This window comes from Microbispora siamensis, assembly GCF_016863095.1.
Lineage (GTDB): Bacteria > Actinomycetota > Actinomycetes > Streptosporangiales > Streptosporangiaceae > Microbispora > Microbispora siamensis.
The window spans coordinates 1-57,671 of the sequence record NZ_BOOF01000055.1 but is presented as its reverse complement, the minus strand read 5'-3'; the positions used below and the strand labels follow the sequence as shown (position 1 = coordinate 57,671).

General features: G+C 71.9%; 48 protein-coding genes (1 of these 48 running past the window's edge). 17 read left to right on the top strand and 31 right to left on the bottom strand.

Annotated elements, in window-relative coordinates:
* The 12 genes from Msi02_RS36580 to Msi02_RS36525 form a co-directional block, all read right to left on the bottom strand.
* A protein-coding gene (locus Msi02_RS36580; protein ID WP_204052370.1) for a cytochrome P450 crosses the window boundary here: on the bottom strand, positions 1–891 show its 5' portion. The gene continues 531 nt to the left of window position 1, outside the view; only the first 891 of its 1,422 coding nucleotides appear in the window; its start codon is at positions 889–891; its stop codon lies beyond the left edge, outside the window.
* The gene (locus Msi02_RS36575; protein WP_079320990.1) at positions 888–1,427 is read right to left on the bottom strand and encodes a flavin reductase family protein; all 540 of its coding nucleotides are present in this window, start codon (positions 1,425–1,427) and stop codon (positions 888–890) included. The genes Msi02_RS36580 and Msi02_RS36575 overlap by 4 nt, the downstream gene beginning before the upstream one ends.
* A 35-nt stretch (positions 1,428–1,462) precedes the next feature.
* Complete coding sequence (locus Msi02_RS36570) at positions 1,463–1,894, bottom strand: acyl-CoA thioesterase (protein ID WP_079320991.1); 432 nt, start codon at positions 1,892–1,894, stop codon at positions 1,463–1,465.
* Positions 1,895–1,898: 4 nt separating this feature from the next.
* A complete protein-coding gene (locus Msi02_RS36565; RefSeq protein ID WP_204052369.1) occupies positions 1,899–7,661 on the bottom strand; it encodes a type I polyketide synthase in 5,763 nt (1,920 codons plus the stop codon).
* On the bottom strand, positions 7,658–8,668 hold the full coding sequence (locus Msi02_RS36560; protein WP_079315716.1) for an enediyne biosynthesis protein: 1,011 nt from the start codon (positions 8,666–8,668) through the stop codon (positions 7,658–7,660). The genes Msi02_RS36565 and Msi02_RS36560 overlap by 4 nt, the downstream gene beginning before the upstream one ends.
* Positions 8,669–8,674: 6 nt before the next feature.
* Positions 8,675–10,642, bottom strand: coding sequence for a CRTAC1 family protein (locus Msi02_RS36555; protein WP_204052368.1), 1,968 nt, complete (start codon positions 10,640–10,642; stop codon positions 8,675–8,677).
* Positions 10,639–11,619, bottom strand: coding sequence for a DUF1702 family protein (locus tag Msi02_RS36550; protein ID WP_079315718.1), 981 nt, complete (start codon positions 11,617–11,619; stop codon positions 10,639–10,641). Before Msi02_RS36550 ends, Msi02_RS36555 begins: the two co-directional genes overlap by 4 nt.
* A 205-nt stretch (positions 11,620–11,824) precedes the next feature.
* Positions 11,825–12,811, bottom strand: a complete 987-nt coding sequence (locus Msi02_RS36545) for a DUF1702 family protein (RefSeq protein WP_204052367.1) — start codon at positions 12,809–12,811, stop codon at positions 11,825–11,827.
* A gap of 293 nt (positions 12,812–13,104) precedes the next feature.
* Positions 13,105–13,368, bottom strand: coding sequence for an acyl-CoA carboxylase epsilon subunit (locus tag Msi02_RS36540; protein WP_239109080.1), 264 nt, complete (start codon positions 13,366–13,368; stop codon positions 13,105–13,107).
* Positions 13,369–13,435: 67 nt separating this feature from the next.
* Positions 13,436–16,231, bottom strand: a complete 2,796-nt coding sequence (locus tag Msi02_RS36535) for an AAA family ATPase (protein WP_239109078.1) — start codon at positions 16,229–16,231, stop codon at positions 13,436–13,438.
* A gap of 4 nt (positions 16,232–16,235) precedes the next feature.
* Positions 16,236–17,891, bottom strand: coding sequence for a 2-isopropylmalate synthase (locus tag Msi02_RS36530; RefSeq protein WP_204052366.1), 1,656 nt, complete (start codon positions 17,889–17,891; stop codon positions 16,236–16,238).
* Positions 17,892–17,922: 31 nt separating this feature from the next.
* The gene (locus Msi02_RS36525) at positions 17,923–18,261 is read right to left on the bottom strand and encodes a hydroxyisourate hydrolase (RefSeq protein WP_204052365.1); all 339 of its coding nucleotides are present in this window, start codon (positions 18,259–18,261) and stop codon (positions 17,923–17,925) included.
* Positions 18,262–18,616: 355 nt separating this feature from the next.
* Between Msi02_RS36525 and Msi02_RS36520 the strand changes: the two genes are divergently transcribed.
* Positions 18,617–18,820: a hypothetical protein gene (locus tag Msi02_RS36520; RefSeq protein ID WP_204052364.1), complete on the top strand. Its 204-nt coding sequence runs from the start codon at positions 18,617–18,619 to the stop codon at positions 18,818–18,820.
* Between the two features lie 478 nt (positions 18,821–19,298).
* Positions 19,299–22,415, top strand: coding sequence for an AfsR/SARP family transcriptional regulator (locus Msi02_RS36515; RefSeq protein WP_204052363.1), 3,117 nt, complete (start codon positions 19,299–19,301; stop codon positions 22,413–22,415).
* A gap of 13 nt (positions 22,416–22,428) precedes the next feature.
* Here the strand turns inward: Msi02_RS36515 and Msi02_RS36510 are convergent, their stop codons facing one another.
* The 6 genes from Msi02_RS36510 to Msi02_RS36485 form a co-directional block, all read right to left on the bottom strand.
* On the bottom strand, positions 22,429–24,597 hold the full coding sequence (locus tag Msi02_RS36510) for a molybdopterin-dependent oxidoreductase (RefSeq protein ID WP_204052362.1): 2,169 nt from the start codon (positions 24,595–24,597) through the stop codon (positions 22,429–22,431).
* Between the two features lie 128 nt (positions 24,598–24,725).
* Positions 24,726–25,499, bottom strand: a complete 774-nt coding sequence (locus Msi02_RS36505) for an IclR family transcriptional regulator (protein WP_079315726.1) — start codon at positions 25,497–25,499, stop codon at positions 24,726–24,728.
* Positions 25,500–25,528: 29 nt separating this feature from the next.
* On the bottom strand, positions 25,529–26,692 hold the full coding sequence (locus Msi02_RS36500; RefSeq protein WP_079315767.1) for an enolase C-terminal domain-like protein: 1,164 nt from the start codon (positions 26,690–26,692) through the stop codon (positions 25,529–25,531).
* A 116-nt stretch (positions 26,693–26,808) separates the two neighbouring features.
* Positions 26,809–28,098, bottom strand: coding sequence for an ABC transporter substrate-binding protein (locus Msi02_RS36495; protein WP_239109077.1), 1,290 nt, complete (start codon positions 28,096–28,098; stop codon positions 26,809–26,811).
* Between the two features lie 33 nt (positions 28,099–28,131).
* A complete protein-coding gene (locus tag Msi02_RS36490; protein ID WP_204052361.1) occupies positions 28,132–29,010 on the bottom strand; it encodes a carbohydrate ABC transporter permease in 879 nt (292 codons plus the stop codon).
* A 19-nt stretch (positions 29,011–29,029) separates the two neighbouring features.
* Positions 29,030–29,887, bottom strand: a complete 858-nt coding sequence (locus Msi02_RS36485; protein ID WP_079315770.1) for a carbohydrate ABC transporter permease — start codon at positions 29,885–29,887, stop codon at positions 29,030–29,032.
* 246 nt (positions 29,888–30,133) lie between these two features.
* Between Msi02_RS36485 and Msi02_RS36480 the strand changes: the two genes are divergently transcribed.
* Both Msi02_RS36480 and Msi02_RS36475 read left to right on the top strand, forming a co-directional pair.
* A complete protein-coding gene (locus Msi02_RS36480; RefSeq protein WP_204052360.1) occupies positions 30,134–31,051 on the top strand; it encodes a 5-dehydro-4-deoxyglucarate dehydratase in 918 nt (305 codons plus the stop codon).
* A 57-nt stretch (positions 31,052–31,108) separates the two neighbouring features.
* The gene (locus Msi02_RS36475; protein WP_204052359.1) at positions 31,109–32,410 is read left to right on the top strand and encodes a pectate lyase family protein; all 1,302 of its coding nucleotides are present in this window, start codon (positions 31,109–31,111) and stop codon (positions 32,408–32,410) included.
* A 49-nt stretch (positions 32,411–32,459) separates the two neighbouring features.
* Here Msi02_RS36475 and Msi02_RS36470 read toward each other — a convergent pair whose 3' ends face one another.
* Both Msi02_RS36470 and Msi02_RS36465 read right to left on the bottom strand, forming a co-directional pair.
* The gene (locus tag Msi02_RS36470) at positions 32,460–32,903 is read right to left on the bottom strand and encodes an ester cyclase (protein ID WP_204052358.1); all 444 of its coding nucleotides are present in this window, start codon (positions 32,901–32,903) and stop codon (positions 32,460–32,462) included.
* A gap of 34 nt (positions 32,904–32,937) precedes the next feature.
* Positions 32,938–34,557 (bottom strand): FAD-dependent oxidoreductase, encoded by a 1,620-nt coding sequence (locus Msi02_RS36465; RefSeq protein ID WP_204052357.1) that lies wholly within the window; start codon positions 34,555–34,557, stop codon positions 32,938–32,940.
* Between the two features lie 165 nt (positions 34,558–34,722).
* Here Msi02_RS36465 and Msi02_RS36460 point away from each other — a divergent pair, with 165 nt between their 5' ends.
* Positions 34,723–35,355: a TetR/AcrR family transcriptional regulator gene (locus Msi02_RS36460; protein ID WP_079315730.1), complete on the top strand. Its 633-nt coding sequence runs from the start codon at positions 34,723–34,725 to the stop codon at positions 35,353–35,355.
* 54 nt (positions 35,356–35,409) lie between these two features.
* Here the strand turns inward: Msi02_RS36460 and Msi02_RS36455 are convergent, their stop codons facing one another.
* Positions 35,410–36,855 carry an aldehyde dehydrogenase (NADP(+)) gene (locus Msi02_RS36455; RefSeq protein ID WP_204052356.1) on the bottom strand — a complete coding sequence of 482 codons (1,446 nt, stop codon included), beginning with the start codon at positions 36,853–36,855 and terminating at the stop codon, positions 35,410–35,412.
* Positions 36,827–37,630 (bottom strand): NAD-dependent epimerase/dehydratase family protein, encoded by an 804-nt coding sequence (locus Msi02_RS36450; RefSeq protein WP_239109076.1) that lies wholly within the window; start codon positions 37,628–37,630, stop codon positions 36,827–36,829. The genes Msi02_RS36455 and Msi02_RS36450 overlap by 29 nt, the downstream gene beginning before the upstream one ends.
* A gap of 418 nt (positions 37,631–38,048) precedes the next feature.
* Between Msi02_RS36450 and Msi02_RS36445 the strand changes: the two genes are divergently transcribed.
* From Msi02_RS36445 to Msi02_RS36425, 5 genes are all read left to right on the top strand, one after another.
* Positions 38,049–38,951: a 5-dehydro-4-deoxyglucarate dehydratase gene (locus Msi02_RS36445; protein ID WP_204052355.1), complete on the top strand. Its 903-nt coding sequence runs from the start codon at positions 38,049–38,051 to the stop codon at positions 38,949–38,951.
* Between the two features lie 8 nt (positions 38,952–38,959).
* Entirely contained in the window at positions 38,960–40,234 is a 1,275-nt protein-coding gene (locus Msi02_RS36440) for a glucarate dehydratase family protein (protein WP_204052354.1), read from the top strand.
* A complete protein-coding gene (locus Msi02_RS36435; protein ID WP_204052353.1) occupies positions 40,231–41,352 on the top strand; it encodes a hypothetical protein in 1,122 nt (373 codons plus the stop codon). Before Msi02_RS36440 ends, Msi02_RS36435 begins: the two co-directional genes overlap by 4 nt.
* A gap of 68 nt (positions 41,353–41,420) precedes the next feature.
* Entirely contained in the window at positions 41,421–44,690 is a 3,270-nt protein-coding gene (locus Msi02_RS36430) for an ATP-binding protein (protein WP_204052352.1), read from the top strand.
* Positions 44,691–44,721: 31 nt separating this feature from the next.
* A complete protein-coding gene (locus Msi02_RS36425) occupies positions 44,722–46,260 on the top strand; it encodes a DHA2 family efflux MFS transporter permease subunit (protein WP_204052351.1) in 1,539 nt (512 codons plus the stop codon).
* Positions 46,261–46,267: 7 nt separating this feature from the next.
* Here Msi02_RS36425 and Msi02_RS36420 read toward each other — a convergent pair whose 3' ends face one another.
* From Msi02_RS36420 to Msi02_RS36405, 4 genes are all read right to left on the bottom strand, one after another.
* Positions 46,268–46,756 (bottom strand): DUF402 domain-containing protein, encoded by a 489-nt coding sequence (locus Msi02_RS36420; RefSeq protein WP_204052378.1) that lies wholly within the window; start codon positions 46,754–46,756, stop codon positions 46,268–46,270.
* Between the two features lie 58 nt (positions 46,757–46,814).
* The gene (locus tag Msi02_RS36415; RefSeq protein ID WP_079315736.1) at positions 46,815–48,500 is read right to left on the bottom strand and encodes a ribonuclease J; all 1,686 of its coding nucleotides are present in this window, start codon (positions 48,498–48,500) and stop codon (positions 46,815–46,817) included.
* 113 nt (positions 48,501–48,613) lie between these two features.
* On the bottom strand, positions 48,614–49,528 hold the full coding sequence (gene dapA, locus Msi02_RS36410; protein ID WP_079315737.1) for a 4-hydroxy-tetrahydrodipicolinate synthase: 915 nt from the start codon (positions 49,526–49,528) through the stop codon (positions 48,614–48,616).
* A gap of 233 nt (positions 49,529–49,761) precedes the next feature.
* A complete protein-coding gene (locus Msi02_RS36405) occupies positions 49,762–49,974 on the bottom strand; it encodes a hypothetical protein (protein WP_239109074.1) in 213 nt (70 codons plus the stop codon).
* 221 nt (positions 49,975–50,195) lie between these two features.
* Between Msi02_RS36405 and Msi02_RS36400 the strand changes: the two genes are divergently transcribed.
* The 6 genes from Msi02_RS36400 (at position 50,196) to Msi02_RS36375 (ending at position 54,000) form a co-directional block, all read left to right on the top strand.
* Positions 50,196–50,933, top strand: a complete 738-nt coding sequence (locus Msi02_RS36400) for a GntR family transcriptional regulator (RefSeq protein WP_079315738.1) — start codon at positions 50,196–50,198, stop codon at positions 50,931–50,933.
* Positions 50,934–50,985: 52 nt separating this feature from the next.
* On the top strand, positions 50,986–51,657 hold the full coding sequence (locus Msi02_RS36395) for a JAB domain-containing protein (protein ID WP_204052350.1): 672 nt from the start codon (positions 50,986–50,988) through the stop codon (positions 51,655–51,657).
* A 100-nt stretch (positions 51,658–51,757) separates the two neighbouring features.
* Positions 51,758–52,237 (top strand): GntR family transcriptional regulator, encoded by a 480-nt coding sequence (locus Msi02_RS36390; protein ID WP_204052349.1) that lies wholly within the window; start codon positions 51,758–51,760, stop codon positions 52,235–52,237.
* Between the two features lie 61 nt (positions 52,238–52,298).
* Positions 52,299–52,775 (top strand): GntR family transcriptional regulator, encoded by a 477-nt coding sequence (locus Msi02_RS36385; RefSeq protein ID WP_204052348.1) that lies wholly within the window; start codon positions 52,299–52,301, stop codon positions 52,773–52,775.
* 63 nt (positions 52,776–52,838) lie between these two features.
* Complete coding sequence (locus Msi02_RS36380; protein WP_204052347.1) at positions 52,839–53,174, top strand: hypothetical protein; 336 nt, start codon at positions 52,839–52,841, stop codon at positions 53,172–53,174.
* 178 nt (positions 53,175–53,352) lie between these two features.
* Positions 53,353–54,000 carry a DUF2306 domain-containing protein gene (locus tag Msi02_RS36375; protein ID WP_239109073.1) on the top strand — a complete coding sequence of 216 codons (648 nt, stop codon included), beginning with the start codon at positions 53,353–53,355 and terminating at the stop codon, positions 53,998–54,000.
* A 20-nt stretch (positions 54,001–54,020) separates the two neighbouring features.
* Here Msi02_RS36375 and Msi02_RS36370 read toward each other — a convergent pair whose 3' ends face one another.
* From Msi02_RS36370 to Msi02_RS44135, 4 genes are all read right to left on the bottom strand, one after another.
* The gene (locus Msi02_RS36370) at positions 54,021–54,932 is read right to left on the bottom strand and encodes a Gfo/Idh/MocA family protein (protein ID WP_204052346.1); all 912 of its coding nucleotides are present in this window, start codon (positions 54,930–54,932) and stop codon (positions 54,021–54,023) included.
* Positions 54,933–55,033: 101 nt separating this feature from the next.
* Positions 55,034–55,657, bottom strand: a complete 624-nt coding sequence (locus tag Msi02_RS36365) for a DJ-1/PfpI family protein (protein ID WP_204052345.1) — start codon at positions 55,655–55,657, stop codon at positions 55,034–55,036.
* Entirely contained in the window at positions 55,654–56,628 is a 975-nt protein-coding gene (locus Msi02_RS36360) for a GlxA family transcriptional regulator (RefSeq protein WP_204052344.1), read from the bottom strand. The genes Msi02_RS36365 and Msi02_RS36360 overlap by 4 nt, the downstream gene beginning before the upstream one ends.
* A 55-nt stretch (positions 56,629–56,683) precedes the next feature.
* Entirely contained in the window at positions 56,684–56,818 is a 135-nt protein-coding gene (locus tag Msi02_RS44135) for a hypothetical protein (RefSeq protein ID WP_275414207.1), read from the bottom strand.
* Between Msi02_RS44135 and Msi02_RS36355 the strand changes: the two genes are divergently transcribed.
* Positions 56,796–57,230: an ester cyclase gene (locus tag Msi02_RS36355; protein WP_204052343.1), complete on the top strand. Its 435-nt coding sequence runs from the start codon at positions 56,796–56,798 to the stop codon at positions 57,228–57,230. The two genes, Msi02_RS44135 and Msi02_RS36355, sit on opposite strands and share 23 nt — an antisense overlap.
* A 23-nt stretch (positions 57,231–57,253) precedes the next feature.
* Here the strand turns inward: Msi02_RS36355 and Msi02_RS36350 are convergent.
* Positions 57,254–57,671 (bottom strand): VOC family protein (locus tag Msi02_RS36350; RefSeq protein WP_204052342.1); only part of this gene is annotated, 418 nt, incomplete at its 5' end.

Genomic DNA, 57,671 nt, shown 5'->3' with positions numbered 1-57,671 from the left:
CTCCGGATGGTGGTCGATCAAGTGGAACGTCCACGACAGCGTGCTGGCCGTCGTCTCATGGCCGGCGAGCAGGAGCGTGACCAGCTCGTCGCGCATGCGCGTGCGCCCCACCGCGGGGTCGGTCTCCCGCCCGGTCGAGTCGATGAGCCGGGAGACGATGTTGTCGCCGTCGCCCGGCCTGGCCAGGCGGTCGGCCACCAGGTGGTCGACCACCCGCTGCAGCTCCCGGCGCGCGCGCCGGAAGCGCAGCTGCTTGGGCAGCGGGATCCACATCGGCACCAGGCCGAGCGTCACCATCTCGAACATGGCCTGGTCCTGCACGGCCTCGAACGCGTGGCCGATCCCGCCGAAGGAGCCGAGGTCGGCGTCGAGCAGCGTACGGCCGAGCACACCGAGCGTGAGCCCGGTCATCTCGCCGACGACGTCGACCGGTCCGCGCCCCTGGTGCGCCCGCAGGCGCTCCACCAGTGCCGCCGCCTCCTGCGCGATGGCCGCGTCCTGCCGGGCGATCCGCTTGTTCTGGAACAGCGGCTGGATCGTCCTGCGCTGCTTGCGCCACAGCTCGCCCTCGCTGGTGAGCAGGCCGTCGCCGATGGCCCGCCGGGCCTGCACCAGGCCGAGCCCCTTGCGGTAGTTGCCGCTGTTGTCGGCCAGGACGTGCTTGGCGTGGTCGGGGTGGTTGAAGAAGTACATGGTCTTGGGACCGATGGACAGCTTCACCGCGTCGCCGTACGACGCCGCCACGGTCATGAGCGCCAGGCGGTCGCGCACCAGCTTGGCGAACAGACCCGGCCCGGCCGTGAACGGAGGCCCGGGGGGCACCGCGCGGCGCCCCCCGGAGGACGGCGGCGCGCCCGTCACGGCCGGGCCGCGCCGCCTGGTCAGAGTCATGCCGTCACCTCACTCCAGTCCGGCATGATCTGCCGGAACCTGCTCTTGTAGACCACCAGTGCGTCACCGTCGGCCTCGTGGTCCACGGAGAGCACTCTTCCGATGAACACGGTGTGGTCGCCGCCGTCGTAGGAGCGCCACAGCTCGCACTCGAAGCGGGCGATCGCATTGTCGATCAGCGGCGTCCCGGTCAGCGGGCCGGGCGTCCAGGGGACGTTGTCGAACTGCGCGGCGCCCAGGGTGCGGTGCCGGTTGGCGAAGTGGCGGGCCTCGGCCTCCTGGTGCGCGGCCAGCACCGACACCCCGAAGAGGCCGGACTCCGCGAGGCACCCGTGCATGACCGCGGCGCGGTCGACGCAGACCAGCAGGAGTGCCGGGTCGAGGGAGACGGAGGTGAAGGAGTTGGCGGTCATGGCGTGCGGGATGGGACCGCCCGTCGTCACCACGGTGACCCCGGTCGCGAAGGAGCCGAACGCCTGCCGCAGGGCCTTCGCGTCCACCTCCTGCCGCACGGGGACGGAGTCGTGCACAGTCACGCTGATGCCTCCTGCTCGTTGTCTGGACGCCGCGCCTAGGGCGCGTACGGTTCGAGCGCCCGGACCAGGGCCTCGGGGACCCTGGCGGGGGCCGTACGGGTGTTCGGCCCGCGCATGCAGGCGACGCGCTGCCGGCCGCGGGCGACGAGGGTCTCCCGGCCGTCGGCGCGGTCCAGCCGGACGTAGTCGAAGCTGAACTCGACCTGCGTCTGGGTGAGATCGACCAGGCGCATCCGGATGGACAGCTCGTCGAAGGCGGTGATCTCCGCGAAGAACTCGCAGTCCACCTTCAGCGTGAACAGCTTCAGGTCGTCCTGCACGTCGGCGAGCACCTCCGGCGCGCGCTCCTTGAGGAACATCTCCCGGCAGCGTCCCTGCCAGCGCAGGTAGTTGACGTAGTAGACGTTGCCGACGAGGTTCGTCTCCTCGAACCCCACCGTGTGCAGGTACTCGAAGTACTTCCCCATCGGTTTACGACCGCCCTTCGGTGAGAACCGCCACCACGACGGGGCCGGCCGCGTCCCGCAGGCTCGTGACGAGCGTCGCGATCCGTGGTCCGTCCCCCGCCGCCAGGACCGTCCAGGCGTCCCGCTGCGCGGGAAGGACGGTCAGCGGGGTGTCCGGCGCCAGGCCGGCCGACCGCAGGCACTCGGCCGCGGCCAGCACCCGGGCCCCCGCGGTGCCCGGGGCCTCGCCCGTGGCCGCGGCGACCCGCCCGGCGAGGGCCTCGTGCGCCGCCTCGGTCCACTCCAGGTGCTCGGTCACCGGGACGACGGCGCAGCCCAGGGGGCCGGGCGCCACGGCGCACAGGGTCAGCCCGGCCGCGTGGGAGGCCGCCACGGCGAGACCGCCGACCTCCGGCCGCCCGCCGTCGCCCACGCGCACCTCGGCGGGCCGTCCGAGCGCCCGCCCGGCCGCCACCGCCGTCCGGGCCGCGGCGTCGCCGGCGTCCCGCGGGTCGTACGGCTCGACCGCGACCGCCACCCGGGCGCCGGTGAGGTCCTCCAGCGTCCGCTCCAGGTAGGAGCCCAGCAGCGGGGCGACCCACGGCCCGCGCCCGTCCTTCTTGCGTACGGCCTGCAGGCGCAGGCCCTCCCAGCGCTCGACGACCTGGCCGGCCGCGTCGCGCACCGCGATGTCGTAGACGTAGGTGTCGCCGTCGCGGGAGCGCTCGGTCGCGCAGTAGCGCAGCTCTCCCGCCTCCGCCAGGCCCGGGCCGCCCGGCCACAGCCGTTCGACGCCCGTCGGCAGCAGGGTGGCGTCCGGAACGCAGACCTGATTGCCGTGCATGAGCGCGTCGCGCATGCCCGGGTCGCCGAGCAGCAGGTCGGCCGGCAGGTACGCGGCGAACCAGTCGACCCGGTCCAGGGCCGCCACGTCGGCGTCGACGTGGCGGGCCGCGGCCCTGTGGTAGCGGCGCAGCCGGTGGAAGCGGCCGCCCTGGAACAGGACGTCGCCGTACATCTCGCGCTCCGGGTCCAGCGGCACCGCGGGCAGGCCCTCGGCCTGCTCGGGCGGCCCCGCCGGCGCCTTCTCGCCGGTGAAGCGCACCCGGGCCCGGAAGTGCTCGACGTCGAAGCCGGTCTCCGCGCTGCGGATCGCGACCTCGGCCGTGTCGTCGCCGGTGACGACCGCGGCGATCCTGATCGTGGTGCTGCCGTCCGGCGGCACGATGATCGGCCGCATGAACTCGGCGTCCTCGATGACCGTCACGGTGTCGCGGCCCGCCGCGGCCGTGGCGACCTGGGACATCGCCTCCATTCCCAGTACGGCGGGGAACAGCAGGTTGCCGTCGAGCAGGTGGTCGGCGAGGTAGAGGTCGGTGCCGGCGTTCATCTCGACCTCGCTGACGAGCTCCACGCCGTGGTAGCGGATCAGCGGCGTGCCGACGAACCGCAGCAGCGGCAGCGGCGGCAGGTCCCGGCGGACGGTGCCGACGCCCTCGGTCCGCCCGCTGATCACGACGATCGGCGGCGCGGCGGGGTCGGCGACGAGCCGCCGCATGATCTCCACGCCCTGCTCCGGCGAGATCGGCGTGATCCCCTTGCGGACCAGGCCGTCCACGACCGACAGCCGCTCGCCCATGCCGACGTCCGACCAGACCGACCACTCCATGCACACCGTGCGGCAGCCCGGGTGGGCCGTGGCGAACTCGGCGGTGAGCTCGGCCAGCCACTCGTTGGCCGTCGAGTAGTGCCCCTCGCCGTGCAGACCCGCCCGGCCGATGATGCTGCCGAACGTGACCAGCAGGCGCAGCGCCTCCGGCTCGACCGCGGCGAGCACGTTGCGCAGACCGTCCACCTTGGGGGCGAACGTGCGCCGGAACGCGGCCGCGTCGAGGCTCGCCAGCCCGGCGGGCTCGTTGCGGCCGGCGCCGTGGAGCACCGCGGTGACCGGCCCGAGCGCGCCGCGCACCTCCTCGACGGCCCGGCGCACCTGCTCGGCGTCCGTGACGTCCGCGCGGGCGTAGTGGACGGTCACCCCGGAGTCGGCCATCCGGCGGAGGTTGGCCGCCAGCTCGGCGTCCTGGGCCGGGTCGGACCGCCCGAGCACGGCCAGCTTCGCGCCGCTGTCGGCGGCGACGGCGAGCGCGCACTCGGCCGTGATGCCCTTGCCGCCGCCGGTGACGAGCAGCACGTCGGAGGCGTCCAGCGGCTGCCGCTCGGCCTCCGCCCGCACGGGCATGGCGCGCAGGGTCGGCACCCGGCGTGTTCCGGCCTCGTCGTAGTGGGCCTCCGCGAACGCGCTCGTGGCGGCCACCTCGGCCACGACCCACGCCACGGCGTCCGCCGTCGCGGGGACGTGCACGATCGTGGTGCGCAGGTGCGGGGCCTCCTGGTGGAGGGTCCTGGCCAGCCCCGCCGCGCCGCGGCCGTGCTGCACCAGGACGAAGCGGCTGCCCGCCGGGGCGGCCAGGGCCGCCTGCGCGCCGAGCAGCGCCTGCTCGACGTGCTCCTCCGCGCAATCGGGCGGCAGGCACACCAGCACGCCGGAGCCCACCCCGCCGCGTTCCAGCGCGGCGCGCAGCGGCTCGGCGAGCGGCGAACCGGCGGGCGCGAAGAGCTGCCAGCGCCCGTCGGCCTCCTCCGCCGCCGCCCGCGCGGGCAGCGGCACCTCGTCGAGGTCCACCGAGAACGGCCTGGCCCAGGCGGCGGCCGGAGCCACCACCTGCGGAGCCGCGGGCGCGCCGGTGACGGCCAGGGCGTCGAGCGCCTCGGCCAGCTCGCGCAGGCTCGCGGTGGCGAGGTTGGTCGGCGCCTGCCCGGCCGGAACGCCCAGCCGCTGGGTGGCCTGGTCGATGATGTGCATGACCGTCACTGAGCTGAGATGCAGCTCGTCGAGCGGCCTGCTGTCCGCGCCCACCATCTCCAGAGGCAGCTCGGCGCGTTCGGCCGCGAGCTGCCGTAGCAGGTCGAGGCTGGAGACGGCGCCCGCGGGGGCGGCCTGGCCGTCCCGGGCGGGAGCCGGGGTCTCCGGCTCGGTGACGCGGCGGGCCGTGGCCCGCACCCGCACCTCCGGCGCCGACTCGGCGGGGCTGGCGAAGAAGGTGAACTTCTGGCCGATCTCCAGCGGCCGGACCAGCCGCCCGTGGAAGATCTCCTCGTGCAGGACCGGCGCCCCCACGACGTACGCCGCGCCGACCACCCGCAGCAGCCCGGCCAGCGACTCGTCGTCGGTGTCGAGCGCGACCGCGGGCACGTCCGTCGCGGCCGATGCGAGGTTCGTCAGCACCCGGCCCGGGCCCACCTCCACGAACAGGTCGATGTCCTTGGCCGCGAGCTGCACCGCCTGGGTGAACCGCACGGGCTCGGTGATCTGCCGGGTGAGCAGTTCCGCGATGTCGGTGTCCGGGCGCAGCGGCTCCGCGGTCACGGTGGACACGACCCGCCGGCCGATCCGCTCGAACGACTCGCCCGCGAGCCGCGCGCCGAACGCCTCGGCCGCGGGCGCGACCAGCGGTGAGTGGAAGGCGTGGGACACCGCGAGCCGGGTCCAGTTCAGCCCGGCGTCGGCCGCCCTGCGGCCCACCTCCTCGACGGCGTCGACCGGCCCGGCGACCACGGTCTGCTCCGGGCCGTTGTATCCGGCGATCACCACCGGCAGTCCGGCGATGAGGTCGGAGACGGCCGCCGGGGCGGCCCGGACGCCGGCCATGGTGCCGGACGCGCTGTGCTCGGTCATCGCCCGGCCGCGGGCGGCGGCCAGATCGAGCAGCGTGTCCTCGTCCAGGGCGCCCGCCCACTGCAGCGCCGACAGCTCGCCCAGGCTGTGTCCGACCGCGACCTCCGCGTCGAGGCCGAGGAGCGACAGCGCGCGCAGCCCGGCCATCGAGCCGGTGACGATGCGCGGCTGGGCGACCGCGGTGGCCACCATGTCACCCGACGACGGCAGCGCCGCCCGCGCATAGATCTCCTCCACTTCGGCGAACCGGCGGCGCAGCGCGCCCCCGCTGGTTCCCCTGCCGGAGCCCTGGCCGGGGAACAGGTAGCCGATCCGGCCGGGGCCGTCGGCGTGGCCGAGGAAGGCCCGGCCGTCGGAGGTGAACAGGCTGGTCTCACCGCCGTCCAGGGCCGTCAGCACCCGCCGCAACTGCCGCTCGGCGTCGTCGGGCGAGGAGACCACGACGGCCGCCCGGTACGGCAGGTCCCGCAGGTCCCGCTGCAGGGTGGCGGCCAGGTCGGCGATCTGGCCGTAGGACAGCCGCGGCACGAACTCGGCCAGTTCCGCGAGCCGATCGCGCAGCGCCTGCGGCGAGGCGGCGTCGGCCAGCAGCAGTTCCGCATCCTGGAGCGAGGCGGCCAGCGTCCTGGTGCGGGTGGGCAGGACCCGCCGCCGCGGGCCGGAGCTCTCCAGCACGACGTGGGTGTTGATGCCGCCGAAGCCCATGGCGGTGACGCCCGCCCTGACCGGGACGCCCTCGGGCCAGGGCTCCGCCTTGCGCAGCGCGCGCAGCGGAGCACCGTCCTCGGCGAGGATCTGGTGCGGCTCGACGCAGCCGATGGCGGGCGGCAGGACCTGCTCGTGCACCGCCATCGCGGTCTTGATCAGTCCGGCGATGCCCGCCGCGGCCTTGGCGTGCCCGATCATCCCCTTGATCGAGGTGATCGCGGCGGGCGCCGCGGCCGGGCCCGCGTCGCTCCTGGCCTGTGACAGCGCGGTGAGCTCGGTCGCGTCGCCGACCGCGGTGCCGGTGCCGTGGCCCTCGAACAGCCCGACCGTCTCGATGCCGAAGCCGGCCCGCTCGTAGGCCCTGCTCAGCGCGAGCCGGTAGCCGCTCACCTCCGGCCTGGTCATGCCGCCCTTGCCGTCGGAGGAGACGCCCCAGCCGGCGATCGTGGCGTAGATCCTGCGCCCGGCCTCGACGGCGTCGGACTCGCGCATCAGCACGACCATGCCGCAGCCCTCGCCCGGCCAGAAGCCGTTGGAGTGCCGGTCGTACAGACGCATCTCGCCCTTGGCCAGCGCGCCGGTCTTCGCGAAACCGATGATCTCGAAGGGGTCGATGGACAGGTCGACCCCGCCGGCGAGCGCGACGTCCAGGTCGCCGTCGAGCAGCGCCTTGCACGCCGTCGTCACCGACAGCAGCGAGGAGGAGCAGGCGCCGTCCACGGTGTAGCCGCCGCCGTTGAAATCGAAGTGGTTGCAGATTCGCCCGGCGATGGTGTTCGACAGCCCGCCCGCGAGGGTGTCCTCGTCGACCTCGGGGAACGGGCTCTTGTAGGTGGCCTCGAGGTCGGCGAGGAACGCGGCCAGCCGCTCGTCGTCCCAGCCCTGGTCCTTCAGCGTCGCCGCGACGGTGCGGCGGACGTACGGCCAGCGCAGGCGCAGGATGTTGGCGCGGGTGAACTCGCCGGTGAGCGTGTTGCCGACGACGACGCCGGTGCGCTCGCGCGCCAGCCCCTCCCCTTCGGGGAAGCCCGCGTCGGCCAGCGCACGGCCCGCCATGTCGAGGGCGAGCCAGTGCGTCAGGTCGGTCGAGCGGTAGGTGCTGCCGGCGATCCGGTAGCGGAGCCGGTCGAACTCGTAGCCCTCGATGACGGCGGCGGTGCGCGCGTAGAACCGGTCGGGGACCGACGGGTCGGGGTCCCAGTAGTCCTCCAGGCGCATCCGCTCGTCCGGGAGCCTGCGGAAGGCGCGCCGGCCGGCCAGCGCGTTCTCCCACAACTCCTTGGGCGAGGCGGCGTCCGGGTAGCGGCACGCCATGCCGACGATGGCGATCCTGGTGGTGCTCATACGGAGGCCGCCTCTTTGCCGTTGACCGAGACCGGGCCGGTCACGATGACCGGGGCCGGCGTCTGGGCCGGGACGGGCGCCGGCGGGGCCAGGGTCTGCGCCTGTGCCTGCTGGCGGGCCTTGTTCACGAAGTGCAGCGCCCAGAAGAAGCCGCCCCGGATCGCGCAGACGCCGGCGGTGGCGAAGAACAGCGCGTACGAGATGTGGACGGCGGTGAGCAGGCCGTACAGCAGGGCGACGCCGGCGCCGAAGACGACCTGCGAGCCGGGCTTCGACGGCGTCGTTCCGGGGTCGGTGATCATGTAGTTGGTGAACAGGACGAAGGCGACGCCGGTCATCATGCCGAGCGCGGCGGGGATGGAGGTGCCGAAGAAGACGCCGCGCAGGATGGCCTGCAGGGCGAACATGCCCACCCAGCCGGCGATCAGCGGCATGCGGCCGGTCAGCTTGCCGTTGAGCATCGTGCCGCCGAGGATGATGATCGACGGGACCAGCCAGTCGATCCAGGTGTCCACGTTCTCGGTGAAGTGGTACGGCGGCGCGATGCTGGCCCACGGGAAGACCAGCAGGATGACGGCGATGCCGAAGTTCGACGGGTTCATGAAGTGGCGCAGGCGGCCCTTCACCGGAGCCCGCAGCACCCACTTGGCCCCTACGGCCACCACGACCCCGAAGACGAGCACGAGGACCTGGTCGTTGACGTAGGTCAGCATGTTCATGGCCAGGCTGGTGATGTGCGCCGGGTAGAGGAACTCCACCAGGCCGCGCAGGCCGTTGCCCCGGTAGCGGGGGGCGCGCCCCTCGGCTCGCGAGCCGATCCGCTCCAGCAGGATCTCCGTCGCGTACCCGGTGGCGAGGGCGATGAAGGGCCACAGCCACGGCTGCTCGAAGCCGAGGAGCGTGTAGCCGACGATGTTGAAGACCGAAATCGAGATCGCGAAGTTGCGCAGCGCGATGACCACCTTCGGGTCGTGGCGCGGCCCCGCGACGGGCGTGTTGTCAGCCATGTCCGATCACTTCTCCCTGGCCTGCCGGCCGAGCTTGAGCGAGTGCCAGCCCGGGGTGAGCTGGAGATCCTGTTCGCGCACCTGTCCGGTGCGGTCGCGCCACTGCAGGCGCACCTTCACGGGACCGGTGACGTTCGCACCGAGGCCGATGTGCACGTCGGTGCTGCGGCGGCCGGAGTGACCGCTGCTGCCGTCGACCCGGCTGATGTACGTCCGGCCGTCGGGGGTCATGACGCACACCTGCGCGCCGGTCACCGGCGAGCCGGCCGCGGGCAGGGTCCCGTCGGCGGGCTTCTCGTCGCGAGTCAGCCGCAGCCCGAGGAAGGCGCCCTGCTCGGGGCTCTTGTTGCGGTAGAAGATCGGCGCGTCCCACTGGCGGGCGACGGCGAAGTCGACCCGCCCGTCGCCGTCGGCGTCGCCGGTCGCGATGCCGCGGGTCGGCACCGGCACGTCGAGGCCGAGCTGCGGGGCGAGGTTGATGTAACGGCCCTCCGGACCCTTGACGAAGAAGTGCAGGGCCTGGTTGCCCGCGATGTCGTCCCCGGCGCGGGCGTTCGGCCACCAGGTCGGGTTCTGCAGGAGCTCGTCGTTGGCCGTGGCCAGCTCCTGGAGCTGCGGCCAGCGGTCGGTGTAGCCCTTGACGAAGCCGGTCGCCTGGGCGATGGCCGGCTCGCCGCTGTTGTTGAAGTCCTCGATCTTGACGTCCCAGCCCCAGCCGGACCACGCGGTCTGCGCCGTCGCGCTGCGGTCCACGTACGGCGCCACGCCCTCGCGGAACCTGTCACGCAGCTCGCTCTGGTTCTTCACGTCGGCGATGAACTGGAAGTTGCTCTCCTCGATGCCCCAGGAGGTGGTGATGTTGCTGACGAACATGTCGTAGATGCCGTCGTGGTTCAGGTCGCCGAAGTCGACGCCCATGCCCTTGAAGGAGTCGTGGCCCACGCTCTTCGACTTGGGGATCAGCGGCGAGCGGACGCCCTCGACCAGCGAGAACTTGAAGTTCCCCGGGGTGGAGCGGTTGTACAGCAACCGGTCGGGGCCGAAGTCGTTGGCCAGGTACAGCTCGGGCAGCAGGTCGCCGTCGAGGTCGTTGGCGGACGCGCCGAGTTCCCAGCCCTTCGACACCTCCTCGGGCAGGACGTCGTCGAACTTCTGGTAGGCGGCCGACGGCTTGTCGCCGCTCTTGGCCCCGGTGAAGCGGAAGAAGTAGTCCTCGCCGCCGTTGTGGGCGTTCGACATCGAGTGGTTCATGTGCACGCCCCCGGAGACCGTGGGGTCGAGCACCGGGCCGTCGGCGAAGTAGTTGCCGATGAAGATGTCGTCGTGCCCGTCGCCGTCGAAGTCGGCCACGGTCGCGGCGTTGGTGTTCCACTGCGGGCCGGTGTACCTGCCGTTGGTCGAGTTCACGCCCGGCACCAGCTCGACCGGCCGGTACGCGGCGGCGGACAGGCCGGACGCGTTCGCCTTGGCCAGGTAGAGGATCGGCGTGCGGCCCCACATGTAGACGAGCAGGTCGAGCCGGCCGTCCTCGTTGTAGTCGCCGGGGACGCAGCCCATCGGCGCCATGTGGTCGTTGACCGGCAGCGGGGCCGGGTTCAGGGCGAACGGCGCGTACCGGTTCGCCTTCTCACCCGGAGTCGGCGTGACCACGACCTGGTCGATGCGGGTGTCGACGAGGCACAGGTCGTTGGACAGCCCGTCGCCGTCGAGGTCGTTCATCGCGATCGCCGCGCCGACCGAGGAGATCCAGGCGTCGATGTGCGTGTAGTCCTTGTTGACCTTGCGGATCGACTTCTGGTCGTAGCCGCTCGGCAGGGCGATGGACAGCGGCTCGAACGAGTACTTGCTCGCCGTCTCCGCCGTCTGCGCGGCCGAGTACGTGGGGAGGCGGGCGATCAGGAAGGCGGTCGCGACCAGCACGAGCGCCACGATCCCCGCCGACTGCCTGCGCAGCCAGCCAAGTGTCGCGGTCACTGGGTAACACCTCCAAGGGAGACGAATTCGTTGGCGATGCACTGCCGCCACAGCTCGTAGGCCGGCGGGTTGCCGTCGCTCGACGGCTGCGCGGGACGGACCCGCTGGGTGACCAGGGCGGCCCGCTCCTCGGTCGTGCCGCAGAAGATCTCGGTGGCCAGGCGGGTGTGCGGCACGACCAGGCCGGCCCGCACCCGCGCCTCCGCGGCGAAGGCGCTGCCCTGGGCGACCTGCGAGCGGTGCTCGCCGGCGCGCTCCCAGAGCCGGCGCAGCTCCTCCTCCGCCGCGCCGCCGGCGTAGGTCGCGGCCAGTCCCGCGCCCGCGAACAGGTCGGCCCACCGCGACGGGTCGAAGCTCTCGATCAACGAGGCGCACCGGTCGGCGTCCGTCCCCGCCACGAACCACATGGCGCGGCCGATGCCCTGGTCCAGCGCCCGGTTCGCGTACGGCCGGGTGGCGTCGGCGGGCCAGGGGAACTCGGGATCCCGGTACTGGCCGTACACGTACTGGTCCGTACGGAAGTACGCCTGGTGGAAGCCGTAGCCGTCGAGCACCAGCCAGCGCAGCAGCGGGTCGAGCGTCTCGGCCTTCGGCCACAGGAACCTCGGCAGGCGGGCCATCGCCCAGCCGATCCCGACGTACACCATGTAGATGTGCCGGTCACCGCGCCCGGCGAGGAACTTCTCGATCCTCCCGCCGCCGAACGGCATCGCGTCGAGGATGGCGAGGGCCATTCCGGCGCCCTCGTAGGCGAACCCGCGGAAGCGGGTCGGCACCTCCTCGAGGCGCTCCTCCGCCTCGGCGACCGTGCGCGCCTCCATCGCGTGCGCGTACCCGAGGAGGAACGTCTCGCCGACGGTCTCGAGCAGGTCCCGGGACTCCGGGCTCTTCACGTGGAAGCCACGCGTCGACATCTTGGTCTCCGAGATGTCCGGCGTCATGATCCGGCGCCTCAGCGACCGCAGAAAACTCGCCAATTACCTCTACCGCCCTCCGGATAACCCGTGACTACGGACAATCATGAATTTATTCACGCATACCGCTCAGAGCGCGGCCACTTCAGAAGTGCCCATTCAGCGTCGTTTTCGGGCACTCCAAAAGAAACGCGCGAAGAATGGCCGCACGTCGGCGCGCGGCAATAGCAATACGGAAGAGGAATTCGGCTCGGCCCCCGGCCGAGGGTCAGCCCACCAGGCGGCCGGCGAAGTGCGCGCGCACCCGGCTCCGCCACAGCTCGTACGCAGGCACCGGTCCGGACGCGTCCGCCGCCACCTCGCTGTCGTCGGCCAGCGCGACCGCGTCCCGGACGGACAGTCCCGCCAGGGCGCCGGTGGCGACCTCCGTGTGCGCGGGCACGAACCCGGAGTAGCTGCGCGCCTTGGCGGCGAACACCACGCCCTGGGCCACTTCGGGGCCGTGCTCGCCGGCCTCCCGGAGCAGCACGGCCAGCGCGCCGGCGTCGCCGCCGCCGGCGAACGTCGCGGCCAGGCCGACTCCGCTCCACAGGTCCGCCTGGCGATGGCTCGCGAACCGTCCCACGGCGGCGGCGACGTCCCGCACCCGCGCGCCGTGGATGAACCACAGCGCCCGCCCGATGCCCTGGTCGACGGCACGGAGGAAGTAGTCCGGCGAGCCCTCCCAGGCGTACGGCGCGGGCACCCGCTGCTCGTCGACCCAGCGGCGGGTGTCGAAGTAGGCGCGGTCGAAGCCGTAGCCGTCCACGGCGAGCCAGCTCATCGTCGGGTAGTACGGCGAGCCGCCGAGGTCGGGCATCACCTTGCGCCACAGCACCCGGGGCAGCCGGGCCATGGCGAAGCCGATGCCGATGTAGGTGAGGAAGATGTGCGGCTGCCCGGGGCCGAGCAGCAGGTCGCGGGTGCGGTGGCCGCGCCCGCCACCCATCGCGTCGAGCACCGTGAACGCCATCGTCGCGCCCTCGTAGGCGAAGCCGCGCAGTTCCGGCTCGACCATGCTCAGCCTGCGCTCGACCTCCCACTGGTCCCGTGCGTCGATGCCCCACTCGAACCCGCACACGACCGCCTGCGGGATCGCCTCCAGCCGCCGGGTGACCTCCGAGGGGGAGCCCGGGAAACCCCGCGCGGCGAAGGTCACTTCGAGCAGGGACGGGGCCAGCAGAAGCCTGCGGAGCGAACCGGAAAAAGTCGACATGTCACACCTCTCCTCGTGGGCGCCTGGTCCGGCCGGTCGCGTCCACGACGGTTGGCGGGCCCTCCCGGCGGGCCGGCGGCCGGACGTGCGGACGCGGGGACCCGGCTACCGGACGCCGGCGCGCGGCGTCACCCGCGCACGCACAATCGGCGCGTCGCCCATCCGGCCTTTCCCGCTATTCCTCACGGACGGCCTCGACCGCACTTTCTCAGCATGCGTCCATGGGACATTTCCGGCTTTTCGCAAAATGCGCGATCGTTACGGCAGCAGGTTTACGCCGATGACGTTCCCTGTCAGAGCACATTCGGATAAGACCGGCCGACCGACCGGGAACGCGGGAGAGGCCAGACACCCGCCGGCCACGGTGCGGACCACGAGGACCAGGCCGACCCCGATCCCGGCCCCGATCCCGATCCCGGCTCCGGCTCCGGCTCCGCACGCGCGCGGAGGGCGGCGACGACCGCGACGACCGCCGCGAGTTCCTCGGGGGTCGGCTCCCCGCGCACGACGATCAGGTCGATGCCGCCGGCCACGTCGCCCATCAGGCTGTCGTCCACATCCGCCTCCCGTCTCGACGGTCACACCAGGCGAGCGGGGCGGGCAACTTCCTGGATGCTTGCCGGATCAGGTGGCGGCCTGGTCGCCGAACTCCAGGACGAGCGGCAGGTCGGCGCGGCGGGCGATGCCGAGTTTGCGGTAGGTCCGGGTGAGGTGCTGCTCGACCGTGCTGACCGTGATGTAGAGCCTGGTGGCGATCTCACGGTTGGTGTAGCCGGCCGCGGCCAGGGAGGCGACCCTGCGCTCGGCGTCGCTCAGCGCGCCGACCGGCTCGGCGGCCGGCGGGCGGGCCGGGACGGCCTCGTCCCACGTCCGGGACGCGGCCACCGCCGGCGTCCCTGCGCCGCACTCGGCCGACACGGCCCGCGCCCGGGCGGCGACCGTCCTCGCCCGGCGGTACTCGCCGAGCGCCTCGAAGGTGCCGACCAGGTCGGTCAGCGTGCGCGCCAGCTCGTACCCGTCGCCGGCGGCCTGCAGGCTCTGCGTCGCCCGGCGCAGCAGCGCCGGACGCTCGGCGGGTTCGAGAGTGGCGGCCAGCAGTCGCAGGGCGATCCCCCTGCCCCGGAGGTCGTCGGGCACCTCTCCGTCGAGCTGGGCCCGCAGCAGCTCGCGCGCCTCCTGCACCTGGCCCATGCGCAGGCACGCCTCGGCGGCGTCGGCCCGCCAGGGGATGAGGCCCGGCGTGTCCAGATCCCACTCCCGCATCAGGTCGCCGCAGCGCTGGAAGTCGCGCAGCGCCAGCGCGAAGTAGCCGGTCGCCAGGCTGTGGCGGCCCCTGGCGTGCAGGTAGTGCAGGCCGTACCGGGTCTGGAACATCGCCTCGGGGACGGGCACGTCCAGGTGCTCGCGCACCGCCTCGTACCTCCCCATCGCCGTGTGGGCCAGGATGAGGCTGCTCAGCGGGCCGCCGACCGCGACGCCCCAGCCGCCGACCGGGATGGTCTCCAGGGCGGTGCGCGCGTGCCGGGCCGCGCCCGGCATGTCCCCCTGCCTGATGCAGATCTCCGCCCGGATCGCCGCGAGCCTGGCCCGCCTGCTGGGCGCCTGCCGCGCCGACGCCTCGGCGCCGAACAGGTCGCACCACGGGGCCGCCCGGCCGGCGCGCCCGGCGTAGACCAGCGTCAGCAGCGAGTTCTCGATCGTGTCCATCGACATCTCGTCGAGGCCGGACCCCTCCAGGATCCGCTCGACGGTGTCGGCGTGCTCCTCCCGCGGCCCCTGGGTGAGCACCTCCGCGAGGGCGAGCGCCGACTCCAGCCGCCGGCTCGCGGAGACCGACACGATGCCCGCCAGCGCGTCCTCCCCCGCCGTGTCCCGCAGCGTGGCCAGGAAGGGCGGGTAGGCCGCGCGCAGCCACAACCGGGCCACCAGAAGCTCGGCGAGCGCCTCGTGGCCGGTCGCCACGCCCGGCTCCTGCACATGGTCGAGCACCTCGCGGGCGTCGTCGACGCGGCCGTGCCAGAGCAGGGCCCGGGCCAGCACGACGGCGTCGCCGCCGCGCAGGCTGCCCCGCTGCATCGCCTCGGCGAGCTGGGTGAGGCGTCCCGCGGGCGCGGCCGGGTTGATCCGCCACTCGGCGCGCACGAGCATCGTCATGATCTTCGCTCGCTGCGACTCGTCCGCGCACGCGCACGACGCCAGCCGCAGGTAGCCGACCGCGGCGTCCACCTGGCCGGACCGCAGGGCGCTCCTGGCCGCCTCCTGCAGGATCTCGACGCCCCACGGCGCGTCCACCCGCCCCGCCTCCAGCAGGTGCCGGGCGACCACACCCGGCGAGGCGCCCGCGCCGTACGCCAGTTCGGCCGCCCGGCGGTGGAGTTCCACCCGCTCCCCCGCGTCCATCGCGGCCAGGATCGCCTGCCGGGCCGCCTCATGACGGAACGTGCCGAGCGCGGTCAGCCCGGTGGCGCCGAGGGCGTGCAGGTCCCGGTGCACGTCGGTCGCCGGGAGGCCGAGCAGCCGGTCGAGGGCGGCGGGGTCGCCGAGGACCGCGAGGCCCTGCGCCACCCGCGCGACCCGGGGGTCGCCGCGCTCCAGGCAGGCCAGCACGGCCTGGCCGTACTGCTCCCCGGTGACCACCGCGGACGGCGCCTCGTGCGTCGTGCGGGCGGCCTCCGCGTAGTCCTCGGTCAGGGCCGTGACCAGGAGCGGGTTGCCGCCGCTGTGCGCGTACAGCTCGTCGGCGAGCCGCTCGGCCGCCCTGTCCCCCAGCCGCTCGGCCGCGATCGCGGCCACCCCGGCCCGGGACAGCCGGGTGAGCTTGACGCGGCGGCAGTGCGGCTGGCGCAGCAGCTCGGTCTGGAAGTAGGCGTCGGTGTACCACGCCTGGTCGGCGTGGCCGAACGCGAGCACGATCTGGGCGAGCCGCACCCGGCGCGCCAGGTAGGCGAGGCAGAGCAGGGACGCGCGGTCGGCGTGGTGGACGTCGTCGACGACGAGCACCAGAGGGCACCGCTCGGACAGGTCGAGCAGCACGCCGCAGATGGCGGAGACGAGCTGGGCGTCCAGCTGGCGGTCGTCCGGGCCGTCGCCGGAGGTCACCGCGCGCACGCCCTCGTCCAGCAGCGAAAGCGCGCGCTCCCGCTCCTGCGGGACCAGCGGCGCGTCCTCCACGAGCTGGCGCAGCACGCCCAGCGGGATGTCCCGCTCCAGCGGCGACCCCGTCGCGGTGACGGCCAGCGCGCCCAGCTCGATGGCCTGCTCCGCGAAGGTGTGCAGCAGCGTGCTCTTGCCGGTCGCCACGGCGCCGCCCACGAGGGCGACCCTGCCCCTGCCCATGACGGCGCTGGCGAGCAGCGCCTCGAGAAGAGCCAGTTCCTGTCCTCGTTCGACCATGGCCATCGCCGTCTCACCGCCCGTCATGTCGTCACCTGCCGGCCTTCACCCGCAGGGCCCGCCCGGCGCCCCGGCGCCCGTGGCGCCCCTTCTCTTCCGCGTCCCCCCGCGCCCGCGCCGGGTCCGGCCCGGCGCGGCGGACGGCGGCGCGCACCGCGGCCAGCGCGGCCGCCTGGACGTCCCGCTCGATCCCGGCCCCCCAGTGGCAGGCGCCGTCCACCCGGTACTCGGCGTAGACCGCGACGTCGTCCCGCCGCGCCGCGCCCGCGTGCCCGGTGTCGACGTGCAGCGTGACCGTTCCCCGCGCCGCGGCCACCGGCACGCCGCGACCGGTCGTGCCGTCCGGCACGCGGTCCAGCACGTACTCCCGCCGGAAGACCTCCATGACCCGGTCCGGCGGGATCTCCCCGCCCTCGGCGTCCGCCACCGCCTGTATCCGGCGGGCGAAGTCGATCTGCAGGTCGCGCGGCAGGGTCAGCCCGTGCCTGGTGCTCATGACGTAGGCCAGGCCGCCCTTGCCGGACTGGCTGTTGATCCGCACGACGGCCTCGTGCGTCCGGCCCACGTCCCGCGGGTCCAGTGGCAGGTACGGCACCCGCCACGGCTGGTCGGCCGGGCCGGTGCCGGTACGCTCGGCCTCCCGCTCTGCGGCGTCGAAACCCTTCCTGATGGCGTCCTGGTGGGAGCCGGAGAACGCGGTGTAGACGAGATCACCGCCGTAGGGATGCCGGGGGTGCACCGGCATCCCCGTGCAGTGCTCGACCGTACGCCGGACACGGTCGAGGTCGGAGAAGTCGATGCCGGGGTCCACGCCCTGGGTCGAGAGGTTGAGGCCCAGGGTGACCAGGCACACGTTGCCCGCCCGCTCCCCGTTGCCGAACAGGCAGCCCTCGATCCGGTCGGCGCCGGCCATCACGGCCAGTTCCGCCGCGGCGACGCCGGTTCCCCGGTCGTTGTGCGGGTGGACCGACAGGCAGACGTGCTCGCGCCGGGAGAGGTTGCGGTGCATCCACTCGATCTGGTCGGCGAAGACGTTCGGCGTCGCGCGCTCGACCGTGGCGGGGAAGTTCAGGATGATCTCGCGGCCGGCTTCCGGCTGCCAGACGTCCATGACCGCCTCGCAGACCTCGAGGGAGAAGTCCGGCTCGGTGTCGTTGAAGTGCTCGGGCGAGAACTGGAAGCCGAGATCGCACCCGTCCAGCGTCCGCTCCGCGTACTTCATCACCAGCCGGGCGCCCTGGACGGCGAGGTCCTTGCACGCGTCGCGGCTCATTCCGAACACCAGGTCGCGAAACTGCGGAGAGGTCGCCGCGTAGAGGTGGATCGTGGCGCGCCGCGCCCCTTCCAGGCTCGCCACGGTGCGCTCGATCAGCTCGTCGCGGGCCTGCACGAGCACGGAGACGCGGACGTCGTCGGGGATCAGGTCCCGCTCGACGAGCATCCGGACGAAATCGTGGTCGTCCCTGCTCGCGGCCGGGAAGCCGACCTCGATCTCCTTGTAGCCCATGCCGACCAGCAGGTCGAACATCATGAGCTTCCGGGCGGGCGTCATCGGCTCGGCCAGCGACTGGTTGCCGTCGCGGAGGTCGGTCGACAGCCAGCGCGGCGCCCTCTCGATGACCGCGTCCGGCCAGGCGCGCCGTTCGAGAGGAACCCGCGCGGATCCGCTGTAGCGTCTGATCTTCACGGTCGATTCCTTTTCTCCGGGCGCTCACACCTCAGCTGAGCGAGCCGAAATAGACGGAGTAGGAGAACGGCGAGAGAAGGACCTGCACCTGGTACGCGTCGGTCTCGTCGTGCATCCGGAACATCGTGGAGATCTCCGGATAGGCCGCGGCGAGCCCGAGGCCGACGAAGTAGGAGTCGCTCTCGAAGACGATGCGGTGCAGTCCCCGCTCGAACCTGCGGGCGCGCCATTCCTCGACCCGTCCCTCGTGGTCGGTCTCCGCCTTGACCTCCGCACACCAGAGGCCGTTCTCAATGCGCTCAAGCCGCACCCGGACACCCGCGGCCGGCCGGCCGTACAAGCCGTCCAGCACCTGCAGTGCAATGCCCATCTCATGCCACACAATCCCGGGCTCCTGCCGGCCCGGCTCGCGCCGTCTTCTCCTGGTCCGCCCGGGCGTCGCCGCCTTTTCGCAGGCACCGCCCGGGCTGGTCATCACAATGCCGCCCATCGCTATCGACGTGGCATCACCGGGCTATCGCCTCCGCATCCCTCGGTTCTCGCCGGACGCGGGACCGCCGTCGGGTGCCGGCCCCCGAGGACCACGCCCAAGCGGCGCGAGGCTTCCTCCGCTCCCGCCTTGACCTGCGCTGATGGTGTCCCGGAAGCGCGACGATAAGGCGCCGATGGCGGCGTCCCCGAACGTCGGTCCCGTCAGCCGATCGGCGCCCGGAGCGCCGCGACAGGTGGAGGTAGAACCAGTGGCCGCCAAGCCCAGCACCATCAAGCGAGTCGCCGTCACCGTCTTCATCGCTCTCTCGGCCGCCGCTTCCGTAGCCAGCGCCGCACTGGCCGGGCCGGCCACCACCGCCTACGCGGACACCGGCGCCGGCACCGCCTCGGCCCCCTCGCCCTCGCCGAGCCCCACCTACGTCAACCCCTGGGACTGATTTCGGCGGGCCGGCCTGACCGGCACACCGCCGGGGAGCGGCCGGAGACCCACGTGTCTCCGGCCGCTCCTGGCTTTACAGCCGACCAGACACAATGCGGATTACCAGCGCAAACCACTCTCGGACCCCTTCTGCCGGCGAACTCGCCAGCGGGCTGGGATATGAGTCATCGCTACCCCCCGGCGGGTCGAATTCACCTGCCGGACGGCGATCCCACCTAGCCAGCGGCGGCGTCTGGCTGTACGATCCCTGACAACAATGCCAATACAGGACAGGCGGGCGACTATGCTCTATTACGGGGATGATCTCGCCACACCGTAGTCAGGCTGGCAGTTGCTGCCCCCTCGACGAAATGGTCCGTAAACTGCCGTAGCACGAGAACGACCTTACGCTGAAGGTCCTCTATTCTACACTTTGCACAGCGCGAGGAATTATGTCCGCGTTGTACACGGTTTGAGCAGTTTCAAAGGAGACGTAGGTGGACTTTCGCCTACTGGGAGCGCTCGAAGTAACCGTGGACGGGCAACGTCTCGATCTCGGAGGCGTCCGGCAACACACGGTCCTGGCTGTCCTGCTTCTGGAGGCCAACCGGCCGGTGGCGGTCCACCGGCTCATGGAAGCCATCTACGGGGACGACCCACCCGCGACCTCCCGGGCCCAGGTGCAGATCTGCATCTCGTCGCTGCGACGCCTGTTCGGCGGTTACGGCCACGAGCAGATGATCGTCACCCGCGCGCAGGGGTACGCCTTCCGGGCCGACAGCGAGCGGATCGACGCGCACCGCTTCGAGAACCTGGTGCTCAAGGCCCGGCAGGCCCGCGACAACCGGGGCCTGGAGGAGGCCGTCCGGTATTACCGCGAGGCGCTCGCGCTCTGGCGCGGACCCGCGCTGGAGGGCATCGAGAGCAGGGTGGTGCAGTCCGCCGCGAGCTGGCTCGACGAGGAGAGACTCACGGCGAACGAGGACTGCGTCCAGCTCGAACTGGACCTCGGCCGGCACCACGAGGTGGTGAGCGAGCTGCGCAGGCTCGTGGAGGAGCACCCGCTCCGCGAACGCCTCCTCGGCCAGTTCATGACGGCGCTGTACCGCTCGGGCCGGCAGGCGGAGGCACTGCAGGTGTACCGCGACGCCCGGCGCACGATGATCGACGAGCTGGGCATCGAGCCCAACGAGCGGCTACAGCAGCTCGAGCACGCGATACTCACGGCCGACGAGAGCCTGAACCCGCCGCGCGAGAGCGTTCGCGTCGCCGCCGAACCGCCCCCGCCGCCCGCCGCCCCGCCCGCCGTCCCCGGCATGCTGCCCGCCGGCATCGCCGACTTCATCGGCCGCAACAGGCAGCTCGAGGAGATCAGGCAGCGGCTGACGAAGGTCCCCGACGGAGCCGCGCGCTTCGCCGTGCCGATCGTGGCGATCTCCGGAAGGGCGGGCATCGGCAAGACCACCATCGCGGTCCACGCGGCGCACAGCGTCGCCGACGTCTATCCCGACGGGCAGCTCTTCGCCGACCTGCACGGCGGCATCTCCCGCCCGGTCAGCCCGATGCAGGTCCTCGAACGGTTCCTGCGCGCGCTGGGCGTGCCCGGCAGCTCGCTGCCCGAGGGCCTGGAGGAGCGCGCGGAGACGTACCGCTCGCTGCTGGCGGACCGCAGGATGCTCATCGTGCTGGACGACGTGAGCAACGAGAGCCAGGTCCTGCCGCTGCTGCCCGGCAATCCCGCCTCCGCCGTCATCGTCAGCAGCCGGAGCCGCCTGGTGGGGCTCGCGGGGGCGATGCACGTCGACGTCGACCTCTTCGACGTGAACCAGTCGGTGGACCTGCTCGCGCAGGTCGCGGGCGCGGAACGGGTGGAGGCGGAAAGAGAGGCCGCCGAGGCGCTCGCCGAGCTGTGCGGCCACCTGCCCCTCGCGCTGCGCATCGCGGGCGCCCGGCTGGCGGCCCGCCCGCACTGGAGCGTCGAGCAGCTGGTCGAGCGGCTGCGCGACGAGACGCGCCGGCTCGACGAGCTGATGCACGGCGAGATGGGCATCCGCGCCAGCCTCTCGCTCACCTACGAAGGCATCAGTGAGGAGGCGCGGCGGCTGCTGCGGCGCCTGGCGGTCCTCGACTCCCGCATCTTCTCGGTCTGGACCGGCGCGGCCCTGCTGGACCGGCCGCTCACCGAGGCGCAGGACCTGCTGGACGACCTCGCGGACGCTCACCTCGTCGAGGTCCTCGTGGGCCGCGGCCCGCACACGCAGTATCAGATCCACGACCTCATCCGGGTGTTCGCGCGCGAGCGCCTGGCCGCCGAGGAGCCGCCGGCGGAGCGCAAGGCCGCGCTGTCGCGGGTGCTCGGCTCGCTGCTCGCCCTGACGTGTGCGGCCCGGTCCCGGGAGTTCGGCGCCGACGTGCTCGCCAGCGACGAGGGCACGTTCCCCGGGACACTGCCCGAGCGGGTGATCGAGCAACTCGTCGCCGATCCGATGCCGTGGTTCGAACGCGAGCGCTACCTGCTCGTCTCCGGCATCCGTCAGGCGGCGCAGGCGGGCTTCGTGGAGCTGTGCTGGCGGCTCGCCGCCAACGCCGCGGCCTTCTTCGAGTCGCGGGTCTACCTGGACGACTGGCGGGAGACCCACGAGATCGCGCTCGACGCGGCGCGGCAGGCCGGGGACCGGCGCGGCGAGGCCGAGATGCTGTACACCATCGGCTCGCTGTCCTTCAGCGAGCAGCGGTTCGACGAGGCGCGGCAGGAGCTGGAGGCAGCGGTCCGGCTGTTCGAGGAGGTCGGCGACGACCACCGGATCGCCCTGGCGATCCGCAGCATCGCGGTCCTGGAACGAATCAACGGGCGGTTCGCGGAGGCGGTGGCCAACTACGAGAAGGCCCTCAAGGTGTTCCACAGCGCCGGGGACCACGTCTCCGCGGCCCACACCCTCTACAGCCTCGCCCAGCTGCGGCTCGACTGCGACGACCTGGACGGCGCGAAGACGCTCCTCGCGGAGGCGCTCACGCGGAGCAAGGCAGGGGGCGACCGCAGGGTCACCGCCCAGGTCCTGCACCGGATGGGTCAGGCGCACCTGCAGGCGGGTGAGTACGGCCTGTCGGCCGGCTCCTTCGAGGAGGCGCTGACGGTGGTGCGCGGCATCGGCGACTCCATCGGTGAGGCGCTGGCCCTGCACGGCTTCGCCATCGCCCGGCTACGCCAGGGGAAGATCGTCGAGGCCGAGGAGACGCTGCAGGACGCGCTGAAGCTGGCGACGGCCTCCCGTCACCGGCTGGCGGAGGCACGCGTGCTGTCGGGGCTGGGCGAGCTGGCGAGCGCCCTCGGCGAGCCCGGCCAGGCCGCGACGCACCTGCGCAGGGCCGCCGGCCTCTTCCGTGGCATGCAGATGCCGTTGTACGAGGCACAGACGCTCATCATGCTGGGCGACGCGCTGTACGCCACGGGGGACTACAGCGAGGCCGACGACGTCATGGCGCGCACGCTCGACCTCGCCGACCGCATCGACGAGCAGGCCGGGCAGCGGGTGCGCGAGCAGTTGTTCCGCGTCCAGCACGCCCGGCCGCCCGCGCGCGGCGGACTGCCGGCCGCCGGCGCCTGGGGCCGGTGATCGCGGGGCGACGTCAGCAGGCCGTGACGGTGACGGGAACGCCGTTGAACACGGCATTTCCCGACAGGGGGTCGACGACCGACTCGTCCGTCAACGCGTTGGCGTTGACCCCGGCATGCTTGGCCGCGACCAGCTGCGGGGTCTCGGCATGCCCCCAGCCATGCGGCAGGCTCACGACGCCCGGCATGATCGTGTCGGTGGGCTCGACGGGCACCGTCAGCTCGCCCACGGCCGACCGGACCACGGCCCGCTCGCCGAGCCCGAGCCGGTCCGCGTCGGCGGGGTTGACGTGCAGCGTGCAGCGGTTGCTGCCGCCCATCAGCGGCTCCACGTTGTGCAGCCAGCTGTTGTTGGACCGCAGCTGCCTGCGGCCGATGAGCACGAACTCCGCGGGAGGCGTGGCCAGCCGTGCCCGGAGGCGCCCGGCCTCCGCGGCGAGCTCGGGCGGGGCGAGCTCGACCCGTCCAGAGGCGGTGCACAGCAGTTCGTCCAGCCGGGGGCGCAGCGCCCCGAGGTCGACGCCGTGCGGCTGCGCCAGCAGCGCGGCCAGCGACAGGTCGTAGGAGCCGAGCTTGAGCAGGAGGTCGAGGAGCAGCTCGGGCCCGCTGCCGCCCTGCAGCGAGGCGCGCAGCTCGGCCGGGTCCCTGCCCTCCACGGGGGAGCCCGGCGTCCCCACCGCCCCTCGCAACAGCTCGCCGATCATCGCCTCGTCGAGCCCTGCGGGGTCGGCGTCCGCCTCCTGACCCGACGCGATCAGGGTGAGGCGGGCCAGGATCTCGCCCTCCGACAGGCGGCCGGGCTCCAGCGGCAGGATCGGCGGGGAGAACCTCGCGTAGTTGCGGACCGTCACGCTGAGCAGCATGAAGTCGTAGTGCGGCATCTGCAGGATCCGCGGCGGCGGCAGGATCACATGCGCGTGCCTGGTGGTCTCGTTCAGGTACGGGTCCACGCAGACCATGAACTCCAGGTCCCGGAAGGCCCGGTCGAGACGGGGGCCGTTCGGCGCCGAAAGCACCGGGTTGCCCGCCACCGCCACCAGCGCCCTGACCTGCCCCTTCCCCGGCGTCTCGATCTCGTCGGCGAGCGTGGCCACCGGCAGCTCGCCGAGCACCTCCGGCAGCCCGCGTACGCGGCTGCGCCAGCGCCCGGTGACGAACGGCTGCCGGGTGCGGCCGAGTTCGAGTGTGGCCGTCTTGGCGAACATGACCCCGCCGGGACGGTCGAAGTTGCCGGTCAAGACGTTGATCACGTCGATGAGCCACTGGGCGGCGGTGCCGAACTCCTGTGTGCAGGTGCCGATGCGGGCGTAGACGGCGGCGGTGGGGGCCGCGGCCAGCTCACGCGCGATCCGTACGATGTCCTCGGCGGGCACGCCGCACACCCTCGCCACGGCGTCGGGAGAGAACTCCTCGGCCAGCCGGCGCAGCTCCGCCAGCCCGTTCACCTGGAGGTCGATCGCCGTCAGGTTCTCGGCGAGCAGCGTGTGGACGATGCCGAAGAGCAGGTAGGCGTCCGTACCCGGCCTGATGAACAGGTGCTCGTCCGCCATCGAGGCGGTCCTGGTGCGGCGGGGGTCGACGACGACGAGCTTCCCGCCGCGCTCGCGCAGCGCCTGGAGACGGCCGCGGAAGTCGGGGGCGGCGCACAGGGAGCCGTGGGACACCGCCGGGTTGGCGCCCAGCATCAGCAGGTAGTCGGTGCGGTCCAGGTCGGGCACCGAGATCGCCAGCGGGTCGCCGAGCATATGGCCGCAGGCGACGTGCTTGGGCATCTGGTCGATGGTGCTGGCGGAGTAGACGTTGCGGGTGCCGAGCGCCTGGGCCAGCGCGCCGCGGTACAGCGCCCCGGCCATGGTGTGGAAGGTGGGGTTGCCGAGATACAGGGCGACGGCCTCGCGGCCGTACGCCTCGATGACGCCGTTCAGTCCCCGGGCCACCACCTGGAACGCCTCGTCCCAGGTGGCCTCGCGCCACTCGTCGCCCTCGCGGATCATCGGGACCTGCAGCCGGTCGGGGTCCTCGTCGAGTTTGCCGAGACTCGCCCCCTTCGGGCAGATATATCCCTTGGAGAAGGGGTCGTCCGGATCGCCCTTGACGTTGAGGACGCGCCCGGCGTCGTCAAGGGTGAGCCGGAGGCCGCAGACGGCATCGCAGATGGGGCAGGTCCGGTGCGCGGTTCTCATCGGCACTCCCGAGATCGTGGACGCCTCTCATGATGGCCCGGGGCTCGGGAGGGATCTTCTTCCTGTGTGCGGTGCCTGGCGCCCCGTGCGGGCGGCGTCCCGCGGGGACGCCGCCCGGAAGGGGCCCGTCAGTAGGCGCGGCGCTGCCGCATGGCGGAGCGCTCGATGCGCTCGCGCGCCTCCAGCAGGCAGGAGGCGATCTCCTTCTCCCGCTCGGGCGTGAGGCGCGGGATCGGCACCGAGCAGCTGATGGCGTCGCGCGGCGGGTCGCTGATGTGCAGCGCGACGCCGAAGCACCGCAGCCCCTCGGTGTTCTCCTCACGGTCCACCGCGTAGCCCTGCTTGCGCACCCGGCGCAGGTCGACCAGCAGTTCCTCGGCGTCCACGATCGTGTGGGCCGTCAGCGAGGGCAGCTCGGCGGGCAGCATCGCGCGCACCTCGTCGTCGTCCCTGCTCGCCAGGATCGCCTTGCCGAGCGACGTGGTGCTCGCCGGCAGGCGGCGGCCCACCCGGGAGAACGGCCGCAGGTAGTGCCGCGAGGCCCGCGTGGCGAGATAGACGATGTCGAAGTGGTCGAGACGGGCGAGGTGCACCGTCTCCCCCGTGACCTCGGCCAGCCAGTCCAGGGCGTCGTGCGCGAGCTGGACCACCGGGTCGCCGTCGATGTACGTCGCCCCGACCAGCAGAGCCCGCATGCCGATCCGGTAGAGCGTGCCGGTGACGTCGGTCTCGATCCAGCCGAGGTCGACCAGCGTGCGCAGCAGGGCGTGCAGGCTGCTCTTGGGGTAGCCCAGCTTGCCCTGAAGGTCGGTGAGGCTGTGCAGTCCGGGATACTGCGCGAAGAAGTCGAGCAGCTCGACCGTCCGGAGTGCCGACTTCACGTGCGGCACGGGTTCCGCCATGTGTACCTCCCTGACCCGCTGTACGCCTCCTATTGTGAGCCGGTTCCCCAGGAGGCGACCGTCCGGGAGGCGATGTAGTCCATATCCAGATCATCCCCCAGTCCGGGAGTGTCCGGCATCCGCACCTTTCCGTCGGCGAGCGGGTCGACGATCGACCGCAGATGCGGGGCGGGCGTGTCGTAGTCCGAGTGCGGGTGCAGCAGCCCCCGCTCGTACCACTGCCCGCACAGCGTGGCGCCGATCACGGCCAGGGCGCCGGAGCCGTTGCCGTGGATCTCGCAGTCCATGCCGAACGACTCGGCCAGGTGGACCGCCTTGATCGCCGGGATGATCCCGCCGGAGCCGACCACCCCGACCCTGAGGATGTCACAGGCCCCCGCGGCCACCCACTCCGCCCGCGCCATGTGCTTGCCCCAGGAGGTCTCCGGCCCGAGGATCGGCGTCCTGAGCTGGTCGGCGAGCCATCGGTACGACTGCACCGACGCCTCCTCCATGGGCTCCTCGTACCACGCGAAGTTCAGCTCGTCGAGGGCCCTGCCGAGGGCCAGGGCCTCGGAACGGGAGTACCAGTGGTTGCTGTCGAGCATGAGCGCGACGTCCGGGCCGACCGCCTCCCGGACCGCGGCGCACGCCTCGATGTCGCGGTCCACGCCGTACGGCATGGGCGGCATCCACGTGTGCAGCTTGATCCCGCGGTAGCCGCGGGAGACGAGTTCCTTGGCGAAGGCGGCGTAGTCCTCGGGGGTGGCCAGGCCGCCGGGAATGTCGTCGCCGCACATCGTGCTCGCGTAGGCGGGCACCTCGGAGCGGGCGCCGCCGAGGAGCTTCCAGACCGGCAGGCCGAGCTTGCGCCCGGCGAGGTCCCACAGGGCCTGGTCGGCGGCGCTGAGCGCCCGGTCGGACAGGTTGCCCTGCGCGCCCCGCTGCCGGCGGGCGACGCGGTGCCACAGCCGCTCCCGGTCGAGGCTGTCCTGGCCGATCAGCGCCGGCCCGATGTGCCCGGTGATCACCGCCTCCCTGACGGTGTCCGGCGCCGCCAGGCAGTATCCGGTCGCGCCGTCGCTGTCGGTGACGGCCAGCAGCGCCTCCCGCACCTCCCGGGGCGGGCCGGGGTGCCGGTGGCCGTGCCCGTCCACCACAGACCTGGTGACCGTGGTGAAGACCGTGACGATGACGCGTTCGACGACCGCCATGGACTCTTCCTCTCTCTCGGTGCTGCGGGGGCCGGAGGGGCCGTGTCAATCGGGCCCGGAGGGCCGGTGCGCGGTCAGGGACGCACCGGCCCGGTCCCGGGATCCGGCGGCGATCGTCAGCCGCCGGTCGCCTTCTTCCACTCGGCCTGGGCGTCGGTCAGCTTCTGCGCCAGGGTGTCGAGGAACTCCTGGGGCTTCATCTGGCCGAGCAGCACCTTCTGGAAGAGGGGCTCGGTGTCGGCCTTGGTGATGGAGGAGAACTGGGGCAGGTAGTAGGGCGGGGACACGACCTGGGTGTTCGGGTCGTTCAGCGTGTCGACGGCCGTCTTCAGGTGCTCCAGGCCCTGCAGCCAGGAGTCGCCCTGCGCCTCGGTGTTGGCCGGGATCTGGCCCGTCTGCTGGTTCCAGTAGCTGTTGCTGTCGTGGGAGACCAGGAACTCCACGAACTTCCAGGCGGCGTCCTTGTGCTCGCTGTTCTTGAAGACCGCGAAGCCGTCCACGGGGTTGGCGACGACGGTCCGCTTGCCGCCGGGGCCGGTCGGCAGCGCGAAGGCGCCGATCTTGTCCTTGCCGTGCGCCTTGACGTGGTCGTTGTAGGAGCCCAGGTTGTGGTGCATCATCGCGATCTTCCCGGTGCCGAACGCGGCGACCATCTTCGGGAAGTCGTTGGTGACGTCGGCCTCGGGGGTGTCCTTCTTGTACAGCCCGGCCATCTTGGTGAGGAACTCGACGTTCTTCGGGTCGTTGACCGTGCTCTTGCCGGAGGCGTCGAAGAACTCGGGGACGCCTGAGTAGGAGTACATCTCGGCCAGGATCTGGAAGATCGAGCCGGCGCCGCCGCGGATGGTGTAGCCGTACTCGTCGGGCTTCTTGGTCAGGTCGTCGGCGTCCTTGAAGAACTCGTCCCAGGTGTTCGGCGCCTGCTGGAGCTTGTCCTTCAGATACCACACCACGTCCATGTTGGAGGTGCCCGGCACCAGGTAGAGCTTGCCGTCGGGCACGGTCTTGCGGACCGAGTCGAGCATCGGCGTGGCCAGCTTGCCGTTCACCGAGCTCTTGGCCAGCCACTCGTCCGCCGGCTCCAGCGCCTGCTGGCCGGTCAGGTTGGCCAGGTACGACGTGGTGACGCCGCCGACGTCGGGGGTGTCCCCGCCCGCGATGGCGGTGTCGTACTTCTGCTGGACGGAGGCGATCGGGACGCCGACGTACTCGACGTGGATCGAGGGGTTGGCCGCCTCGAACCGCTTGATGAGCTCCTGGTAGATCGGGGTGCGGGTGCCCCCGTTGTTGTCCCAGAACGTGATGGTCGTCTTGCCGGAGCCCTCGCCGGAACCCGAGTCCGACCCACATCCGGTAGCGGTGACGGCGAGGACGGCGAGCGCCGCCCAGGCCACTTTCATCTTCATGGTTCCTCCTGCTTACGACAGGCTGGGGGGTTGCTATCCCTTGACCGCGCCGGCGCTGATGCCGTGCACGAGATAGCGCTGGACCACTGCGAACACGCAGACCACCGGCAGGGCGGCGACGACGCCCCCGGCCGCGAGAGCCCCGAAGTCGGCGCTGTACTCCCCGATCGTGTAGCTGAGCCCGACGGGGATCGTGAAGCTGTCCTGCTTGCTGACGAACATCAGCGCGAACAGGAAGTTGTTCCACGTGTGGATGAAGGCGAACGATCCCACGGCGATCAGGCCGGGCCGCAGTTGCGGCAGCACGATCGCGAGGAAGCCGCGGAAGCGGGTGCAGCCGTCGACCATCGCGGCCTCCTCGACCGTGAACGGCACGGCCGAGATGAACCCGCTCATCAGGATGATCGACAGGGGCAGGTTGAAGACGGTGTCGGCGACGATGAGGCTGGCCAGGCTGTTGATCAGGCCGAGCGACTTGAAGATCGAAAACAGCGGGATCAGCATCATCGCGCCGGGGATGAACTGGGTGCACAGCAGCACGACCATGAACAGGCCCCGGCCGCGGAACCGGTAGCGCGACAGCGCGTACCCGCCCATGACCGCGATGACCGTGGTGAACAGCAGCGACCAGACCCCGACGATCACGCTGTTCTTGAAGAACACCGCGTAGCCGATGTCGTTCCAGACGGTCTCGAAGTGCTCGAACGTGATCGGCCAGGGCACCGGGTCGGTCGATCCGGCCGGCCGCAGGGCGAACACGAGCATCCAGTAGAACGGCACGAGGGTGAAGACCAGGTACATCCCGAGAGGGACGTAGAGCCGCAGCACGCGGCCGGGATCGTGCCTCTTCCGTCGGCGGGTCCCCGCGGGCACCGCTCGCGTGCGCGGGCGGATCATGACGTCGGCGCTCATTGCGAAACCCCTCGCCTCTTCATCGTTCCTCGCCGAACCGGCTGAGCCGGAGGTAGAGGATGGAGCAGAACAGCAGGATCACGAAGCCCGCCATCGTCAGCGCCGAGCCGTACCCGAAGTCCTTGGAGTCGACGGCCCGCTGTGCGACGTACAGCGGCAGCGTGGTCGTGACCTGCGCCGGGCCGCCGCCGGTGAGCGTGTAGAGCAGGTCGACGTTGTTGAACTCCCAGACCCCGCGCAGCAGCGTGGCCAGCACGATCGCGTCCCGCAGGTGCGGCAGCGTGACGTGGAGGAAGCGCCTGATCCGCCCGGCGCCGTCCACCGCCGCCGCCTCGTAGAGCTCGCCCGGGATGCCCTGCAGGCCGGCGAGCAGGAGGATCGCGAAGAACGGCACGCCGCGCCACAACTCGGTCACCACCACGGCGGGAAAGACCGTGTCGGGGTTGCCGAGGACCGCCGCCTCGGGCTGCCCGAGGAAGCGCAGCACCCCGGTGCTCGGCGTGTAGAGCAGGATCCAGATGCCCGTCGTCAGCACCCCGGAGACGGCCCAGGGCGAGAAGACGAGCGACCGGGCGAGCCCCCTGCCGATGAAACTTTCATTGACGATCAGGGCCAGGGCCAGCCCGAGGATCAGCTGGAGGCCGATCTCGACCACCACCCATTTGGCGGTGAAGCCCAGGCTGTGCCAGAAGACCTCGTCCTCGAACAGCATCCGACGGAAGTTGTCGAGACCGGCGAAGCCGTCCGCCCATGGCCGGGTGAGGTTGCGGTGCTGCAGGCTGTAGTACGCGACGCTGGCGATCGGGTAGACGAGAAACGCGGCGATGAGCGCGACCGTCGGTGAGATCAGCAGGTACGGCACGGCCCTGCGGCGCATCGTCGTCACCGGCGCATCTCCTCTGCGACTTTTCCCGAACCATGTTCAAGACATATTCCTGAACGTGGTTCACAAACGTGGACGGATCAACGGTGATGTTCGGGCCTCGGTCCTGTCAAGGACCCGTGTCCTATTCGAAACATTCACCCTCTGAAGCCGCGCGTCTTGACCGCGCGCCGCCGCGCACCGTACGGTCCGGGTGTTCACGAATATGAATCTCGTTCAGAAGGATGACGGAGGAAGCCGGTGACATTCGACGGCCTGCTGTTCTTCCCGGTCACGCCGTGCGACGAGGAGGAGCGGCTCGACCTCGAGGTGTTCCGCCGGCACGTGCGGCAGGGCGTCGAGGCGGGGTGCGGCGCGGTGTTCGCCTGCTGCGGCACCGGCGAGTTCCCCTCGCTCGGCCTGCGCGACTACGCCGCCTGCGTGGCCGCCGCGGTGGAGGAGGCGGCCGGGCGCGTCCCGGTGGTCGCCGGGACCGGCTACGGCACCGCGATGGCCCTGGAGTTCGCGAAGGCGGCCGAGGACGGCGGGGCCTCGGCCCTGCTCGCGCTGCCGCCGTACCTCGTGCAGGCGGGCCAGGACGGCCTGCGCCGCCACTACGAGGCGATCGCGGACGGCACCCGGCTGCCGGTCATCCTCTACCAGCGGGACAACGCCGTCTTCGAGCCGGAGACGGTCGCGGCGCTCGCGCGGCACCCGGGCGTCATCGGGTTGAAGGACGGCTACGGCGACCTCGGCCTCATGCGCCGGATCATCGAGGCCGCCCCGCCCGGCATGCTCTACTTCAACGGCCTGCCGACGGCGGAGCTGTCCCAGCTCGGCTACCGGGACCTCGGAGTGGTCCGTTACTCCTCCGCCGTCTTCTGCTTCCTCCCCGACCTCGCCCTCGCCTGCTACCGGGCGCTGCGGGACGGCCGCGACGACGTCGCCGGCCGTCTGATCGAGGGGTTCTACCGCCCTCTGGTCGACCTGCGGCGCGAGGGCCCGGGGTATGCCGTCTCGCTCATCAAGGCGGGTGTGCGCCTGCGTGGTCTGGACGTGGGACCCGTCCGCCGGCCGCTGTCCGATCCCAGCCTCGAGCACCTCGACAGGCTCGCCGCGCTGATCGACCGCGGTCTCGCCCTTCTCGAAGAACTGGAGCGGTCGCCCAACCCGGCCTGAGCGCCGGCGACGCGTACGGACTCGTCTCGGGGGAGCGACCGCGGAACGGAGACAGTCATGCCCGGAAGATCCTTACTCGTGTCGGCCGCCCTCGCGGTGACGGCCGCCGTCCCCGTGCTGGGAGCGGGCCCCGCCGGGGCGGCCACCCCGCCGGCCGGGAAGCCGGTCGATCTCGGGCGGCAGACGCTGCCCGCGGGCGACGGCTGGGCCTCGGCCGGCACCGGCACCACCGGCGGCGCGGCGGCCCCCGCGTCGAACGTCCACGTCGTCACCGACCGCGCGGGCCTGGCCGCGGCCCTCGCCTCCCCCGGCCCCCGCATCATCTACGTCAGGGGCGTCATCGACGTCGACAAGACCTGCGCGGACTTCGCCACCGGCGGCTACACGCTGGCCGGCTACCTCGCGGCGTACGACCCGGCGGTGTGGGGCCGCGACACCGAGCCGTCCGGGCCGATGGAGGACGCGCGGGCGGCCTCGGCCGCGGCGCAGACGAAGTACATCAAGCTCAAGGTGCCGTCCGACACCACGATCGTGGGCCTGCCGGGAGCGACCATCCGGCACATCAACCTGCACGTGGACAAGGCCGACAACGTCATCATCCGCAACATCCGGTTCGAGGACTCGGCCGACTGCTTCCCCCAGTGGGACCCCACCGACGGCGCCGAGGGCAACTGGAACTCCCTCTACGACAACATCTCGGTCACCGGTTCGACCCACGTCTGGATCGACCACAACACGTTCACCGACGGGGACAACCCCGACTCGAACCAGCCGGTCTACTTCGGCCGGCCCTATCAGGTGCACGACGGGCAGGCGGACATCACCAGCGCGTCCGACTTCGTGACCGTGTCGTGGAACAGGTTCTCCGACCACGACAAGACCATACTGATCGGCTCGACCAACAACCCCGCCAACGACCGGGGCAAGCTCAGCGTCACCGTGCACCACAACGAGTTCTTCGGCAACCTCCAGCGGCTGCCGCGCGTGCGGTTCGGCAAGGTGCACGTCTACAACAACTACTACCAGGTGCCCGACGCCGAGCCCTTCGAGTACGCGCTGGGCGTGGGCGTGGAGTCCCAGATCTACGCCGAGAACAACTACGTCCGGCTGAGCCGGAGCGTGGACCCGGCCGACCTGCTCTACAACTGGGGCGGCACGGCGCTGACGGCCAAGGGCAACCTGCTGCGGATCGGCGGCAAGGAGCAGCCCGTCGACCTGATCGCCGCCTACAACGCGAAGAACGACCCCGACCTCGGCGCCGACGCGGGCTGGACGCCGACCCTGCACACGGGGATCGACCCCGCGGAGACCGTGCCCAGGGAGGTCTCCCGGCACGCCGGGGCCGGCGAGATCCACTGACGGACGGCGGCGCGCGGCCCCTGTGGACCCGGAGGGGCCGCGCGCACCCTCAAGGACCGAGGCGGGACAGCGGCAGCCCGAGCTGGAGGTACAGCTCCAGCTGGTCGTAGAAGACCTGCTGGTTGACGATCAGCCCGTCCTGCACGGTGAAGAACCAGCAGCACCGCACGCTGACGTAGCGCCCGGTGCTCTGGAGCACATCGCCCGTGGTGAGCGGGAACGGCCCGGTGTGCCTGCCGGTCCCCACCGCGGTGACCGCCGTGGCCTCGCCGTCCACGACCTTCTGTAACACCGTGACGTGCACGTCGGGGAACGCCTGCCAGATCGCGGTGTGATAGGACGCCACATCCGAGCGGCCCTCCGCCGGCCCGCCCGGCCCCACCGCGACGGGCTTGGCGCAGTAGCACCCCATGAGCTCGTCCAGATCGTGGGCGTTGTACGCGCTGAAATATCGGTCCACCACGTCCATAACGGCGAGACCCCCGATTCCCACACCTGGGAGTCCAGGTTATCGGGGGTCCGGTCGATCATCCCGGGCGGTCGTCCTGAGCCAGCAGGCGGGCCAGCGCCCGCCGCAGCTCGTCTTCCGGCCGCTCGTGCACGCGGTCCGCGCGCCAGGCGACGAAACCGTCAGGCCGGACGAGGGTCGCGCCGGTCCTCGTGATGCCGTACGCGCCGCAGAACCGGTCCTCGGGATCGCGCAGGCCGGCGCCGATCCGATGGACGTCCAGCCAGGCGTGCCCCGGGGCCGCCGCGGCCCATTCCGCCCCGTCCGGGCCGATCAGCAGAGTGAACGCGCCGGTGAACAGGTCGAGCGTGGACAGCCTCGTCCCCTCCCGCTCCAGCCACACGTGCGGCGCGCGCAGGCCTGGGCGCCCACTGGGAGCGCGCGGGTCCTCGACCGGCGCGTCCGGACCGGACGTCCGAGCGCAGACCGCCGCGGAGTCGTACCGGTATCCGAAGATCATGCTCAGGTCGTCGATCGCGGTGACGTCCTTACCCGTGCCGCCATGCCGGCCGGTGAGGTGCCGCATCGCGATCTCGAGCGTCAGCCGCGCGACCGGGCGGCGCTCGGCTTCGTAGGTGTCCAGCAGCGCCTGTCCCGCCCGGCCCTCGATCACGGCGGCGAGTTTCCATGCCAGGTTCTGCGCATCGGCGATGCCGGTGTTCGCGCCGTAAGACCCGGCGGGCGGGACGACGTGCGCCGCGTCGCCGGCGAAGAACACCCGCCCGGCCCGATACCGGTGCGCGACCCACCCGCCGATCGTGCTGCGGGAGACCTGCCACGGCCATCCGGGCACGGGGGGCACGAGGGTGATGTCGAGGTCCGCCACCCCGGTCGCGAGGCGGGCCAGCTCGACGCAGCGCCGCTCGGAGAAGTCACCGGGGGTCTCCCCCGGCTCCGGGTCGTGGGGCACCCCGAGCATCCATCGTCCGGACGTCCGCAGCGGCACCAGGACGGTGCCGGTCGCCGGCCGGTCGAGGTAGGCCAGCAGGAACCGGCGCCCGCGCAACGCGGCGGTGAGGTCGGCGTCGAAGACGAAATACGCCACGTGGATCACGGGTCCCGGCTGGTCCACACCGATGCCGAGCCGGCCGCGTATGCCCGCGCGGTGGCCATCGGCGGCGACCAGGTAATCGGCGCGGAGACGGCGTTCGGCGCCGGTGCCGAGGTCGCGGACGACGGCCGTCACGCCGTCGGCGTCGCAGTCGAGGGAGATCAGTTCGGTGCCGAACCAGATGTCCGCGCCGCCGCTTTCGGCATGGCTGCGCACGATACGCTCCAGATCGTCCTGATCGATCATCGCCCAGTCGGTGGGACTGACCGTCGCCGGCGGCCGGACGTGCGCGAGCAGGTCCACGCGGAAACGCTCCCGGCCGGCCAGCGTGTCCGCGCCGATCATCTCCGGAAGGCCGGCCAGGATCGACTGACGCCCGCGGATCTCCTCCTCCAGCCCGAGGGCACGGTAGATCTCCATCGAGCGCGGGTTGAACGCGCGCGCCTGAGGCGTGATCGCCGTGGACGGATGCCGTTCGACCAGGATCGGGCGGACCCCGAGACGCGTGAGGAAGAGCGCGGCGGACAGGCCGGTGATGCCTCCTCCCACGATGAGGACGGCGGTCCTGCGGTCGTACGGTCCGGTCATCGTTCCGGCACTCCCTTCTGCGCCGCCGAACGCGGCGGCACCTCGAACGCGTCCGCGACGGGGCCCGTCACACTCCTCGATAATCAATCACTCATAAAATTGTGTCAATCAGATGATTGAATGTGTTGACCGGCCGGATGTGACTGTCAGGGCTATGATTGGATCATGTCCACGCCGAAGCCCCGCCGGTCTCCCAAGCCCGAGGAACGCCGGCGCGACCCGGAGCGCACCCGCGGGCTCATCCTGGACGCGGCGACGGCCGAGTTCGCCGCGCACGGCTTCGCCGGTGCCCGGCTCAGCGCGATCGCCGCCAGGGCCGGCGTCAACCAGCAGCTGATCTCGTATTACTTCGACGGCAAGGAAGGCCTCTACCGGGCCCTCGGGGAACGCTGGCGGCAGCGCCAGAGCGAGCTGGTGTCGCCCGGCACACCGCTGCCCGAGCAGATCCGCCGGTACGCGCTGGAGGCGTTGAACAACCCGGACGGTGTCCGGTTGCTCGCGTGGAGCGGCCTGGAGTACGCGGGGCCGCGCACCGATCCCGACCAGGCGCCGCGTTCCGAGCGGCTACGGGGCTACGTGGACGAGGTCCACGCCCGGCAGGCGGCGGGCCGGCTGCCGGACGAGGTGGACCCGGCCTGCCTGAGCATCATGCTGATGGCCGCCGCGATGGCGACCGTCACACTGCCGCACGTCGTCGAAGGCGTCTGCGGAGCAGATGCCCGCTCCCCCGAGTTCGTCCGGCACTACGCCGAGCAGGTCTCCCTGGTCGCCCGGCTCCTCGGGCTCGATCCCGAATAGCGATCCGCGCCGCTCCCCCAGAACGGGAGCGGCGCGGAAACGAGCGCGGCGGCGTCAGACGCGCGGGCGGCCGTCCACACGTTGCGGCACGCCGAGGGGGTTGTCGTCACGCAGCTCCGGCGGCAGCAGATCGTGCGGCCAGTCCTGGTACGCCACGGGGGTCGTCCAGCGCCTGATCGAGGCCGCTCCGACGGAGGTGTGCGCCGGGGCGGTGGAGGCGGGCCAGGGGCCGCCGTGATGCATCGCCCAGCAGACGGCGACACCGGTGGGCCAGCCGTTCCAGATGAGCCGCCCGGCCAGGCGGCGCAGGACCGGCACGAGGTCGCCGGCCTCCTGTGGCCCGGCCGCGTGGACGGTCGCGGTCAGCGACCCCGGCAGCCGCCGCAGCACGGCGGGCAGTTCGGCGGGGTCGCGGTAGCGGACGACGATCGCCGACGGGCCGAAGCACTCCTCCCCCAGCTCGGGCAGCCCGTCCGCGAACGCCTCCAGGTCGGCGGCGAAGACCTGCGGGGTGATGCCGTCCACCGCGCCCCCGGAGGCCAGCACGGTGAGCCGCCCGGCCAGCCGGCCGGACGCGCGCAGGTAGCCCTCGCGGATCTTGTCGGTCAGCATGGGCCCGCCGCTGGTGGCGGCGACCGCCTCGGCGACGGCCTGCTCGAACCCTCCCTCCGCCGGGACGAACACCAGGCCGGGGTTGGTGCAGAACTGTCCCACCCCGAGGGTCAGCGAGGCCGCGAACCCGGAGGCCACCTCGGCGGGGTCGGCCGAGGGCAGCACGACGACCGGGTTGACGCTCCCCAGCTCCCCGTAGAACGGGATGGGGTCGGGCCGCTCGTCGATCAGCTTCTGGATGGCCTTCCCGCCCGCGAGCGAGCCGGTGAAGCCGACCGCCGTGACGAGCGGGTGCCGCACCAGCGGCGCTCCCGCCTCGAACCCGTGCACGAGCCCGAGCAGGTCGGGGTCGGGCAGGGCCTGCCGTACGACGGAGGCGGTCAGGTCGGAGGTGCGGGGATGCCCCTCGTGGGCCTTGACCACGACCGGGCAGCCGGCCGCGAGCGCCGACACCGTGTCGCCGCCCGCCACCGAGAACGCGAAGGGGAAGTTGCTGGCCGCGAAGACGGCCACGACGCCGAGCGGGTGGTTCATCCGGCGCACGTCGGGACGCGGCGGGGTGGCGCCGGGATCGGGGTGGTCGATCACCGCCTCCACCCATCCGCCGTCCCGCAGGACGTCGGCGAACAGCCGGAACTGCGCGGCCGTACGGGCGATCTCGCCGCGCAGCCGCGCCTCCGGCAGCCGGGTCTCCTCCGCGGCGGCCGGCCACAGCTCCTCGGCGTGCTTGAGCAGGGCGTCGGCGACGCCTTCGAGCACGGTGGCGCGCTCGGCCGGGGGCGTCGCCCGCCACGCCTCGCCCGCCGCGGCGGCCCGCTCGACCGCCGACCGGACGGCGTCCTTCACCTGGTCGGTCACCTCATCCCCCCGCAGAAAGGTTCTCGACATCGTAGCGGGGGCCGCAGAACGCCCCGCCGACCAGCGAGTGCGGCAGCTCGCCGAGATCGGGCTCGCCGTGCTCGGCGATCAGCTTCTCGGCGTAGACCTCCGAGTCGTCCTTGGGCTCGTAGCCGATGGCCCGGCCCTCCTCCAGCGACCACCAGCGGCGCGTGTTGGCCGACACGCCCCACACCACGTGGAAGCCGTCGGCCGCCAGCGACGCCTCGGCCAGCCGGGCGCAGTCGTCCGGGGACAGCCAGGTCGACAGCATGCGCACGTCCTTGGGCTGCTCGAAGCACGAGCCGATGCGCAGGCAGGTCACCTGGATGCCGTACCGGTCGTGGTAGAGCGAGCCGAGCGCCTCCTTGGTCACCTTGCTCACGCCATAGAAGGTGTCCGGGCGCGGGAACAGGTAGTCGGGGGCCTCGCCCGCGCTGCGCGGGAAGAATCCGACCGCGTGGTTGCTGCTGGCCAGCACGACGTGGCGCACTCCGGCCCGCCTCGCGGCCTCCAGCACCACATAGGTGCCGTTGATGTTGACCTGCAGGATCTCCGCCCAGGGCTGTTCGAGGCTGTGGCCGCCCAGGTGCAGCACCGCGTCCACGCCGTCCATCGCCGCGTCCATCGCCTCGGGGTCGGTGATGTCGGCGGTCACCGCCTCCTCGCCCGGCCCCGCCTCCAGCGGTACGACGTCGAGCAGGCGCAGCACGCGCCCCTCCCTGGCCAGCCGGGGTCGCAGCAGGGTGCCGACGCCGCCCGCCGCGCCGGTCATGAGAATTCGCATGTGCCTCCTGTCGGATCGGCCCTGCAATAAGGCGCGGCCCCGGTGACGGGGATCCGGTGCCCGCGCCGGTGCGCGGCGCTCCGTGATCGTCCGCGCGACGTGCGGACCGTGTCAATGCCGAACGGCGCCAGTCTCGCAGCAATCCCCAACTGTTCACAAGTACGGGCATAGTTCACATATCTGACCCGAGATCGCTCCTTGACCTAACTGTTGCCAATTTTTACGGTCTTGCTAGCAAGTGAATGCAATTGCAGAGTCGATCACCGCGCTTCCGGCCTTCCGGCGGCGGTTCACGCGCAGGCTGACCAGCGGTGCGGCCGAAGGCTGACCAGGTTGACTTTCGCGAGATCACCCGGCTAGCTTCGTGGACATATTGAAGAACTTTGTCCATGTATGTGGACATCGAGGGAGTGGGCGGATGCAGCTCGACGGCGTTCTCTTCTTTCCGGTCACACCGTTCGGCGCGGACGGTGAGCTGGCCGAGGACGTGCTGGCCAAGCACGTGAGCCGAGGGGTGACCGAGGGCGCGGGCGGGGTGTTCGCCGCCTGCGGCACCGGCGAGTTCAACGCGCTGGGCATCGACGAGTACGCGCGGGTGGTGCGGATCGCCGTCGAGTCGACCGGCGGGCGGGTCCCCGTCCTGTCCGGCGCCGGCGGCTCGCTCCCGTTCGCCCGCGAGTGCGCGCGCAGGGCCGCCGAGGCGGGCGCGGACGGCCTGCTGCTGCTGCCGCCCTACCTGGTCAGCGCGCCCGCCGACGGGCTGGTGCGCTACGTCCGCGAGGTCGCGGCGGCCACCGACCTGCCGATCATCGTCTACCAGCGGGCCAACGCCCGCTTCACGGCCGCCGCCGCGGCGGCGCTGACCGAGATCCCCAACGTCGTCGGGTTCAAGGACGGCCTCGGCGACATCGACGCCATGCAGCGGATCGTCCTCGCCGTACGGGAGGCGACCGACCGCGACTTCACCTTCTTCAACGGGCTGCCGACGGCCGAGATGACCGTGCCCGCCTACCGGGGGATCGGCGTGAGCCTGTACTCCTCCGCCGTGTTCTGCTTCCTCCCCGAGGTGGCCCTGGCCTTCCACAAGGCCGTGACCGCCGGGGACGACGACCTCGTCCGGCGCCTGCTCGCCGGTTTCTACCGCCCACTGGTCGAGCTGCGCGACCTCGTGCCCGGCTACGCCGTCTCGCTCGTCAAGGCGGGCGTCGCCCTGCGCGGCCTCGACGTCGGCCGGGTGCGGCCGCCGCTGGTCGACGCGGCCCCCGAGCACGTCGCCCGGCTTGAGAAGCTGATCGCGGCCGGACTGGACATCGTCGGATGAGGAGCCGGATGAGGATTCGCGAGATCAACGTCACGCCGGTCGCCTTCCGCGACCCGCCGCTGCTCAACGCCGCCGGCGTCCACGAGCCGTGGGCGCTGCGCACGGTCGTCGAGGTCGTCACCGACGAGGGGCTGACCGGCCTCGGGGAGACCTACGGCGACCTCGACCACCTCGTGCGGGTGCGGGCCGCCGCCGAGGCGCTGATCGGCCACGACGTCTACGGCCACAACGCGATGTACGCCACCGTGGCCGGTCTCGTCGGGGCCGACGTCGTCACCGACCTGCACGGCCTGACCGGCACCTCCTCGCGGGCCAAGACCGTCGACCGGATCTTCTCCCCCTTCGAGGTCGCCTGCCTGGACATCCGCGGCAAGGCGGCCGGCCGGCCCGTCGTCGACCTGCTCGGCGGCAGGGTGCGCGACGCCGTGCCGTACAGCGCCTACCTCTTCTACAAGTGGGCGGGCCATCCGGGCGCGCCGGACGACGGCTTCGGCGCCGCACTCGACCCCGAGGGGGTGGTCGAGCAGGCCCGCCTGCTGATCGGCCGGTACGGCTTCCGCTCGATCAAGCTCAAGGGCGGCGTGTTCCCGCCCGAGCAGGAGGTCGAGGCGATCCGCGCGCTGCACGAGGCCTTCCCGGAGCATCCGCTGCGCCTCGACCCCAACGCCGTCTGGAGCGTGGAGACCTCGATCCGGGTGGGCCGCGAGCTCGACGGCGTCCTCGAATACCTGGAGGACCCGACCGAGGGCATCGAGAACATGGCGCGGGTCGCCGCCGAGGTGCCGATGCCGCTCGCCACGAACATGTGCGTCGTCACTCCCGAGCACATCCCGCCGGCCGTACGACAGGGAGCCATCGGCGTGCTGCTCACCGACCACCACTACTGGGGCGGTCTGGTGCGCTCGGCGCACATCGCCACGCTGTGCGAGACCTTCGGCATCGAGCTGTCCATGCACTCCAACTCCCACCTCGGCATCAGCCTCGCCGCGATGACCCACCTGGCCGCCGCCACCCCGGCGGTCACGCACGCCTGCGACACCCACACGCCCTGGCAGGACGGCCAGGACGTGGTCGCGCCATCTTCGGGCGGTAAAGGCGCGCTGCGGTTCGTGGACGGCGCCGTCCCGGTGCCGGACGGCCCGGGGCTCGGAGTGGAACTCGACCGCGACGCCCTCGCAATCATGAACGAGCAGTATGAGAAGTGCGGGGTCCGCTCCCGTGACGACACGACGTACATGAGGTCCGTCGACCCGTCCTTCTCCGCACGGAGGCCACGCTGGTGAACGTCATCTACGCCTACCCCTGGGACATCGTCGGCGACCCCGGCGCCGCCGCACGCCTCAAGGCGCTCGGCGTCGACGCCGTGGCGCTCGCCGCGTCCTACCACACCACCCGCGCCGCGACCCCCGCCCATCCGGCCCACCGGCTGGTCGAGGCGCGGCACGCGGCCTGCTACGTGCCCGTACGCGAGGAGGCGTGGAAGGGCAACCGGCTCGTGCCGGGAACGCCGTCGTGGATGGACTCCGCCGACCCGTTCGGGGAGGCCAGGGACGCCGTGCGCGCCGCCGGCCTGCCGGTCCAGGCGTGGACCGTGCTGACCCACAACACGCTGCTCGGCTCGGCCAACCCCGACCTGGTCGTCACCAACGCCTTCGGCGAGATCTACCCGTACGCGCTGTGCCCGGCGGCGTCCGACGTGCGCGACTACTGCCGCACGCTGGTCCACGAGGTCGTCGAGGTGGGCGACCCCGACGCGCTGATCCTGGAGGCGTGCGGCGCGCTCGGGTTCCGCCACGGCGGCCACCACGAGAAGACCGACGGCGCGGACTGGTCGCCCGCGCAGATCGCGCTGCTGTCGCTGTGCTTCTGTGCGGCCTGCGTACGCTGCTACGAGGCCGCCGGGCTGGACGTCGCCGAGGTACGCGCGCGGGTGCGGGCGGGCGTGGACGGCGCGCCGGGCTCGGTCGAGGACGCGCTCGGCGACCTGGCCGGCGCGATGCGCGACCTGCGCACCGGTCTCGCGGGCGAACTGCGCGACCTGCTGCTGGCCGAGGCCAGGGCCCTGCGGCCGGACCTGAAGATCGCCCTGCACGCCAACGCCGACCCGTGGGCGACCGGCCCGTTCGCGACCGTGCCCGCGGGGGTGGACGTGGACCTGCTCGTCGGCAACTGCTGGAACGCCCCCGAGGTGGACGAGGCCGGGCTGCGTGCCCTGGGCCGGCTCGGTCCCCGCGTGGGCGCGTACGTGCTGGCCCTGCCCCCGCGCCCGGCGGACGGCGGGGCGCTGTCGTTCCTGGCCGAGGCCTACACGGCGGCCGGCGCCGCCGAGATCCACTGGTATCACGGCGGCCTCGCCTCCGCCGCCCGGCTGAAGGCGATCACGGAGGCGATCCGCCGCTGAGCCGCACAGTGCCGCATCGCTCTCGCACAGGGCCGCGCAGGGCCGGACGATGCGGGACAATCATGGGCATGCGGTTCGGCATCCTCGGCCCGACGGAGGCGCGGCCCGACGGCGACCGCCCGGTCCCCGTCGGCGGGCCGGGGCTGCGCGCGCTGCTCGGCCTGCTGCTGCTCAACGCGGGGAAGATCGTCACCACCGACCGCCTGATCGACGGCCTGTACGGCGCCGAGCCTCCGTCCGGAGCGGACAACGCGCTGCAGGCCCAGGTGTCGCGGCTGCGCCGGCACCTCGCCGGCCCTGGCAACCTGGGCGACCTGGTCGTGCGGGAACCGGCGGGTTACCGGCTCGCGGTGGACCCGGACGACGTGGACGCCTCACGCTTCGAACGGCTGGCGGCAGAGGGGCGGCGGGCGCTCGACGCGGGCGACCCGGCCCGGGCCGCCAATCTCCTCGACGCCGCGCTCGCGCTGTGGCGCGGGCCGGCGCTCGCGGACGTGCCCGACGCGCCGTTCGCGCCCGCCCAGGCGGCCCGGCTGGAGGAGCTGCGCCTGTCGGCGGCCGAGGACCTCGCCGAGGCGGCCCTGGCCCTCGGCAGGCACCGCGACGTGCTGCCCGAACTGCAGGAACGGGTCGCCGCGCACCCGCTGCGGGAGCGCTCGCGCGGGCAGCTCATGCGCGCGCTCTACGCGGCGGGCCGCCCGGCGGAGGCGTTGTCCGTCTTCGAGGACGCCCGGCGGGTGCTCGCCGACGAGCTGGGCGCCGACCCGTCGGCCGAGCTGTCCGCGATCCACCTCGCGGTGCTGCGCTCCGATCCGGCCCTCGCTCCCGCCTCCGCCGCGCCCGGCGGGCGGCCCGTCCCGCTCACCTCTCTCGTGGGCCGCGCCGCCGAGCTGGAGCGCATCGACGCGCTGCTCACCGAGGCGCGGCTGGTGACGCTCACCGGCCCGGGCGGCACCGGGAAGACCCGGCTGGCGATCGAGGCGGCGGCCCGGTGGCCGGGCGAGGTCTGCCTCGTGGAACTGGCCCCGCTCACCGACGGCGCCGACGTGCCGCAGGCCGTGCTCGGCGCGCTCGGGCTGCGCGAGACCGCCGTGGCCATCCCCGCTCCCGGGACGCGGCAGGGCGCCGCCGATCCCGTCGCCCGCCTGGTGGCGGCCCTGACCCTGCGGCCGGTGCTGCTCGTGCTCGACAACTGCGAGCACGTCGTGGAGGAGGCGGCCCGGCTCGCCGACCGGCTGCTCGCGGCGTGCCCCGCCCTGCGCGTGCTGGCCACCGGCAGGGAGGCGCTCGGCATCACCGGGGAGCGTCTGTGCCCGGTTCCCCCACTGCGGGTCCCGCCGCCCGCTGGGGATCCCGCTGGAGATCCCGCCGTCGAGGGCGCGCTCGCCTACCCGGCCGTACGGCTGTTCGTCGAGCGGGCGGCCGCCGTACGGCCCGGCTTCGTTCTCGCGCCCGGCGACGTCGAGCACGTGCTGCGGATCTGCCGGGCGCTGGACGGGCTGCCGCTCGCCGTCGAACTGGCCGCCGCGCGGCTGCGCTCGCTGCCCCTGGCCCAGATCGCCGCCCGTCTCGGAACCGGCGATTCCGAGCCGGAGGGCGACGCGCCCCGCTTCGCGCTGCTGTCGCGCGGCAGCCGTACGGCGCAGCCGCGCCACCGGACGCTGCGCGCGGTCGTCGAGTGGAGCTGGGACCTGCTCGACGAGCCGGAACGCGCGCTCGCGCGGCGGCTGACGGTCTTCGCGGGGGGCGCGACGCTGGAGGCGGCCGAGCGGGTGTGCGGCCTGCCCGACACCGACGGGGTGCTCGCCTCCCTGGTGGACAAGTCCCTCGTCGAGGTGGTGGACGACCGCTACCGGATGCTGGAGACGATCCGCGCGTTCTGCGCGGAACGGCTGGCCGAGGCCGGCGAGAGCGAGTCCATGCGGAAGGCCCACCTCGCGTACGTCCTGGACCTGGCCGCCAAGGCCGACCCCCACCTGCGCGGGCCCGGCCAGATCGAGTGGCTGCGCCGGATGGACGGCGAGCGCGACAACCTGCAGGCCGCGCTGCGCCGCGCCGTACGCGCGGGCGACGTGGCCTCCGCGCTGCGGCTGCTGTCGGCCGCGACCGGCTACTGGCTGCTCCGCGGACTGCGCGGCGAGGCCGCCCGGCTGGCCGCCGAACTGCTGGGCGGGGTCGGCGCCACGCCGCCCGAGGGGCTGGAGGAGGAGCACGTCGTGTGCGCCTGCCTCGTGGCCTGGGGCGGGACGAGCAGCCCCGTCGTGGACGCGCTCGTGGCCGAGGCCGTCCGCCGGACCTACACCCTGCCCATGCCACCCCGCCAGCCGTTCCTCCTCGTGCTGCACGCGATGATCAGCGGTCCTCCCGCCAGGGAGGAGCTCCACCGGCTGGAGGACCTGTTCCGCGTGTTCGACCGCGACCCGTGGACGCGGATGCTCAGCCGGTTCAGCCTCTCCTACCTCAAGGCCTTCGACGGCCGGCTCGACGAGGCCGAGCAGGAGCTCACCGGCGCGCTCCGGGAGGCCCGCGCCGCCGGGGACGTCTGGCTGCGGGTGATGATGCTGTCCGCCATGGCGGACGTCGCCGACCGGCGGGGAGATCTCGAACGCGTCGAGGCGCTGACCAACGAGGCGCTCGACCTGTCCGAGCGGCTGGGCGCCACGGCGGACCTCGCCGAGACCCTCTGCCGCCGCGCCTGGGCCCGGATGCGCTCCGGACACTCGGACGCCGCGAGGGCCGACTTCGAGCGGGGCGCCGAGCTGTCCCGGCGCACGGGCGCCCCGGAGATCCTCGCGACGGCGCTCCTCGGGCTCGGCGAACTCGCCCGGCTCGGCGGCGACCTGCCCCGGGCCCGCCGGTGGTACGAGGCGGCCCTGGCGGAGTGCACGGCCGAATGGTTCACCGCCGAGGAGACGCGCTCGCGCGTCTACCTCGCGCTCGGCTGGGCCGCGCAGATGTCGGGCGAGGCCGCCGAGGCGCTGGCCTGGCACCGCCGTGCCCTCACCACCGGGCTCGGCACCCGCAGCCTCGTCATGACCGCCGCGGTCGCGGAGGGAGTCGCCGGCGTCGCGCTGCTTGAGGAGGCCCCCGAGCGGGCCGCCTGGCTGCTGGGCATCGGCGCCGCCCTGCGCGGAGCCCCGGCCGCCGGCGACCCGGACGTCGCCCGGATCGAGGCGCGCTGCCGGAGCGCCCTCGGCGACGGCGCCTTCGACCGGGCGTACGCCGAGGCCGGGGCGTTCACGCGGGAGCGGGTGCCGGTCACGGCGGAGATCAGGACGGGCACGGAGGCGGCGGCGCTGACCGTCATCGAAAGGCACCTGTCAGCGCTCGGTGGGTGAGCCGTCAGCGTCCGCGCGCACGCTGACGGCCATGAACGACACCTCCCGGAAGTGGGGCACGCTGGCCGTCGCGTGCGCGGCCGTGCTCCTGCTGTCCCTCGACCTCACCGTGCTGCACCTCGCCCTGCCGAAGCTGGGCGAGGACCTCGCGCCCTCGGCCACCCAGATGCTGTGGATCGCCGACATCTACGGCTTCGCGCTGGCCGCGCTGCTGGTCACGATGGGCAACCTCGGCGACCGCATCGGGCGCAGGCGGCTGCTGCTCGCCGGCCTGGCCGCCTTCGGCGCGGCCTCGGCCCTGACGGCGTACGCGCCGAACGCCCCACTGCTGATCGCCGCCCGGGCCCTGCTCGGGGTCGCCGGGGCCACCGTCATGCCTTCGACGCTGTCGCTGGTCCGCAACGTGTTCACCGACCCGAAGCAGCGGACCACCGCGGTCGGCATCTGGAGCAGCGTGTCGGCGGTCGGGTTCGCCCTCGGCCCCATCGTCGGCGGCCTGCTGCTCGACCACTTCTGGTGGGGCTCGGTCTTCCTGATCAACGTGCCCGTCGTCGTAGTCGTCCTGGCCGCCGGGCTCGTCGTGCTGCCCGAGTCGCGCAACCCCCGTCCCGGACGGCTCGACCTCGTCAGCGTCCCGCTGTCCGCCGTGGGCGTGCTCGGCCTGATCTACGCGCTGAAGGAGGCCGCGACCGGCGGCGTCGCGCAGGCCCGCGTGATCGTCGCGGCGGTGGTCGCGGTCGCCGCGCTGGTCGTGTTCGTCCGCAGGCAGACCCGGCTGGCCGAGCCGCTGATCGATGTGGCGCTGTTCCGGCGGCGCGCGTTCGCGGCCACGGTCGGCGCCGAACTGGTCGCGGTCTTCGCGATGCTCGCCATGTCGGTGGTCTTCGCGCAGTACTTCCAGCTCGTCATGGGCTGGTCGCCGCTGACCGCCGGGCTCGCCGGCATGCCGGGCGGCCTCGCCGGGGGCCTCGGCGGCGCGCTGTCCGGGGTGCTCGTGCACCGGTGGGGCCGCGGGCCGGTCGTCAGCCTCGGACTGGTGCTGACCGCGATCGGGTTCATCCTGTTCAGCCGGATCGATACCGGGACGCCCTACCTCTACATGCTCGTCGCCATGCTCATCCAGGGCGTCGGCATGGGCTTCACGTTCGCGGTGACCGGCGACACGCTGCTCGCCTCGGTGCCCAAGGAGCGCGCCGGCGCGGCGAGCGCGATCTCGGAGACCGCCCACGAGATGGGCGGCGCGCTCGGCATCGCCGTGCTCGGCACCGTGCTGACCAGCGCCTACCGCAACGGCCTGGTGCTTCCGCCCGGGCTGTCCCATGGCGCGGCGGCCGAGGCCCGCGACACGCTCGCGGGCGCGCTGAAGGCCGCCGCCGCGCTCCCGGGCGACGCCGCGGGGGCCGTCGCCCGGGCCGCGCGGCAGGCGTTCGTCGAGGGCATCCACGTCACCGTGCTGACCGGCGCGGCGATCCTGCTCGTGCTCGCGGTCGCCGTGCCGTTCGCGCTGCGCGGCGTGCCCAAGGTGATCCCGGAGACCGTGGACGAGCCCGAGCCGGTCCCGGTCAAGTGATCCCCGGTCATGTGACCTGGGACAGCCAGCGGTCGTGGGCGCCGCCGAACGGGCCGGTACGCGCGCCCACGGCCTCCATCAGCCAGGCGGCCGACCGCTCCGCCTGACGGATGATCTCCTCCGGGTACGCGTACCGCACCTGATGCTCGGCGAACTCGTCCTCGTCGTCCAGGATCAGCCGGCCGTCGCGCATCCGGAGCACGTCGAGATCGAGATCGACCATCGTGATCCGGGCGTCGCCGCGCACGGGGACCGTCGTGATGTCACAGTAGATCTCCGCCTTGCGCGGCGGCGCGTTGAACGCCGCCGTCCACCACGCGTCGCGGGGAAACAGGATGACGGACGCGAACTCGAAGACCGTCGGGGGCTCGTGCCCCCGCTGGGCGATCATCCCGGAGGGACAGCCGACCCAGACTCCGTGCTCGTCCTCGCCCAGCACGCGCGCGTGGTGGTGCCAGTGCAGCGATCCGCCGTACTTGCGGTAGATGATCCTCATCTCGGACACGGGCGGGACGCTACGCCACGCCCGTCTCCGAGTACAACGGGATTGTTCCCTAGACCTCGACGACCACCGGGATGATCATCGGGCGACGCCGGTAGGTGTCGCTCACCCAGCGGCCCACCGTACGCCGGATGGTCCGGCGGATCTGCATCTCATCGGCCACCCCCGACGCGGCGACCTCCTGCAGCGCGGCCTCGATCTGCGGGACGACCGCGTCGAACGCGTCGGGGTCGATGCCCGAACCGCGGGCGGTGATCTCCGGTCCGCCGGTGAGCTTCCCGGTGGTGGAGTCCACCACCACGACGATGGAGATGAACCCCTCGTCGCCCAGGATCCGCCGGTCCTTGAGCGCCACGTCGGTGATGTCGCCCACCGAGGTGCCGTCCACGAAGACGTACCCGCACGGGACCGCGCCGGTGATCCTCGCCTGGCCGTCGACGAGGTCCACGACCACGCCGTCCTCGGCGATCACGATGTTCTCCGTGGGCACGCCGGTCAGCTCGGCCAGCCGGGCGTGCGCCCGCAGGTGCCGCCACTCCCCGTGCACGGGCATGAAGTTGGACGGCTTGGTGAGGTTGAGCACGTACAGCAGCTCGCCCGCGGCGGCGTGGCCGGAGACGTGCACCCGCGCGTTGCCCTTGTGGACCACGCGCGCGCCCCAGCGGTTGAGGCCGTTGATGACCTTGCTGACCGCCGTCTCGTTGCCCGGCACGAGCGACGAGGCGAGCAGGACCGTGTCGCCCTCGGCGATCCTGATGGGGTGGTCGCGGTTGGCCATGCGCGACAGCGCCGCCATGGGCTCGCCCTGGGAGCCGGTGCAGATCAGCACCACGTCCTCCGGCGGCCACTCCTCGATCTCCCGGGAGTCCACGAGCAGGCCCCCGGGCACCTTCAGGTAGCCGAGTTCGCGCGCCACGCCCATGTTGCGCACCATCGACCTGCCGATGAGCGCGACCTTGCGGCCGTGCTTCTCGGCCGCGTCCATGATCTGCTGGACGCGGTGGATGTGCGAGGCGAAGCTCGCCACGATGATCCGCTTGGACGCGCTGCGGAAGACGTCGTCGATGACCGGCGCGATCTCCCGCTCGCTGGTGACGAAGCCCGGCACCTCCGAGTTGGTGGAGTCGGACATCAGCAGGTCGACGCCCTCGGCCCCGAGCCGGGCGAACGCCCCGAGGTCGGTCAGCCGCCCGTCCAGCGGAAGCTGGTCCATCTTGAAGTCGCCGGTGTGCAGGACGAGGCCCGCCGGGGTGCGGATCGCCACGGCCAGCGCGTCGGGGATCGAGTGGTTGACCGAGACGAACTCGCACTCGAACGGCCCGAACGAGCGCCGCTCGCCCTCGATCACCTCGACCTTGACCGGCTGCATCCGGTGCTCGGTCAGCTTGCTCTCGATGAGCCCGAGCGTCAGCCGCGAGCCGACGACCGGGATGTCGCGCCGCTCCCGCAGCAGGTACGGCACCGCGCCGATGTGGTCCTCGTGCGCGTGCGTGAGCACGAGCGCCTCGATGTCGTCGAGCCGCCCCCGTATGTAGTCGAAGTCGGGCAGGATGAGATCGACGCCCGGCTGGTCGGGCTCGGGGAACAGCACGCCGCAGTCCACCACGAGCAGACGGCCGTCGTACTCGAAGACCGCCATGTTGCGGCCGATCTCGCCGAGACCCCCCAGCGCGACGATGCGCAGGCCGTTCTCCGGCAGCGGCGGGGGTGGCCCGAGTTCGGGATGCGGGTGACTCATTCCGCGCCCTCCGCCCCGCGCTCGTCCTGGGGTCCCTCGCAGTGCGCGCTCACGCGCGGTTCCCTATCGTCGTTTCTTCTGTTCAACTCGCTCATTCGGCTCCATCTGTTGATCTAATCCGCAAGCTTGAGGCCCCCCGTGATGAGGTCCTCCCGAAGCGCTGTGATCTGCTCCTCCGTGGCGTCCACGAGCGGCGGCCGGACGTACCCGGCGTCCTGGCCCACCAGCTTCAACGCCGCCTTGACCATGATCGCCCCCTGGGTGCGCGTCATGATCGCCGAGACCACCGGAAGGAGCTGACGGTGGAGGGCCAGTGCGTTCTCGACGTCACCGGACCGGTAGGAGTCGGCCATCGAGGCCAACTCGGCGCCCACCACGTGGCCCACCACGCTGACGTACCCCGCCGCGCCGACCGAGAGCCACGGCAGGTTCAGCAGGTCGTCGCCGGAGTAGAAGACGAGGTCGGTGGAGGCCATCACCTGCGAGCCCGCGAACAGGTCGCCCTTGGCGTCCTTGACGGCGGCGATGCGCGGATGCTCGGCCAGCCGGAACAGGGTCTCGATCGTGATGGGCACCCCGGCGCGGCCGGGAATGTCGTACAGCATCACCGGAAGGCCGGTCGCGTCCGCGACGGCGGTGAAGTGCCGGAGCAGACCCTCCTGCGGCGGTTTGTTGTAGTAAGGGGTCACCACCAGGAGACCGTGCGCGCCCGCGCGTTCGGCGGCCTTGGCCAGCTCCACACTGTGCCGCGTGTCGTTGGTGCCGGCGCCGGCCACGACGGTGGCCCGGTCGCCCACGGCCTCGACGACCGCGCGGAGGATGCGGTCCTTCTCCTCGTCGGAGGTGGTGGGGGACTCCCCCGTGGTGCCGCTGACCACCAGACCGTCGTTGCGCTGCTCGTCCACGAGATAGGCGGCGAGCCGCTGGACGCCCTCGTAGTCGACGGCGCCGTCAGAGGTGAACGGCGTGACCATCGCGGTCAGCGTGCGGCCGAAGGGGGCGTCGGAGGTTCCAGTAGGCGATGCCATAGACCGAACGGTACCCGGATCCGCAGGAGTGATGGACCTCGCCACCCCGTTATGTCCAGTACCGCCCCGCGGGCGCCGCCGGCAGCGGAAGAGGCCGCCGATATGTGCTCGGGGGTACACACATCAGCGACCTCTAACCGGGAATCGCCGCTCCTTACGCGGACGTTACACACCGCTGGCGAAATTTTTCCGGAACGCCGCGAACAGCGGCTTCTGCACCCCTGGGGTGCGGATCAGTGGACCTCCCCCGAGAGGAGCTTCACCCACAGCTCCTCCATCCGCGCGGCGACGAGCCGCTCGGTCTCGCGGATCTCCACCTTCTTGCCCCGTGTCGTCCGCCGGATGAACAGCAGTCCGCCCGCCGCGCACAGCTCGTAGATCGTCGCCTTGCACTCACACGTGTGGCGGCGCACCCGTACGCGATCGCTGCGGTTGGTGGGCTTCATCCAGTTGATCCTCCTGTGCCCGTCTCTGGGAGGGCTGGCATGGATGCCGTGATAGGGCGGCGGGAGGGGAATATCAGCACCTGGCCGCTTAGCGGCACAATCACCCATTAGCAGCCCTTTCACCAGGCAAAGTTGGAGTCACAGGCCATCTCCGTCACTCTCGGTCGCCCGGCGAATACGCCAAGATTTGGAGGACCCGTCACCCCCTCAGGGATGGATTGATGGCAAACTCTGATCCGGTCTACCTGCGCGTAGTCGAGGACATTCGCCGCCAGATCGTCGACGGCACGCTCCCCCCGGGCGCACCGATCCCCTCGCGGCACCAGATCACCCGGAAGTACAGCGTCGGAGAGACGGCCGCCCGCCACGCGCTGCGCGTGCTCGCCCAGGAGGGCCTCATCATCGGCCGGGTGGGCTCCGGGCACCGGGTGCGGGAGAAACCGATCCTGCTCCCGCTCCACCGCAGCCGCCTCCCCGAACCGCACGCCGCCTTCGCCAGCGACATGCAGGCGGGCGGGCGACAACCGAGCTGGAGCTGGCGCAGCGAACTCGCCGACGCCCCTCCCGACATCGCCCACCGGTTGCGCGTCGGAGAATGCAGCCCGGTGATCAGGACCCGCTACGTCTTCCGCGGGGACGGCCGCCCGGTGCAGCTGCTCACCTCGTACGAACCGGTCGAGCCAGGGCAGAGCCAGGCGCCCGAGGAGGGCACGTACGAACGCAGGAGCGCGGCCTTCCGGCTCGCGGCGAGCGGCCTGCCGCTCACCGAGATCAGCGAGACCGTGCTCATCCGTGTCCCCCAGCCGACCGAGAGCGACCTGCTCGAGCTTCCCGCCGGCGTCCAGGTGCTCCAGATCGAGCGCACGTACTGGGCCGGGGAGCGTCCGGTGGAGACCAGCGACGCCGTGGTGCCCGGCGACCGATTCCGGCTGGTCTACGGCATTCCCAGCCCCCTCTGACTGTCGGTGCCCACTGGTACAACCGATCCGGATCCCCCATCCGGAGGTGCCGATGCGCGTCAAGGACATGCCCCTGGCCGACCAGCCGCGTGAGCGGCTCCTGGCGTCAGGAGCCGCGGCGCTCGCCGACAGGGAGCTGCTCGCCCTGCTGCTCGGCTCGGGCAGCAGGGGCGTGAGCGCCGTCGAACTCGCCTCCCAGGTCATCGCCCACTGCGGCGACCTCGGCGAGCTGGCCCGCTCCGAGGCCCATCGGCTGCTCGCCGTCCCCGGCGTGGGCCCCGCCAAGGCCGCCCGTGTGGCGGCCGCGTTCCATCTCGTACGACGGGCCCAGGCGGAGCCGGAGCGAAGCCGGATCACCTGCTCGGCCGACATCGCTTCGGCTGCCGCTCCCCTGCTGCACGGGCAGCCGCGCGAGCGGCTGGTCGTGGTCGTCTGCGACGGCCGCGGCGCCGTGCTGCGCAGGACCGTGGTCACCGAGGGCGGCAGCGACCACACCCCCGCGCCCGTCCGCGACATCGTCACGACCGTCCTCCTCTCCGGCGGGGCCGCCTTCGGCCTCGCCCACAACCACCCGAGCGGATCGCTCGACCCCAGCCCCGCCGACGTCGAGGTCACGGCCCGCCTCCACGAGGCCGCCGACACCGTCGGCCTCCGCTTCCTCGACCACGTGATCGTCACCGACACCGCCTGGCGTCGGATCACGGCTGACGATCAGCCTGACTAGCTGTAGACCATATTAGCTATAGAGGTCTACTACTCCTATACATCGCGGCATAGGTTGTCTGCTTTGTAGGTAGACGTCCGGTTTCGTCTATCATTCCTTCATGATTGATCGCGACGGTCCGGTGCCGATCTACAAACAGATCGCCGAGATCATCCGTGAGCAGATCGATCACGGCGAGCTGGAGCCGGGAGACGCCGTTCCGAGCGAGACCGAACTGGAAGCGGAATACGGCATCGCCCGCCTCACAGCACGACGCGTCACCCGGGAACTCCGCGAGCAGGGCCTAGTCTACACCGTCCAAGGCGAAGGAACATTCGTCGGCCAGCCGGGCACTCCACGGTCAGCCGAACGGACGCCCGTCTACCAACGAATAGCGGCCGAGATCCTGGAGCAGATCCGCAGCGGAGATCTCGTGCCCAATCGGCGCATCCCGCCGGAGAAGGCACTGATGAAGCAGTACGGCGTCGCCAAAGCCACCGCCCGCAACGCCGTGGATTTCCTTCGTAAGCAGGGATGGGTGTTCACCGTCCCGCATCGTGGCACGTACGTATCGCCGCAAGAGGACTGGCCGGAGAGCTGACTTATCCACAGCTTGCTCGCCGAGACGATCGCGGGACCGCCGTAATACCTACAGTGAGCTCGTGCTGGACCACGACGGCGACACCCACCTCTACCTTCAAATTGCCACGATCCTGCGGGAGCGAATCCAACGACTGCAGCCGGGTGCGCTCATGCCCAGCGAGACCGGCATACAGTGCGAGTTCGGCGTCGCGCGGACCACCGCTCGACGGGCGGTCAGAGCGTTACGTAATGAAGGTCTCGTATACACGGTGCAGGGCCAAGGCACCTTCGTCGGGCGGCCGGGTGAGGCCCCCCGGGAAGCGCAGAGAACGCCGCTGTATCGGGAGATCGCCGACGACGTCATCGGCCGCATCCGACGCGGCGAGATCTCACCACGCAGGCCGGTCCCCAGCGAGACCATGATGACGCAGTCGTACGGAGTGGCCAGGATGACCGTACGTCAGGCCATGGCCACCTTGCGGGCCGAAGGCTGGGTCTACACCGTCCCGCATCGTGGCACCTACGTCTCTCCACAGGAGAACTGGCCGGAGGACTGAGTTGCCCACAGTGCCACCGCACCCGACGCCAGGGCTGGATCCGGCGCCTACCGCGATTGACGCATGGGCGCGGACCCTTCCGGATGGAATCTGCCCATAGAACGGCGCAGCTCCATACGTCCTGGGGCGGCGGCCTGCGGCGAACTGATCACCGTACTCGACATCCTCGACACGGGCTACCGATCCGGCCGCGACCCGGACGCGCTCGATCCTTACCTGCACAACCTGCGCTTCAACATAGACGAGCAGAAGCCTGGGGAGTCTGCGGTCGATCCGCGCGAGAGTTTCACCTCCGCGCTGACCGCAATCGGCAGGGTGGTCGGTCGCGAGATCGACAAGGAATGGCTGGACTCCACGCACACCTCCTACACCGTGCGAGCGGACGAGCCCGACTGGTGAAAGCTGGACAGCCCGGCGACGCGCCGAGCGATACGTCCTGCGGATGACGAGGGTACGGCGGGCATCGCGGAGCGCACATCGAGCTGTCAGACGACCGGTTTCATACGCCTATTTGCGTATGCGCACGGCCATCCGGGGGCGGATGCTGGAGCAGCCTGTGCCTGCGAGGCTCCGGGCTATGCACAGGCGAACGGCATGGGTGGTCCTCATCGTCGCGGTCATCGCGACTTCGGTGCTCGTCTATCCCTACCTGGGCCTCGATGTCGACGACAGCCGCCTCGACGTGCGCGACAGCCTCCACTACTACGTTCTGGTGGGCCATATAGGGACCGCCGCGGTCGCGCTCGTGCTCGGCTCCCTGCAGTTCATGCCCGCAGTGCGGGCGCGCAGGCGGATCCACCGGACACTTGGCCGCGCCTATCTCCTCGCCGGGGTGCTGCCGTCCGCGGTGGCCACGATCCCGGTCGCGCTGTGGTCGGGCCGCCTCATGACGCAGATCGGCCTCACGACCGCCGCCGTCCTGTGGCTGATCACCGGCGGCCTCGCGTACCGGGCCGCCCGCCGGCGCGACTTCGCCGCCCACCGCGACTGGATGACGCGCAACTACGCGCTGACGTTCCTCGCGGTCACCGCGCGCATCCTCGTGCCCCTGCTCCTGCTTGTCCAGCTCCCCTTCCGCGGGGCCGACCCGGGATCGATGGGAGAACTCGCGACCTCGATGATCCCGATCGGCCAGACGCTGGGCTGGGTCGTCAACCTGGTCGTGGTCGAGAGCGTCATCAGGCGGCGCCGACGCCTGCCCGAAGCCCGTCTGCGGGACGCATGACCTCCGGAGGCCGTCCGCGCCTACCTTCCGCCGCCGACCGGAGTCTGATCGAGCGCGGGTGTGGACGCTTCGCGCGCGGAGACGAGGACGTCGAGGATGGCACGCGTCTGCGACCAGGGGACCGGGCTGGGAGCGCCTGCGATCATCGCGAGGAACGCCTCGATGACGCCCTCGTAGCCGAGGTCGCGGGCCGGCGTGGCACCGCCCTCGATGAGGATGGATTCGCTGCCGTCGCGCCGGTGGAGCACGACCTCGTACGACTCCCCCTCCGACGCGCCGAGAACCTCGACCGTTCCCGGGATGCCGTTCGCCCAGCGCATCGCGAGCACGCCCGTGTCCTCCGATCTCAGCCCCTCGTACGCGCGGATCGACCCGGCGGCGCCCACGAGCCGGACGTCGGGGCCGAGCAGCGCGACGAGCAGCTCCACCCCGTGCAGGCCCATGGTCACCAGCGTCCCGCCGCCCTCACCGGGAGTGTCCTGCCAGGGGTTGTAGCCCGTGGCCCACAGGCCCACGTCGTGGCGTACGGTCGCCCGCACCGCGAGCACCTCGGCGAGGTCGGCCTTGGCGCTGGTGAACCGCGGGGCGAAGCGCAGGACAGACGTGGACATGACCCGGTCGGCGACCGGCGTGACCAGCCGGTCCACCGCGTCGAGCTGGGCGCGCGTGGCCGCGGCCGGTTTGTTGACGAAGCAGGGCGCGTCCGTGCCGAGCACGGCCGCGAGCGCCTCGGGCACCTGAGGCCCCGGCACGGTCAGCACGACGCCGTCCGGGCGGGTGGCGAGCAGGCCTGTCAGGCTGTCGGCCACCGTCGCCCGCGGGTGCTCGTCCGCGGGATCGGGCTCCCAGACCACCAGGTCGGCGTGGCGCCCGAGGCTGCGGGCGTCGGCGTACGGATGGCTGGTGGCCAGACCGGCCAGGGCGACGAGCACGGGACTCAGGATAGAGGACGTGTTACGACCGGTATCGGTGGTTTCGGGCGGGCTTTCACGGGACGTAACGCTCCTGCCCGAAACCTGACCTACCGACAGGCTCAGCCGATGAGGGCCATCGCCTTGTCGCTCAGGCCCGCCGGGGCGGTCTTCGGGTTGCCGGCCGCGAAGGGCGGCTGCGGGTCGTACTCGATCGCGAGCTGCACGGCCTGCGCCGTCTCCTCGTCCTGCATAGTGGCCAGCAGGGTCAGGGCCATGTCGATGCCGGAGGACACCCCCGCCGCCGTCACGATCTTGCCGTCGATCACCACGCGCTCGCTGACCGGCTCGGCGCCGAATCCGGCGAGCTGGTCGAGCCATCCCCAGTGGGTCGTCGCCCTGCGGCCCTTCAACAGCCCCGCCGCGCCCAGCAGGAACGAGCCGCTGCACACCGAGGTCGTCCACCGGGTGCGCTCGTGGGCCCGTGCGATCCAGCCCAGCAGCTCCGCGTCGGACAGCGCCTGGATCGTCCCGGGTCCTCCGGGCACGACGACCACGTCCGGCGCGGGCAGGTCCTCGTACGAGGCGGTGGCCGCGAGGCTGAGGCTCCCCCGGTCGTCGAGCACCGGCCCGGGCTCGGCCGCGACGAACGTGACCGTGCAGCCCGGCGCGAAGGCCAGCACCGTGTACGGCCCGACGGCGTCGAGCGCGGTGAACCGGGGATAGAGGGGGATGGCGATGTTCATGATCTGCTGCCTTCCTTCGATCGGAACCGGCGGCGGTAGTCGCCGGGTGAGACGCGCCAGTGGCGGCGGAAGACCCGGTAGAGGGTCTCGGGGGCACCGAGTCCCGACTCCCTGGCCACCCTGTCCAGGGGGTGGCCGGTGGTCTCCAGCAGCCGCCGGGCGGCGTCGGCCCTGCTGCGTTCGACATACCTGCCGGGGGAGACTCCGGTCTGCTCGGTGAAGACGCGGGAGAAGTGCCGTTCGCTCATCCCCGCCCGCCGGGCGAGCGCGGGCACGCTCAGGTCCTCGGCCGGGTTGGCGTCGATGAACGCCTGGATCTCGCGCAGCGGCTCGGCTCGTGGGACGGCGGCACGCATGGGGGCGCTGAACTGGCTCTGCCCGCCCGGACGGTGCAGGTACACCACGAGTCCGCGGGCGACGTTCCGCGCGAGCGTGTGGCCGTGGTCGTCGGCCACGAGCGCAAGGGCGAGATCCACTCCCGAGCTGACCCCGGCCGAGGTCCAGACGTCCCCGTCGCGGATGTAGATGGGATCGGCGTCCACCTCGACGTCCGGATAGCGGTCGGCCATCTCGCGGGCGACCAGCCAGTGGGTGGTCGCGCGCCTGCCGCCCAGCAGCCCGGACTCCGCGAGGAGGAAGCTCCCGTTGCAGACGGAGGCGACGCGCCGGGCCCCGGCCGCCAGCCGGGCGATGCCCGCGACCAGCTCACGATCGCGCAGGTGTCCCGGCACCGACAGCCCGCCCACGACCAGCAGCGTGTCGATCGGCCCCGCGACCTCGCCCAGCGGAGTCTCCACGAGGGTCGTGATCCCGTTCTGCGCCGGTACGGCCCCGGCGCGCACGGCCGTCACCTCGACCCGGTAGCCGGGCTCGGGCACGAGCAGATTCGCCGTGGTGAAGACGTCGGCCGGTCCGGCGAGGTCGAACATCTGGAAGCCATCGAAGATCACGATGACCACGCGTCGCTGCATGCCCTCAATGCTTCCGAGCATGGCTTCATGGCGTCAACGACACGGATATTGCACATTACGCCATCAGCGCGAGCATCAGCCCGGCCGGACGCCCGGCGACGAAGCGCTTGTTAGATTTGAACCAGGTCTCTGCGGCGCCGCCGAGCGCCAAGGAGGTGGCCAGGACGATGCCGAGCGCTCGAGAACTCAAAGACAGGCTCTTCGCCGCGATCAACAGTCACGACCTCTACGACGTGCTGGACTGTTACGCGCCCAATGCCGTGTATGTCAGCCCGGCGGGCATCGCGGAGGGCCGTGAGCAGATCGCCTGGACCTACGAGGACCTCTGCAAGGTCTTCCCCGACATCTGCTACACCGCCTGGTACAAGGCCCCCTGTGAGGACCCCGCCTTCACCGAGTACACGATGACCGGCACGCACATGGGCCCGCTCCTGCTGCCGGACGGCCGAGTGGCAGCCCCAACGGGCCGTCGTATAACGGTCCGGGGCAGCTGTGCCTGCGCGGTCGAGAACGGCAAGATCATTACTGATCGGGACTACTACGACCAACTGGAGCTCTACTCCCAGCTCGGCATCCGCCTCGAACCGCCGCCGGCCCCCTGATGTGGGCCGGCCGTCGTACGGCCTCAGGCGCCCAGTAGCTGGGCCACGACGACGACGTTGCCATACAGGTCGGCGAAGTGCAGGGAGCGACTGTCGGGGTCCTCGCGTTCGTCCCAGACCCGTACGCCGTGGTCGCGCAGCCGCTTGGCGACCACGGCGAGGTCGGCGGTGTAGAGGACGAGCAGCGGCTGCCCGCCGGTCTGCCAGCCGACGAGCTCGCGCTGCCGCTCGGAGGTGATCGGCATCAGCCACAGCCCCACCCCCTCCTGTCCGGGCAGGCCGATGTGCAGGAAGCGGTAGCCGCCCGCCACGTAGTCGTGCAGGACGGCGAAGCCGAGGACGTCGCGGTAGAAGGCCAGCGCCTCGTCGGGGTCGTCGACGAGCACCACCATGCGGCCGATCGCGGAGAAGAGAGCGTCATCCGTGGTCATGGCCGAACCC

Bases quoted from the DNA above. Each gene is read 5' to 3' on its own strand.
- Msi02_RS36570 (WP_079320991.1), bottom strand. From the start codon at position 1,894: ATGGGGAAGTACTTCGAGTACCTGCACACGGTGGGGTTCGAGGAGACG.
- Msi02_RS36565 (WP_204052369.1), bottom strand. From the start codon at position 7,661: ATGAGCACCACCAGGATCGCCATCGTCGGCATGGCGTGCCGCTACCCG.
- Msi02_RS36560 (WP_079315716.1), bottom strand. From the start codon at position 8,668: ATGGCTGACAACACGCCCGTCGCGGGGCCGCGCCACGACCCGAAGGTG.
- Msi02_RS36545 (WP_204052367.1), bottom strand. From the start codon at position 12,811: ATGTCGACTTTTTCCGGTTCGCTCCGCAGGCTTCTGCTGGCCCCGTCC.
- Msi02_RS36535 (WP_239109078.1), bottom strand. From the start codon at position 16,231: ATGACGGGCGGTGAGACGGCGATGGCCATGGTCGAACGAGGACAGGAA.
- Msi02_RS36525 (WP_204052365.1), bottom strand. From the start codon at position 18,261: ATGGGCATTGCACTGCAGGTGCTGGACGGCTTGTACGGCCGGCCGGCC.
- Msi02_RS36510 (WP_204052362.1), bottom strand. From the start codon at position 24,597: ATGAGAACCGCGCACCGGACCTGCCCCATCTGCGATGCCGTCTGCGGC.
- Msi02_RS36505 (WP_079315726.1), bottom strand. From the start codon at position 25,499: ATGGCGGAACCCGTGCCGCACGTGAAGTCGGCACTCCGGACGGTCGAG.
- Msi02_RS36500 (WP_079315767.1), bottom strand. From the start codon at position 26,692: ATGGCGGTCGTCGAACGCGTCATCGTCACGGTCTTCACCACGGTCACC.
- Msi02_RS36495 (WP_239109077.1), bottom strand. From the start codon at position 28,098: ATGAAGATGAAAGTGGCCTGGGCGGCGCTCGCCGTCCTCGCCGTCACC.
- Msi02_RS36490 (WP_204052361.1), bottom strand. From the start codon at position 29,010: ATGAGCGCCGACGTCATGATCCGCCCGCGCACGCGAGCGGTGCCCGCG.
- Msi02_RS36485 (WP_079315770.1), bottom strand. From the start codon at position 29,887: ATGCGCCGCAGGGCCGTGCCGTACCTGCTGATCTCACCGACGGTCGCG.
- Msi02_RS36475 (WP_204052359.1), top strand. From the start codon at position 31,109: ATGCCCGGAAGATCCTTACTCGTGTCGGCCGCCCTCGCGGTGACGGCC.
- Msi02_RS36465 (WP_204052357.1), bottom strand. From the start codon at position 34,557: ATGACCGGACCGTACGACCGCAGGACCGCCGTCCTCATCGTGGGAGGA.
- Msi02_RS36460 (WP_079315730.1), top strand. From the start codon at position 34,723: ATGTCCACGCCGAAGCCCCGCCGGTCTCCCAAGCCCGAGGAACGCCGG.
- Msi02_RS36455 (WP_204052356.1), bottom strand. From the start codon at position 36,855: ATGTCGAGAACCTTTCTGCGGGGGGATGAGGTGACCGACCAGGTGAAG.
- Msi02_RS36450 (WP_239109076.1), bottom strand. From the start codon at position 37,630: ATGCGAATTCTCATGACCGGCGCGGCGGGCGGCGTCGGCACCCTGCTG.
- Msi02_RS36445 (WP_204052355.1), top strand. From the start codon at position 38,049: ATGCAGCTCGACGGCGTTCTCTTCTTTCCGGTCACACCGTTCGGCGCG.
- Msi02_RS36440 (WP_204052354.1), top strand. From the start codon at position 38,960: ATGAGGATTCGCGAGATCAACGTCACGCCGGTCGCCTTCCGCGACCCG.
- Msi02_RS36430 (WP_204052352.1), top strand. From the start codon at position 41,421: ATGCGGTTCGGCATCCTCGGCCCGACGGAGGCGCGGCCCGACGGCGAC.
- Msi02_RS36425 (WP_204052351.1), top strand. From the start codon at position 44,722: ATGAACGACACCTCCCGGAAGTGGGGCACGCTGGCCGTCGCGTGCGCG.
- Msi02_RS36420 (WP_204052378.1), bottom strand. From the start codon at position 46,756: ATGAGGATCATCTACCGCAAGTACGGCGGATCGCTGCACTGGCACCAC.
- Msi02_RS36415 (WP_079315736.1), bottom strand. From the start codon at position 48,500: ATGAGTCACCCGCATCCCGAACTCGGGCCACCCCCGCCGCTGCCGGAG.
- dapA (WP_079315737.1), bottom strand. From the start codon at position 49,528: ATGGCATCGCCTACTGGAACCTCCGACGCCCCCTTCGGCCGCACGCTG.
- Msi02_RS36405 (WP_239109074.1), bottom strand. From the start codon at position 49,974: ATGAAGCCCACCAACCGCAGCGATCGCGTACGGGTGCGCCGCCACACG.
- Msi02_RS36400 (WP_079315738.1), top strand. From the start codon at position 50,196: ATGGCAAACTCTGATCCGGTCTACCTGCGCGTAGTCGAGGACATTCGC.
- Msi02_RS36395 (WP_204052350.1), top strand. From the start codon at position 50,986: ATGCGCGTCAAGGACATGCCCCTGGCCGACCAGCCGCGTGAGCGGCTC.
- Msi02_RS36390 (WP_204052349.1), top strand. From the start codon at position 51,758: ATGATTGATCGCGACGGTCCGGTGCCGATCTACAAACAGATCGCCGAG.
- Msi02_RS36380 (WP_204052347.1), top strand. From the start codon at position 52,839: ATGGGCGCGGACCCTTCCGGATGGAATCTGCCCATAGAACGGCGCAGC.
- Msi02_RS36375 (WP_239109073.1), top strand. From the start codon at position 53,353: ATGCACAGGCGAACGGCATGGGTGGTCCTCATCGTCGCGGTCATCGCG.
- Msi02_RS36365 (WP_204052345.1), bottom strand. From the start codon at position 55,657: ATGAACATCGCCATCCCCCTCTATCCCCGGTTCACCGCGCTCGACGCC.
- Msi02_RS36360 (WP_204052344.1), bottom strand. From the start codon at position 56,628: ATGCAGCGACGCGTGGTCATCGTGATCTTCGATGGCTTCCAGATGTTC.
- Msi02_RS36355 (WP_204052343.1), top strand. From the start codon at position 56,796: ATGCCGAGCGCTCGAGAACTCAAAGACAGGCTCTTCGCCGCGATCAAC.